Consider the following 57,671-nt stretch of genomic DNA (forward strand, 5'->3'; position numbering starts at 1 on the left):
GTCAATGGTCAATGGTCAATGGTCAATGGTCAATGGTCAATGGTCAATGGTCAATGGTCAATGGTCAATGGTCAATGGTCAATGGTCAATGGTCAATAAATGAAACTTGACCCTGACGATTAATATTGTGTAACCACAATATTTTTTTCATTCACCATTCACCATTGACCATTCACGGGTCTCTCATTCCCCCAGCAAAAGTTCACATTCCTGTAGCAATCTTTCTTTGTTGATGGCGGCGGTGCCAACTTCTTCGCAAACGAGGCCTCCGGCAATATTGGCCATTTCGGCGGCAAGGTGCATGTCTTTGGTAGCAGCATAGCAGAGTGAGGTTACCGCAATAACGGTATCACCTGCGCCACTTACATCGGCAATATTGCGGATATGGGTGGGGATGATTCGGTGCGAGGTTTCATCCTGGTAAAACACCCCTTTTTCAGATAAGGTTATCAACGAAACCTGGTGCTGCAGGTGTTGCTGCAGGGCTTCATGTATGTTTTTTAAAGAAGGCAGATCAATGGTATCCACTGATAAATTGAGCCCTTCTTTTACTTCTTTCAGATTGGGTTTGAAGATGGTAACACCCTGATAGGCGAGGAAGTTTTTCTTCTTCGGATCAACGGCAATCACAATACCTTTTGCCTTACACAGGTTGATGACTTCTTTGATGATGCGGGGTGTGAGTACCCCTTTATTATAATCTTCCAGTATCAGCACCTGTGGCTGTTGAGTGTTGATACAGGATGTTACCTGTTCGAGCAGGAGGTCTTCTGTAGCCTTGTCTAAATCGGTGGTTATTTCTGCATCCAGCCGCATCATCTGCTGGTTACGGCTCATCACTCGGGTTTTGTTGGTGGTTACCCTGCCCGATGCCGGTTTAATGTATTGCGTATCGATGTTCTTAGCCTGTAATAACTGTATCAACTGTTCCCCATCTGTATCGGTACCGATCACAGAAATCATGGTGGTTTGTGCGCCCAACGATGCCGTATTCAGTGCTACATTGGCAGCCCCTCCCACCCTCAGTTCCTTTTGTTTAAGTGCTACTACGGGTACGGGTGCTTCAGGGGAGATACGATCTACAGAACCCCACCAATAAGTATCCAGCATTACATCGCCAAGGATGGCTACACGTATACGCGTGAAGTCGGCAAATAACTGTTCAAAATTCATCAGGCTTCCTGTTTCTTATTTCGGACTGCAAGATAATACAAAGGAATACCAATCAGTGTAATGCCCAGTCCCCATAATGAATACTTAGGCGAGGCCCATACCAATCCTACACAGAACAATGAGGCCATAATAACATAAATAGCGGGCAGCACAGGATATCCAAATGCCTTATAGGGTCTTGGCATATCCGGTTGCTTTTTTCGTAGAATAAATATACCAATGATGGTAAGGATATAAAAGATCACCACCACAAATGAAACCATGGTAAGCAGGTCGCCATATTTACCGCTCAGGCAAAGCAGTGATGCTACCAGGCACTGAATCCACAGGGCATAGGCAGGTACGGCATTTTTATTGAGTTCAGCTGTTTTTTTAAAAAATACGCCATCCTGTGCCATGGTATAGTATACACGGGCACCGGCCAGAATCAAACCATTATTACAACCGAAAGTAGAGATCATGATCATAATGGCGATTACGATGGTACCGGCATTACCAAATATCTGGTTGGCTGCTGTAACCGCTACCCTGTCGTTCTCTGCAAAGGCAATTGAATTCAGGGGCAGTACATGCAGGTACATGAGGTTGGCTGTAATATAAATCAGGGTAACAATTAAAGTACCCAGGAACAGGCTCAGACCGATATTGCGCTGCGGATTCTTGATTTCACCGGCAATAAAAGTTACGTTGTTCCAGGAGTCGCTGCTGAAGATAGAGCCGACCATGGCAGCGGCCACAGCGCCAATGAGCACCGCACCGGTAATGGGTTGCCAGCCGCCGGCACTGGGCTGTAAGGCACCGCTGGCATCTTTCACCCCAAAATCCTGCATGGCAGAAAAACCTGTTTGCCAGTTCTCAGACCAGAAGCTTTGTTTGGCGAGCAGGAAGCCAAATACAATCAATCCAAACAGGGATAGCAACTTGGTTACGGTGAACGTACTCTGAATAATTTTCCCCCCCTTTACCCCACGCGTATTGGTATAGGTTAAGAAAGTAATCATGCCAATGGCCAATAACTGTGCGGCGGATATTTTGATAAAACCCAGGTCTGCAATAATATTCTGCTCCCCCACTTCCGGAATCAGGTAAGCAGTGAAGCGGCTGAATGCCACACCTACTGCGGCAATGGTAGCCGTTTGTATAACGGAAAAAAAACTCCATCCAAAAAGGAAGGCAACCAATTTATTATAGGCTTCTTTGAGGTATACATACTGCCCTCCTGCCTTTGGATACATGGCACTGAGTTCACCGTAGCTAACGGCAGCTGTAATGGTCATAAAACCGGTAATCAACCAAACCAGTACCAGCCATCCGGCACTGCCCACATTACGGGTAATATCGGCACTCACAATAAAGATACCGGAACCAATCATGCCGCCTGCAACAATCATGGTAGCATCAAACAAACTCAGGGTTGGTTTAAAAGAAGGGCTTGTATTACTCATATGGTTGTTTGGTTAGGAGTTCAAGATAAGGAAAAAAAGATTCAAGGAACAAGTGCCAGGTTACAAGAGATCGTGAGGAATTCTTCAATATCAGGTATTACAGGCAGTCTTGATTTGCAAGGGATTAATTTGGCTAAAATCCGTTGAGAAGCGGATAATTTTAGACATTGCTATCCCCTTTTGATTCTTCGTTAAAAAATGTTCCCGTTTGAGTATATGTGCCTCACAAAAAAACGCATGAACCAAAGTCCATGCGTTTTAAATATTTCCTCTCAAAAGCTAGCAGCTAATAGCTAACGGCTAAAAGCTTTCTTCTTACTGCTTCTTCTTATACTTCTCATTCAGCCCCTTAATTACATCTGCTGTAATATCATAAGCAGAGTCCTTATAGTAGAATGCCAGTGACTCTGAATTATTGGCAACAATAAAAGCATAGCCTTTATTGGCATTGTATTCTTTCAGGTAATCACTGATTTTCTGACGTACATCCAGCATTTTTTTCATGCTCTCATCCTGCATTTCATTGTTCATCATCTGCTCTTTACTATTGTAGGTCTTTTCCATCTGCATCAGTTCCTGCTGTTTGCTGTTTACTTCAGCCTGGGTCATACCCTGTGCAGAACGCTGCAGCTCCTGATATTTGGCAGCAAATGCTTCTTTTAACTGGTTCAGCTGTTTGCCATTCTCCTGGGCCTTGGCCTGGATAGAATTACTTACCTCTTTGTAATAAGAGAAATGTGCCTCAATAGAATCGATCTCGAAATAGGCTATTTTAAAGTTACCCTGTGGTACTTCTTTGGTACCAGACTGCGTATTTGTTTTTCCATTACCACCAGAAGAGAACTGGAGATAAAACAGTACAGCTACTGCAATCACCAAAGCAATATTTAACCCAATCGTAAAGTTTTTCATGTGTTGGTTTTTATTGATTATAACCAGATGTAATCCGATGGCAAAGCATTTTCCCAATTCGCCTATCGCATTTCATCAACTGAAATTCAGCTTATAAAATTAATGCCTTTTTACCCTTTTTCTTTTACGGGCAACAAGATTAACAATAAATATCAGCATACAAAAATTCTGTATAAGTAACAGGATGTATACCTGAAAAAAAGTAGGAAGCTTTCACTTCCTACTTTTAACATTTATATGAATCCTTACGGATACTTACTCATCATCATCAAAGCTCATCGCTTCGCGTGTAGTAGCCAGTACCTCGTACTCTTCCTTGCTACCTACAATCATGTTCTCGAACTCTTTCTGTCCGGAACCTGCAGGAATGAGGTGACCTGTGATCACGTTCTCTTTCAGACCCAGCATAGCGTCGGTCTTACCCTGTATAGCAGCCTGGCTCAGTACTTTGGTAGTTTCCTGGAATGATGCGGCAGATATCCAGCTTTGTACACCCAGTGATGCTTTGGTAATACCCAGCAATACCGGTGTTGCGGTAGCAGGTTTTGCATCACGCACTTCCACGAGTTTTTTATCTGATCTGCGGAGGATAGAGTTTTCTTCTCTCAACTCACGCAGGGTGATGATCTGACCCGCTTTCAGTTTGGTGCTTTCACCCGCATCGGTTACCACTTTCTTATCGTAGATTCTGTCGTTCTCTTCGATAAAGTCGAAGCGATCTTCCAGATCCTCCTCTAAGAATTTGGTATCACCCGCATCTACAATCTCTACTTTCTTCATCATCTGACGTACAATCACTTCAATGTGTTTGTCGTTGATTTTTACACCCTGTAAACGATATACTTCCTGAATCTCATTCACAACGTACTCCTGTACTGCGAATGGACCTTTGATCGCAAGGATATCTGCAGGTGCAATCTGTCCGTCAGACATTGGCGTACCCGCTTTCACGAAGTCGCCATCCTGTACCAGGATCTGGCGTGTTAATGGTACCAGGTATTTCTTCACCATACCATCTTTCGATTCTACGATGATTTCTCTGTTACCACGTTTTACGTTACCGAAAGCCACCACACCATCAATCTCACACACAATCGCAGGGTTTCCTGGATTACGTGCTTCAAACAATTCAGTTACACGAGGCAGACCCCCTGTGATATCTCTCAGTTTACCAAGGATACGTGGAATCTTCACCATTACCTGACCTGCTTTCACTTCATCGCCTTCTTCTACAGCAATGTGCGAGCCTACTGGCAGGTTGTATTGTTTGATCTCCTTACCTTCTACAATGATGGTTGGAATCTTTGTTTTGTCTTTGGTTTCAATAACCACTTTCTCACGGTGTCCTGTTTGCTCATCAGCCTCATCACGGTAAGTGATACCATCCAGTACATTTTCAAATTTGATGGTACCGTTCTGCTCAGCAACGATTACGTTGTTGAACGGATCCCATGTACAGATCATATCTCCTTTCTTCACCTGCTGACCATCTTTTACATTCAGGGTAGCACCATAAGGAACGTTATTGGTAATCATCAGACGATCATTCTTCACATCCATGATCCTTACCTCACCGGTACGACCAATTACAATCTTTACTTTATCGCCTTCATTGTTCAGTGTATCTACGGTACGCAGACCATCGAACTGAATGGTACCATCGAATTTAGCAGGGAGGCCAGATTCTACTGAAGCAGAACCCGCAACACCACCCACGTGGAAGGTACGCAGGGTAAGCTGTGTACCAGGCTCACCGATAGACTGTGCTGCGATGATACCTACTGCATCACCTCTCTGTGCGATATAACCGGTTGCCAGGTTTTTACCATAACACTTCACACACACACCACGCTTGCTTTCACAGGTAAGTACAGAACGTATTTCTACGGTTTCAATACCTGCTTCTTCAATTGCTTTGGCATGATCAGATGAAATTTCCTCACCGGCTACAATGATCAGTTCTTCTGTTACAGGATGGAAAATATCGTGTAAGGAAGTACGACCTTCAATTCTGTCTGCCAGTGGCTCGATGACGTCTTCATTATCTTTCAGTGCAGTTGTAGCAATACCACGCAGTGTACCGCAATCTTCTTCAGAGATTACCACATCCTGTGATACGTCTACCAGACGACGGGTCAGGTAACCGGCATCAGCTGTTTTCAGGGCCGTATCCGCCAGACCTTTACGCGCACCGTGTGTAGAGATAAAGTAATCCAATACGTTCAGACCGCTTTTGAAGTTAGACAGGATCGGGTTCTCAATTACCTCACTTCCTGTGCTACCACTCTTACGGGGTTTCGCCATCAGACCACGAATACCTACCAGCTGTTTTACCTGTGTTTTACTACCACGGGCTCCGGAATCCAGCATCATGTAAACAGAGTTGAAACCTTGTTTATCATTCTGCATTTCGCGGATCAGGGTTTCTGTAATACGTGTATCCACACGGCTCCAGATATCGATCACCTGGTTATAACGTTCGTTATTGGTGATCAGACCCATGTTATAGTTTTCCCACACTTCTTCTACTTCTACTTTTGCATTCTCCAGCAGTTCATTCCTCATATCAGGAACGATCAGATCGTTCACGTTGAACGACAGACCACCACGGAAGGCCATACGGAATCCGAGTGTTTTGATATCATCAAGGAACTTGGCCGTTTTAGGAACGTCAGTGATTTTAATGATATCACCGATGATCTCTCTCAGGCTCTTCTTGGTCAGCAATGCATTTACATAACCTACTTCAACAGGTACATGCTGGTTGAACAGTACACGACCAACGGTAGTGTCGATCAGTTTTTTCACCAGTTTACCACCTTCGCGCACATTTACCTTCACTTTGATATTGGCATGCAGATCAACACGCTGTTCGTTATAAGCGATGATCACTTCATCCATACTGTAGAAAGCCTTACCCTCACCTCTTACGATCTCTGTTTCAGTGGTTTTCTTACCCTTGGTAATATAGTAAAGACCGAGTACCATGTCCTGAGAAGGCAGGGTGATGGGCGTACCATTCTGCGGGTTAAGAATGTTGTGAGAAGAAAGCATCAACAACTGGGCTTCCAGTACTGCGGCACTGCTCAAGGGAACGTGTACCGCCATCTGGTCACCATCGAAATCGGCGTTGAACGCCGATGTTACGAGCGGGTGCAGCTGAATGGCTTTACCTTCTACTAATTTTGGCTGGAAGGCCTGGATCGACAAACGGTGCAGTGTTGGGGCACGGTTTAACAAAACAGGGTGTCCTTTCAGAATATTTTCCAGGATATCCCAGATCACAGCTTCTTTACGGTCCACTAATTTCTTGGCAGACTTCACTGTTTTCACGATACCTCTTTCAATCAGTTTACGGATCACAAATGGTTTGAACAATTCTGCCGCCATATCTTTTGGCAGACCACATTCATGCATTTTCAGTTCAGGACCTACCACGATAACCGAACGACCAGAATAGTCAACACGTTTACCCAGGAGGTTCTGACGGAAACGACCTTGTTTACCTTTGAGTACATCAGACAGTGATTTCAGCGCACGACCACCTTCTGCTTTCACCGCATTTGATTTACGGCTGTTATCGAAGAGTGAATCGATGGCTTCCTGCAGCATACGTTTTTCGTTACGCAGGATCACTTCCGGTGCTTTGATCTCCAACAGTCTTTTCAGACGGTTGTTACGGATGATCACACGACGATACAGATCGTTCAGATCTGAACTCGCGAAACGACCACCATCCAATGGCACCAATGGACGCAGTTCCGGTGGAATCACAGGAATGTATTGCATTACCATCCATTCCGGACGGTTGGTAATTCTGGTACTTGCATCACGGAATGATTCCACTACGCTCAAACGCTTTAAAGCATCTGCTTTACGCTGCTGAGAAGTTTCAGTAGCAGCGGCATTACGCAGTGAGAAGCTCAGACCATCGAGGTCGATTCTTTCCAATAATGCATGAACCGCTTCAGCACCCATTTTGGCAATGAATTTCTGCGGATCATCATCAGGCAGGTACTGGTTATCTTTTGGTAAATTATCCAGGATATCCAGGTACTCTTCTTCTGTGAGCAGATCACCCATATTCAGGTTTTCTTTCACACCGCCCTGTATTACTACAAAACGCTCATAGTAAATGATGGTTTCTAATTTCTTAGAACTCATCCCTAATAAGTAACCGATTTTGTTCGGCAGACTTTTGAAATACCAGATATGTACAACGGGTACCACCAGTTTGATGTGCCCCATACGTTCACGACGAACTTTTTTCTCTGTTACTTCCACACCGCAGCGGTCGCACACGATGCCTTTGTAACGGATACGCTTATACTTACCGCAGGCACATTCGTAATCCTTTACAGGACCGAAAATCCTTTCACAGAACAAACCATCGCGTTCTGGTTTGTAGGTACGGTAGTTGATGGTTTCAGGCTTCAGTACTTCGCCAAAACTTCTCTCCAGAATGCTATCTGGTGATGCCAGACTGATCGTAATCTGAGAAAAAGTTGATCTGGGGCGATTGTCTTTTTTAATGGCCATATTTTTAAGCTTTGAGCTATCAGCTGCGAGCTGCGAGCTCTTGTTTACATTTTTATGATAAAAACAATGTTCCTGGAATACTTATGGCTCGTGGCTCATAGCCCGTAGCTCATAGCTTCCTCTACTCAAACTTCAGGTCAAGACCCAAACCTCTCAATTCATGTACCAATACATTGAACGATTCAGGTACACCGGCGCGTGGGATATTGTCTCCCTTCACGATGGCTTCATAGGTCTTCGCCCTTCCGATGATATCATCAGACTTCAGTGTGAGCAGTTCCTGCAGGATGTTGGCCGCACCATATGCTTCCAGTGCCCATACCTCCATCTCACCAAAACGCTGTCCACCAAACTGTGCCTTACCACCCAGCGGTTGCTGTGTAATCAAGCTGTATGGTCCGATAGAACGTGCGTGCATCTTATCATCCACCATGTGGTGCAGTTTGATCATATAGATCACACCCACAGTCGCTTTCTGGTGGAAACGTTCTCCGGTTTCACCATCAAACAGATAAGTATGTCCGTTACGTGGAATATTGGCGTCTTTACAATATTGCTCAATCTCATCGGTGCTGGCACCATCAAAGATCGGCGTTGCAAATTTCACACCCAGGCGCTTACCGGTCCATCCAAGGATGGTTTCATAAATCTGACCCAGGTTCATCCTTGAAGGTACCCCCAGTGGGTTCAGTACGATATCAACCGGTGTACCATCTTCCATGAACGGCATATCTTCTGCACGTACAATTTTCGCTACGATACCTTTGTTACCGTGACGACCCGCCATCTTATCACCCACTTTCAACTTACGTTTTACAGCGAGGTATACTTTGGCCAGTTTCAATACACCTGCAGGTAACTCATCTCCGATAGAAATGTTGAACTTCTCACGCTTGTAACGTCCGAGTTCTTCATTGTAACGGATGCTGTAGTTGTGCAATAAGGTATTGATCTGATCATCGGTTTTTGCATCACCTGTCCAACCCAGCGGATTCACATTCTGATAATCAATCGCACTCAGGTTTTTCTGGTTAAACTTGGCACCTTTACCAATCAGCATTTCACCAAAGTTATTGCTTACGCCTGCAGAAGCTTTGTCTTTCAGCAAAGTCTGCAATTTGTCTAACAACAATTCTTTGATTGATTCTGTATTCTGCTGGTGTACTTTTTCTACTTTTTCCAACAGCGCTTTCTCACGGATCTTACCATTCTTATCTTTCTTCGCACGCTGGAACAGTTTTTTATCAATCACCACACCTTCTGTACCATTTGGTGCTTTCAAGGAAGCATCTTTTGCATCACCTGCTTTATCACCAAAGATGGCACGTAAAAGTTTTTCTTCCGGAGTAGGATCTGATTCACCTTTAGGTGTGATCTTACCAATCAGGATATCACCTTCTTTAATGGTAGCACCGATACGGATAATACCATGTTCATCCAGGTCTTTCGTAGCTTCTTCAGAAACGTTCGGAATATCTGGAGTCAGTTCTTCCTCACCCAATTTGGTATCACGAACTTCCAGTTCATATTCATCAATATGAATAGATGTGAACAGGTCTTCACGAACCACTTTCTCACTGATTACAATCGCATCCTCAAAGTTGTAACCCTTCCATGGCATGAATGCCACCTGCAGATTACGACCCAATGCCAGTTCACCATCTTTGGTTGCATAACCTTCAGTCAAGAAGTCGCCCTTCTTCACTTTTTGTCCTTTCTTCACGGCCGGACGCAGGTTGATACAGGTTGCCTGGTTGGTTTTGATGAATTTTGTGAGTTTATAAACCTGCAGATCATCATTAAAGCTGATCAGACGGTCAATATCATTTCTGTCGTAACGAACATGTATCTCGTTTGCATCTACAAACTCAACCACACCATTACCATCAGCATGAATCTGGATACGTGCATCGCGGGCCGCTTTTCCTTCCAGACCGGTACCTACGATGGGTACTTCCGGACGGATCAATGGTACAGCCTGACGTTGCATGTTTGATCCCATCAGTGCACGGTTGGCATCATCATGCTCCAGGAACGGAATCAGGGAAGCACTCAGACCAACGATCTGGTTGGGTGCAACGTCCATATATTCCACATCCTCTTTATCTAAAATCGGGAAGTCGCCCGTTTGACGGGATACTACTTTATCTTCTGCAAACTCACCTTTCTCAGTGAGCGGAGAGTTACTCTGCGCGATTCTCGCCGTATCTTCTTCTTCCGCACTCAGGAAAGTAAGTTCTTTCATGTTTACTTTACCGTTCTCTACTTTACGATAAGGGGTTTCAATAAAGCCCATATCATTGATAGATGCGTGTACGCAAAGCGTAGAAATCAGACCGATGTTCGGTCCTTCCGGTGTTTCAATGGTACACAGACGGCCGTAGTGAGAATAGTGTACGTCACGTACCTCGAAACCGGCACGCTCACGACTCAAACCACCTGGTCCGAGTGCGGATATACGACGCTTGTGTGTGATCTCACTCAGCGGATTGGTCTGATCCAGAAACTGTGACAACTGTGAGGTTCCAAAGAAGGAATTGATTACAGATGACAGTGTTCTTGCATTGATCAGGTCAACCGGGGTAAATACCTCATTATCGCGAACGTTCATGCGCTCACGAATGGTACGTGCCATACGGGCCAGACCTACACCAAACTGTGCATAGAGCTGCTCTCCTACGGTACGAACACGACGGTTGCTCAGGTGATCAATATCATCAATCTCTGCTTTCGCATTGGTTAAGCGAACCAGGTATTTAATGATTTCAATAATATCTTGCTTGGTCAATACTTTCTTGGTCAGCGGATAATCGAGGTTCAGTTTGCGGTTGATTTTATAACGGCCCACTTCACCCAGGTCATAACGTTTGTCTGAGAAGAACAATTTGTCGATGATACCACGCGCGGTTTCATTATCCGGCGCATCGGCACCACGTAACTGGCGATAGATATGTTGTACCGCTTCCAGTTCACTGTTCGAAGTATCCTTATTTAAAGTATTGTAGATGATCGCATAGTCACCACCCACATCTTCTTTCTGAATGAATACGCTCTTGATCTCCATTTCGATGATGGTTGCAATAGCATCCTCATCCAGAATGGTATCACGCTCCATTACGATTTCGTTACGCTCAATGCTCACTACCTCACCGGTATCTTCATCCACGAAATCTTCTACCCATGTTCTTAATACGCGGGCAGCGAGTTTTTTACCTACATGGTTAGCAAGTGTTTTTTTATCGGCTTTCACCTCATCGGCCATACCGAAGAGTTCCAGGATATCCTTATCGGTTTCGAAACCAATAGAACGTAACAGGGTTGTTACAGGGAACTTTTTCTTACGGTCGATGTAGGCATACATCACGTTATTGATATCGGTAGCAAATTCCATCCATGCACCTTTGAAAGGAATCACACGGGCAGAATAAATTTTGGTACCGTTGGGGTGTACAGACTGACCAAAGAATACACCGGGTGAACGGTGCAACTGTGATACTACCACACGCTCAGCTCCGTTAATTACGAAGGTACCACGTGGTGTCATGTACGGTATATTTCCGAGGAACACATCCTGAACGATGGTCTGGAAATCTACGTGCTCTTCATCGTTACAGCTTAAACGCAGTTTGGCCTTTAAGGGCACCGCATAAGTAAGACCACGCTCCATACACTCATCGAGGGTATAACGGGGCGGATCAATGAAATAATCCAGGAACTCCAGTACGAAGATGTTACGCGTGTCGGTAATAGGAAAGTTTTCCTTAAACACACGGAACAAACCCTCCACATTACGCTTATCGGGTGTTGTCTCTAACTGGAAAAATTCTCTGAATGATTCTAACTGGATGTCGAGCAGGTCTGGGGCATCAGCCAAATGTTTAGTTTTACCGAAGCCGACCCTGTTGTTCAAAGTTGTTGTAGACATATAAATGAAAACCGGTTTTGATACGATAAAAATTTGGGGAGAATGGTGAGATTCTCTTAACGTACAATCGGCTCATTCATCATTCAAACGTCAATGATAAAAATGTCCACCCGCTAATTGGCCCAAAAATAAGGATGGCAAAGGTAGGAAATGGGTGGGCAATTGCAAAAACAAATTTTTTAGCTGTTAGCCTTTAGCAGTTAGGTAGGGCCCTGGGCTTATTGGCCACCCCGGCCCCCCAACCCCATAAAAGCTAAAGGCTAACAGCTAATGGCTAAGAGCTACCAGATTCTCGCCCGCTGATCGGGGGTACGGAAGAGCTTATTTTTCTCTGTTACCCCGAATGCTTTGTAGAAAGGCTCGAAATTGGCTAATGGGCCGTTTACCCTGAATTCTTCCGGACTATGCGGGTCGGTCGTAATACGGGTACGCAGGCTCTCCGGTCTGTCTACCAGCCTCCATACCTGTGCATAACCTAGGAAGAAACGCTGATCGGGTGTAAAACCATCGATTTTTTCATTACCCTGCCCCTGTTTGGTCATTTTAAAAGCATCGTAGGCAATGGCAAGGCCACCAATATCGGCGAGGTTCTCCCCTAATGTGAGGGCACCGTTTACATGCAGACTATCCAGTACTGTATAAGCATTGTACTGCTCCACTACCCCTTTGGCTTTGGCATTGAATTTCTCACCATCGGTTTTGGTCCACCAGTCGGTAAGGTTACCTACAGCATCGTACTGACGACCCTGGTCATCAAAACCATGCGTCATTTCATGACCAATGACCATACCGATGGCGCCATAGTTGATGGCATCATCAGCTTTCAGCTCAAAGAAGGGAAACTGTAAAATACCGGCAGGGAAAACGATTTCATTGAAAGTAGGATTGTAATACGCATTCACGGTAGGTGCCGTCATCTGCCATTCGGTTTTATCAACGGCCTTACCAATCTTGGCAATACTCTCTTTATAATCGTGTTTTGCGATGCTGCGCATATTGTCGTAGAAACCTGTACGTGTGATGGTAACATCATCATATGATTTCCATTTATCGGGATATCCTATTTTTTTCATGAAGGCACTTAGCTTCTCCTGCGCTCTCTGTTTGGTAGTATCGCTCATCCAATCCAATGCATTGATGCGTTTGCTGAAAGCAGTCTGCAGGTTATTCACCAGTTCATCCATTCTTTTTTTGGCATCGGCAGGAAAATATTTTTCTACAAAAAGCTGACCCAATAAATCTTTCAGACCATCATCGGTACGGCTCACCATTTTCTTCCAGCGCTCCTCCTGTACTTTGGTACCGGAGAATAATTTATTGAAAGAAAAACGTTCGTCTACAAAAGCCTTACTCAGTAATGAGGCATTGGAAGCGATATAATCGTAACGCACTTTGCTCTTCCACACATCTATCGGCTGACTGGCCAGTAAGGCACTCAGGGCCTTGTAATAGGCAGGCTGACTTACATTCACACTGTCTGTTTTAATCCCCATCAGTTGTAATGCGTTGCTCCAGCCAATATTGGGTGCGATTTTCTCCAGATCGGTTACCGACATTTTATTGTAGTTACGGATGGGATCACGCAGTTCTACCGGTGCCAGATGCGATTTGGCGATTTCTGTTTCCAGTTTCAGTATGGCCGCAGCCTGTTGTGATGCCACTTCTTTGGTCACACCTGTGAGTACAAAATAATTGGTGATATGCTCCAGAAATTTCTGTCGCTGGATGACCGTAGTAGAATCGGTTTTGGTATAATAATCTTTCTCCGGCAGGCTCAGACCTGTCTGGTACAGACTCAGGATATTTTTGCTGCTGTTTCTTTCATCGGCACCAATATAAATACCAATCAGGTCGCCATCTCCTTCCTGGTAGCTGGCAGCGAGGAGGTTGATGAGTGCTTTATAATCTTTTACCGCATCTATTTTCGCCAGCATGGGTTTGAGCGGTTCGTACCCTGCTTTCTCTATGGCTGCCGTATCCATACCACTGGCATAGAAATCGCCTACTTTCTGTGCAGCAGAGCCAGGTTTATGATCTGTTTTGGCAGACACTTCATCCAGAATGGAACGCATTTTTTTGAGGTTCTCATCGTAGAGTGTATAAAAACTCCCCCATCCGCTCTGGTCGTCTGGTATCACACTGTTTTTGATCCATGTGCCATTGGCATACATAAAGAAATTGTCGCCGGGGTGAATGCTGGTATCCATACCGGACTTATCGAAATAAGAAGATGTGTCGGTATTGTTTTTACAGGAAGCGAACAATAAAACGGCTCCTGAAAGGATGGGTATGATTTGTTTCATAGCGAAGTTTTAGTGAGGATAAATATGATACATTTTTAAAAAAGCACAAAACCGTTTAACATATTCAGGCAGGATTCGTGATGGAAAATTGAGGTTGTTGATTTTTGTAAAGGTCACATCCCGTTTTAGTGGGTAACCTACTAATTTTTAATAGTGTGATTATATTTTATACCTGTGATTGGTTTCTTATATTTGTAAGTCAGGGTTACTGCTCAAAGACACTTTAAAATTGAAATTTTCGACTGGTATAAGGCAACTTTACAAACCTGTTCAACCGACCATTAAGCAATCGGCTGCCAATGTAACTTATTCAGAATTTTTACCCGATATAAGACTACAAGATTTTATTTACTGTTATTGGCAACTAAAAACATCTACCCCACTTTCCGAACCATTTATATATCGCGTGGTAGCAGACGGCTGTATTGACATCTTTTTTGAACTCAACAATCCTAATGATAATTTTGTGATGGGGTTTTGTAAAAAATTCACCGAGTTTACTCTTGATCATTCTTTCCATTATATTGGTGTTCGTTTTTTACCAACTATGTTTCCGCAGTTTTTTAGAATTAATGCGGCTGAATTGAGTAATCGCTTTGAACATTTGGATAACGTGGTACCAAAAGTTTCAGCCTTCATAGCCTCTCATTTTAATCCCCAATTAACGTCAGAAAAAATACGAACAACCTTTGACACTTATTTCCTTAATCTCATTGAAAATATAAACTTTGACAACGATAGTAGATTATATAATGCCATTGGCAAAATTTTCCAGGAATCGGGAGTTATAAATATTGAACAGGACTTAAATACAGGTATAAGTCAACGACAACTTCGCAGACGCTTTGAGTTTTATATTGGTGATACAGCTAAGACTTTTGCCAAAGTGGTCCGTTTTCAAAATATTCTTCTTGCCAAGCCTTCTTTACAAAGTTTAAGAAAGAACAAGTTATTTTTTGATGTTGGCTATTACGACCAGGCCCATTTTATAAAAGAATTCAAAAATTTCTACGGCGTAACTCCCAGTAAGGCTTTTGGCAGATAATAATGTCCGTTTTATACAATGTTTGCGCAATGATTTGATTGAATTTTGTCTCGTCAATCAAAATAAAATGGAGATGAAACGAATTTTAACATTTATCACTCTGGCTTGCTTAACAGCAAACTCCTTTTGCCAGTCAAGTTCAATAATTCAAAAACAAAACAAGATGAAATTAAACGCAGGAGTTATCACAACAAAGTTGGCAGAAAGCAAAGCTTTTTATAGCAACAATTTAGGGTTCGGGGTAACATTTGAAAATGAATTTTATCTCTTATTACACACTCCAAATCACGAAGCGGAAATTAGTTTTTTGTTACCTAACCACCCAAGTCAACAAACTCTCTTTCACAAACCATTTTTAAGACAAGGTATGTATCTGACTATTGAAGTTGATGATGTGGATAGTATCTATAATAAACTTAAAAGTAAAAATGTACCGATTAAGGTTGAAATCCGCAACGAACCTTGGGGCGACAGACATTTTGCTATTGAAGATCCCAACGGCATTGGCATTGATATTGTAAAATATTCACCACCACAAAATAAATAGTTATGAAAACAAAGCTTTGCAACAATTTAAAAGGTGCAAAAAATATTGGTACAACCATTGAGAAACGCCTAAACGAGATAGGCGTTTTCTCCCTTGCAGACCTTGCTCAAATGACAACAGTTAAAGCATATCAAAGTATCTGCAAACAAAACCCTGACAAAACATTTCCCATTTGTTATTATTTATATTCCCTGCAAGGGGCTTTGCTTGACTTACATTGGGACCAATTGCCTGTAGAACTTAAAACAGAACTGAGAAAACAGGCTAAGGATAAGAGTGACACATAAGTCCAATTGCAGTTTTGTTTCTCTACAATTTAAACTCTTCGAAGAGTTTCTGATATACTGAGACTCTTTTTGTTAGATAGCCGGGGATCCTAATTTAATTTTGCAAATAAAGTTGTTTCAACTTAAACAGCAGCTAAAACAAGCAGATTCTTTGCCGCCTTTCCCCATCCAGGATCGCGATGATTTCTTCAATAGATGCAAGATGAACTTCAGGGTAACGACACCTGGGTGTAAAAAGCGGGGATATGTAAGGTATCGCCTATCATACCCCGCAAACTACCACTCACAGAGTCTATTACTTTTTACTTAGTTCCTTATCGCAAAACAACTATATGATGAAATTTATTCGGCGATGGACTAAACAAAGCCATACAGGTAACACCATTACTTTCGCATACAGGAGGATTATCAGTGATCCGGACCATAAAAGTTGCACGTTCGCTATTTGTGGCTGTTAACACCCTTGCTAAAGATTGCTTGCAGGGAGCACTAGTTAAAAATGCTGATTCATACTTCACACCTTTGTGTACAAATCCTCTTTCACCCAAGTCATAGTATCTTTTATCTTCTATGGATAATATCATGCTACCGCACAAGCCATCCACATAAGAAACAGCAAATGCGTCACCCTCTTCAGGTTTTTCCTCATCTTCTTTTGTACAAGACAGCAGCATGGTCATTGCAGCCATACCCAGCATCAGTAAGAACTTTTTCATACAGCTTTTTTTCTACATGACGCTTAATATTGTTATTGCGTTGCATCCTTATACAGCTATCCGTAAAACGGCTACAAACAGCAAGTTTAGGTATACCAATGACAATGCATATAGCAACAACGCTATGACAGCCCGTTTCTGCACTTTAATCTTTGATTTTCTGATTTCCTGATTACTTGATTTGCCCTCAATCTACCTGACAACCCTAATTTCTTATTTCTTATTCCTTATTTCTTATTCCTTATTTCCCACCTCCCCCTTGTTCTCACATATTCATGTGGTTTCTTTACCTAAAATGCACTCTGCTGTAACTATTGTTATCATCGTTCGTAAATTAGGTAACCATTACAAAACCTTATGACAACAGAACTACAACAACTACAGAAACAAATGGCATGGATGCGTTGGTATATACTGATCAGCACAGGCATACTCATCACTGTACTGCTTTTTGCATTCACCACACCTGAACAAAGTATGGGTATCATCAGGGCCAAAGGCATTATCATTGAAGACAGCATCGGTCGCGACAGAATACTGATCGGCTCACCGATTCCTTTTTCAAAAGATCGTGTCAGGAATGATACTGCATTGGTTAGAAAATACTGGGCCAAAGAATATGGCAACCCCAATCAGTATATGGAGTGGTATAAAAACTATTACAACGGTGCAGAAGGCATTGTGGTGATGAATGAAAACGGCTTCGACCGTGTATTACTGGGCGATAAACTGGCAGACCCCAATATTGGCAAAAGAATGTTTCAGAGTGCCGGTATTTTATGGAACGATAAAGAAGGCTGGGAACTGGGCGGTGCTGGTGTAAACACCACCAAAGATGGTCAGTCGAGATCGGTAATGGGTGTGGATGATCTGGAAGGAGAAGCCGTTCACATTGTAGCATTGGAAGATGGCACCAAAGGTCTGATGATTGCCGGCGAAAGTGGCAACTTACTCATCGGCATGTCTAAAAAAGACGGTAGCAGGTTCCAGAACAAAAAAGCTTTTACCGGTATCAAATATTTTGATAAAAAAGGCAAACTGGTTTGGCAGCAAGCGATGAATGCGGGGAAGTAAATAGCAGAAGAATAAGAAATAAGAAATAAGAAATATGTAATAGGAAACAGAGGAAGTATGGCTACTGGAGATTCGTATAGTAAAAAGCTGATTATCCTACATAAATTCGCCCCAGTTTCTCATTCCTTATTTCCTATTTCATATTTCATATTTTTAATTCAATCCAACTAATGGATAAGGACGATTAAAAGCTTCCTGAGAAACTTTAAAATATTCGGCCAGTTTTCTGATAACTTCTTTGGAAAGCCCTTTTTTGTAGTGCAGAATATCAGATACATATCCTTTACTGATATCGAGGATTTCAACCAGATCTTTTGCTTTGAGACCATGTTCCTTCATAAAAGAATGGAGCAGCTCAACCGGATCCAGGTCTGTTGCCGCAAGATGAGCGGCATCCCATGTATCAATAAGAAGGGTGAGCAGCGCAATTTCATCTTTGGTGTTGCGGTCTTTAGCACCAGAACATACAAGCGCTTCAAGTTTGTTGCAATAAGCAGCATATTGTGTTTTGTTGGTAATCAATTTATATTGTAAAGTCTCCATGACTTATTTTTAATAATTACTGATGGTATATTGTTTACCGGTTTTGCAGAGCTTATCATATTCGGCATGTGTACCTATCCAGCATACAAATAAGTGTACCTGTATATCACCAAAAGCATACTTTCCAATCAGCCTATGCTTATTGCCCCCGACATCAAAAACAAACCTATTAGAACCCCTTCCCAACAAATCGGCACTGCGAAAACTGTGCTGTATATAGGCCGGGGTTATCCAATCGACATATTTCAGTTTCACAAGCCAGTCATCAAATGATACGCTGCTTTGTGCATTTTTCTTTTTATAGTCTACAATGGTCTCTCGCCTTATTAAATGTACTTTCATAATAAAGTTATAAGTATTTTATTTAAAGTTCTCTTTTTGTGAACATTATTTTTATACCTATTGCCAAATATCAAGGCTGCAAATCATAATAGCCGATTTTAATCGGATAAGTTCGGATCACTAAAGACTGAGGCAAAGTGTACTGCGCGAGAGATGATTTAACTAAAAAAAAAATGCACACACCTGCCATAAAGTAACTGGCAGTGTATATTTACAAATACTTGAAAAAAACATGAAACACTTACCTGCTTATATCGCTATTTTTCTTTTCTGCATATCCGCTAAGGTATTTTCGCAGACGACCCAAACAAATGATACCGTTTACCAATCTGATCAGCTCATCATTACCCGTTTATCGAAACACAGTTATGTACATACCAGCTACCTGTATACCAACAGCTTTGGGAAAGTACCTTGTAACGGCATGATTGTACTCAACAAAAATGAAGCCGTTGTTTTTGACACACCTGCCAATGACACGAGTACCAAAGAACTGATTAACTGGTTACAGCTGAAGGAAAAAAGTAAGATCAAAGCCATCGTACCTACTCATTTTCATGAAGATTGTTTGGGTGGATTGAAGGCTTTTCATCAATACCAGGCTCCCTCCTACGCCAATAACCTAACCATTACACTCGCCAAAGCGCAACAATATACACTGCCTACCAATGGGTTCACAGGTGAGTTAATGCTAACTGTGGGCGGAGAAAAAATATACATCCGATTTTTTGGTGAAGGACATACAAAAGATAATGTAGTGGCTTATTTCCCCACCGATCAGATTCTCTTTGGTGGTTGTCTGATTAAAGAACTGGATGCCACAAAAGGTTTTCTCGGCGATGCCAATGTAAAAGTCTGGTCTGCCACCGTTGAAAGCATCAAAAAGAGTTATCCCGGTTTAAAAATAGTGATACCCGGACATGGAGAGCCGGGCAACATTGCTTTACTGGATTATACCATTCGCTTATTCAGCAAAGAGTAGCCGGACAGAAACATGGTGGCAATCGGTTTTCCTGCTTCAATTTTTATTAAATTGAAGACCGGTACAATTAATATCCCCTTGATGCCAACGCCATGAAGAAAATCTACGTTCTGCTGATTGCCTTGTCGGTAATCCCTTGCCTTTTTGCGCAGGTTCATAAAGCACCTGCCTATCCATTGATTACCCACGACCCCTATTTCAGCATCTGGAGTTTTTCAGATCAACTGAATGAATCGGTTACCCGGCACTGGACCGGAACAGACCATTCTTTACTGGGTTATGTTTCAGTAGATGGTAAGTTGTATAAATTTCTGGGTGCCCCACCTAAAAAGAAAGAAGCCCTCTTACCCAACAGCGACCTGATGGCATATGAATGCAGCTTCACTGAAACAAAGCCGCAGGATAACTGGCAGTTACCCTCTTTTGATGATGGAGGCTGGCAAAAAGCCAAGGGTATGTTCGGCTCTAAAAATATGGATGCCGCTACCGAATGGAACAGTAAAGAAATCTGGCTCAGGCGCTCATTTACCGTAACAGAAAAAAACTTTCATCAGTTATTGCTCACACTCAAATATGATGACAATATTAAAGTGTACCTGAACGGCGACAAAATTTATGAAGCCGGTTGCTGTTCGTCCAGCAAAGAAATTTTACTAAGTAAAGAAATAGAAAACAAGATCCGCATAGGAAAAAACACGCTTGCAGTGTACTGCGAAAATACAGGCGGGCCAGGTATTATCGATGCAGGATTGTATAACCTCTTACCCGACGAGCCCGTATTACAGGCCACACAAACATCTGTTAACATCAGTGCAACGCAAACGACTTACCGGTTCAGCTGTGGAGGAATCAACCTTACCGTAAAATTTATGTCGCCCCTGCTCGCCAATAACCTCGATGTATACGCACGCCCCATCAGCTATATAAGTTTTACACCACAGGCAACCGATGGCAAACAACATGATGTAAAAATATATTTCCATAACAGTGCAGATATTGCCCGCAATAAAGTAAATCAGCAAGTAAGTTCACATACGGATACGTATGGTTCGCTATTGATGCAAAAAACAGGTACCACTACCCAACCCGTATTAAAAAGAAAAGGTGATGATGTAAGAATAGACTGGGGCTACTCATATCTGGCAGTAAGGAATGAAAAGGGAACACAGCTATCGGCTCCCACTGCAGAAGATAAGCCATCTCCCACGGCTGCTAATCTTTCCATGGATTATGGTAAAATAACTGCCGCTCCTGTTACCAAAACCATTCTCCTGGCCTATGATGATTTGTATTCTATTCAGTACTTTAATGAAAACCTGCAGGCCTGGTGGAAAAAGATTTTTTCTTCAACCGAAGAAATGCTGAAAAAGTCGATGGATGAGTTTACAAAGATTGAAGCGGCCTGCAAGCGTTTTGATCAGCAACTCTATACCGATGCCGTAAAAGCAGGTGGCGAAAATTATGCCAGACTCTGTGTACTTGCCTACAGAGAATCACTGGCAGCACATAAACTGGTAAGAGGAAAAAACAATGAAATATTGTTTCCTCAAAAAGAAAACTTTAGTAATGGATCTATCTGGACCGTAGATGTTACCTATCCTTCTGCCCCCTTAACGTTGATCTATAATCCTGCCTTATTAAAAGGTATGGTAGAACCTATTATGGCATACAGTGAATCTGGCAGGTGGACCAAACCTTTTCCTGCACATGATTTAGGTACATATCCGCTTGCGAATGGACAGACTTATGGAGAAGATATGCCGGTGGAAGAATCGGGTAATATGATCATTCTTACGGCTGCCATTTGCAAAGCAGAAAAATCACTTGCATTTGCCAAAAAACATTGGCCCTTATTAAGTCAGTGGGTGGAGTTTTTAAACAAAGATGGTTTCGACCCGGCCAATCAGTTATGTACCGATGATTTCGCGGGTCATCTTGCACGCAATACCAATTTATCCATGAAAGCCATCGTGGGCATCGGTGCCTATGCGCAAATGGCTCAACAGCTAGGTAAAACAGCTGAGGCCAACAGGTACAGAAGAATTGCGAAAGACTATGCGGTTAAATGGATGCAGATGGCAAATGATGGCGATCATTATGCACTCACTTTCGACCGTAAAGGAACCTGGAGCCAGAAATACAATCTCGTGTGGGATAAACTGCTCAAGCTGAACCTCTTCCCCGGTGCTGTGTATGAAAAAGAAATAAAGTACTATCTCACCCAACAAAACAAATATGGACTGCCCTTAGACAGCCGTAAAACCTATACCAAGAGTGACTGGATTCTCTGGACCTCAGTGCTTACCAATAATGACCGTGATTTCAATGCCCTGGTTGACCCTGTTTATAAATATGCCATGGAAACCCCCAGCCGGATACCGCTTGCCGACTGGCATGAAACAACCGACGGAAAGCAGGTAGGCTTTCAGGCCCGAAGTGTAGTAGGCGGATATTTTATTAAAATGCTGGAGAAAGAATGGAGGAGGAAGCTATGAGCTGTGAGCTACGAGTTTGAATGATAATATTTTAAAGTTGCTCAAAGCTCATGGCTCACAGCTTTTACTTCATCAGGCAAAAAATCTTTCTCTTACAATTTTTCCATTTTCCCAATCCTGTATAGCCACTTCAGTGACCTTAAAAGGATTTCCGTCCACATCAAAATCGAAGGCCCAAACAATAAAGCTTCTGTTTTCTTTGACAATGATACCGGTGCAGGAAAAATCACGAACATTGGAGATGCGCGATGAAAATAGTCGACCGTTTTCAATGTTCTTTTGTATACCCAATACCGGGATACCGTCGAGATCTGTTTTTTCAAGATCAGGATGGTAAAATTTTTCAAAAGCGATTTCCCATTTACCTTCCAGTGCCAGAGAAACCAGTTCTTCCACTGATGTGCTGATGTTTGTTTGATTCATTTGTTTTCTTTTTAATTTTTAAAAATTATACAAGTCTGCCACCACCATCCACATGCAATACTTCACCATTTACTGAAGCATTAGACATGAGGAATAAAACGGCGGAAGCCACTTCCTGCGGAGAAGCAATTTTCTTGACGGGTAGTTTCTGTGCAACTTCAGCCAGTATGGTATTCCGATTTTCACCCAGCAAATCGTCCCACATAGGTGTATCAGTATAACCCGGGGAAACAGCATTAAACCTTATATAAGGATATTCCATGACCAATACACGCGCCAGTTGTTCTGCCGCCGCAGTGCCCAAACCCGAAACCCAGGCACCAGGTATCGGACGATCGGTTGAAATACCTCCGGTAAAAACAAAGGATCCACCGCTGCTGATCCTGTGAATGGCTGCGCGAACAACGGAAAGGCTACCTATCAGTCTTGTATGAAATGCCTGCAGGTTTTGATGGAGCAATCCGTCTGTAAGGGCACCGATTTTAGTGGATCCAGCCGCTATGTAGATATGATCAAAGCCTTCTATAGCATTAAAAAATATCTCTACCTGGGTTTCATCATTAATGTCCAATTGCAGTCCGGTAACCGTATTTCCGATGCTTTTGGCTGTTGCAATGGCCTTGGGTAATTGTCTGCTGGTAAGTGTTACATGGTTTCCCATACTGTAAGCCATTTCGGCTACGGCCTTCCCGATGCCTGAGCTACCTCCGATAACGAGAATTTTTTTGTTATGCATGTTCATTTTTTTGTCTTTTAAAATAAATGATGACACAAAGTTGAACTGTATTAGATTTGCATACAAATAGTTATGTACATACAATAAAGTGCGTACAAATGAGAAAGCAGAATTCTACCAATGCCCTTAACGAGCAACAGCTCACATTCAATTGTCCGATAGCATCTACACTGAAAATGGTGGGTGGAAGATGGAAGTTGATCATCATCTGGAACCTGAGAGAAAAATCATTCAGGTATAAAGAATTACAACGTTCCATTCCCAATATCACAGAAAAAATGCTCACACAACAACTAAGCAGTCTTGTGGAAGACGGATGGGTACAAAAGAAAGACTATGGTGAGATTCCACCACGAACAGAATACAGCCTCACTCCTCTTGGCAAATCGTTCATAGCGGTATTAGAACATATTTATGACTGGGGCAAGTCTAATAACATAATCGGGATAGCGAATGCCAGGTATGGCAATGAATAAACAAGCAAACCAGAGATATCCATTTTTATCTTTTGAAAAATAAAAATTTAAAATTATTTGATGCAAAACACTAATTTTAAAATACCCCCCTCAATTTATTCACTACAAAACACTATTATGAAAAAGCTATGTATGCTGGGGGTATTTATTGGTGCATCATTAACTGGATTTACACAGTGTGAAAAGGCATCTGTAAGTAAAACTTCTACCGGACGTTTTATTCAAGAGAATGCAAAACAGCCCGACTTTCCATTTGAAGGGACTGTAACAATCGGTAATGGGAAAATTATACTGAACGGAAATATTGCCGGCCAACCCTTGAGTATTTCTAACACTATCAGTAATGTTGCACTTTGTAACTGGAAGGAATATTTACAAAACGGACAGGCTGTTTATAAAGTAAGTACAGATAAAGGCAACGGCAACCTTGAAAACTCAATTATCACCATAACAGGTAAGGATGGTAAGGTAAAAATATTGTTTACAAGCGAATCGGATGAAAAGAGTGGACTTGAATTGGATATTGTTGAAACCCAGATTGAAAAAACATAGTAGCAATGGAAAAAATAGGCTACTAGCTGCCAGCTTCTAGCTAGAAGCGAATGAAATCAAACTGCTATTTAATTTTCTCTCTCTTTTTCTAGTAGCTGGCAGCTAGAAGCTAGAAGCAAAAAGCCGCTCCAACATGGAGCGGCTATATTTTTTGCTTAACAGCTTGTGAAATTACTTCACTTCTACTTCAGCACCAGCTTCTTTCAGCTTAGCAACGATATCGTCAGCTTCAGCTTTAGAGATACCTTCTTTTACTGGTTTTGGAGCACCGTCAACCAGGTCTTTCGCTTCTTTCAGTCCGAGACCAGTCAGTTCTTTCACGATTTTAACTACGTTCAGTTTGCTTGCACCACCGTTAACGAGAACTACATCGAAAGATGTTTTCTCTTCAGCAGCAGCAGCGCCACCGCCGTCGCCAGCAGCAACTACCACTGCAGCAGCAGCTGGTTCAATACCGTAATCAGCTTTCAATACATCAGCTAATTCCTGAACTTCTTTTACTGTTAAGCCTACTAATGTTTCGGCTAATGCTTTTACGTCTGCCATTTTGTTTCAATTTTTTCCGGCTTCATATCCGCCTCAGGCGAATCCGTCGGATGGTTTAAAAAAATTTGATACCTATTAATTTGAGAATTTGGAGATTTGGAAATTACCATACTCTTCATCTCAGTTAATACATTTTCTTCTGGAACAGAAGACCTGAAAACATTTTCAAATTTCCAAATCTCCGAATTTCCAAATTGAATTACTCCGCGCTCGCTGTTGTTTCAGCCTGCTTTTCATGGTGGTGCAATAAAGCAGCCAGTACACGTTTAGCAGGAGACTGCAGCAATCCGATTACTTCACCGATCAGTTCATTCTTCGTCTTGATCTGTGTAAGTGTTTTCAGGTTGTTATCGCCGGTATATACATCACCATTGATAAAAGCTGCTTTCAGCACTGGTTTTTCACCATTGCTTGATTTACGGAAAGAGCTGATGATTAATGCGGGTTCTTTAGGGTTCTCTGAGAACATCAATGCAGTTACATTATTCAGAGACTCATACACACCTGCATACTTTTCTGCATCCAAAGACTCAAGCGCCTTACGGATCAGGGTGTTTTTAGCTACTTTCATCTCAACCTGCTTATCAAAGCAAGTGCGACGTAAAGCAGATACCTGTGCTACAGTCAGCGATTCAGTATCGGTGATGTAGAAGTTATTATATTGAGCGAATTTCTCTTTCAGAATTTCGATCACCTCATTTTTTTGATCTTTTGTCATATCTGATCTGTTTTAAAAACCCGGGTCATTTCCCAACATTACTGCCAGGATCACCAGGAATTAGTTCATTAATGATTTGGTGTCTAAAGCGATACCAGGACTCATGGTGCTGGCCATGCTCACGCCTTTCAGGTATACACCTTTGGCAGAAGATGGTTTCAGCTTGATAATAGCATTGATCAGTTCAGCACTGTTCTCAGCAATTTTCTCAGGAGCAAATGATACACGTCCGATAGAAGCGTGAACGATACCTGCTTTGTCTACTTTAAAGGCGATCTTACCACCTTTCACCTCATTTACCGCTGCTGCAACATCATTGGTTACAGTACCGGTTTTAGGATTCGGCATCAGGTTACGTGGGCCTAATACTTTACCCAGCTTACCAATTTTAGGCATCACAGCTGGTGTAGCGATGATTACATCGATATCAGTCCAACCACCTTCAATTTTGGTGATGAATTCATCCAGACCTACAAAATCAGCACCTGCTTCTTTTGCAGAGGCTTCTTTATCAGGCGTACAAAGTACCAGTACTTTCTTGGTTTTACCGGTACCGTGTGGTAATGAAACAGTACCACGAACCTGCTGATCTGCTTTCTTAGGGTCTACACCCAGACGGATATGCAGGTCTACAGAGCTATCAAATTTGGTACAGTTGATTTCTTTTACGAGCGCAGAGGCTTCCTTCAGGGAATAAGCTTTATTCTTATCCACCTTTACCGCTGCTACTTTTCTTTTCTTAGTCAGTGACATTTTTTACAGATTAAAAGGTGAATAGATTAATTGTTTTCCCAAGGGGCTTTTCCTTCTACGGTTAAACCCATACTGCGGGCAGTACCAGCTACCATGCTCATGGCACTGTTAAGGGTGAAGGCATTCAGGTCAGACATTTTGTCTTTAGCGATAACTTCTACCTGCTCCCAGGTTACTTTACCTACTTTCTGACGATTGCTTTCCTTTGAACCTTTCTGGATTTTGGCTGCTTCCATTAACTGAACGGCAGCGGGTGCGGTTTTGATGATGAAGTCGAACGACTTATCAGCATAAACAGTGATCAAAACGGGTACTACTTTACCCATTTTGTCCTGGGTTCTGGCATTGAACTGCTTACAGAACTCCATGATGTTGATACCCTTCGAACCAAGGGCTGGACCTACGGGAGGTGCTGGATTGGCTTGACCGCCTTTTACCTGCAACTTCACATAGCCGGTGATTTCTTTGGCCATTGCTTTTTGATTTAATTGGTTATAACGTCTCGCCTGAGGCGAGACTCCCAAACTCAATCATTCTTTCAAAAAAAGAACTTTTGGGGCGGCAAAGGTAAGGAGGAGTAGCCGGATTTCAAAGAAAAAGAGAGGAAAAGCTACAAGCTGCAAGCTGCAAGCCACAAGGTTCAGGTTACACTTTCATTTAATCTATTGATTATCAATTAAAAAAGGCAATTGTCTGTCGACCAATTGCCTTTTTTAATCTCTTCCTTGAAGCTTGAGGCTTGCAGCTTGAAGCTTACAATACTAATATCCCTGCTGCCTGAATCACGATCTCCTTCTTGGGTTCAGTGATTTTGGCGATTTCTTCTTTGCTTTTACCGGCATCTTCCGCAAAATGTCTTAACTGCTTTACAGAAGTGGTGGTTTGGGTGGCCACACCATCGATGACGATCTTTTTGCCATTCAGTACTACCGGAACCGCAAATTTGTGGTCTTTCATTTTCACCATCATATTACCATTGGGCGACTGTACCTTGATCCAGCAACCTTCTTTCTGACATACTTCGGTTACCACACCTACTATTTTGGCATCATGGGGTTTTCCCTCTTCTTTGGTGGCCATTACTTTTACAAACTCTTCGATAGATACTGCGTTATCGGCAGTGATAGCTTTACCGAATTTAGCACCGGCTTCTGCAGGTACTACAGGGGGCTGGGCATTCAGCATATTTACGGCAAAAAGTGTAAGTGCCGCCATCAATAATTTTTTCATGCAATCCTTATTTGATTTGAAAGATAATAGCAGTAACTGCCTTCTACAAAGATACAACCATCCCAAACATTCCACCAAACCACCGATCACAATTTGACTGTTTGAACCAAAGCTATCACCGGCAATAAAGCTGTAAGGGATAGCATTATTCCTCATGTATATTTTTCCGTTGCCCCGCATCAAAACCCAGCGCTATTTCTTTCAGGTTATAGGTAATCCGGCGTATGGGCACATCCCTGTAATTGGATAGTACAATTACGGTAAGCTGATCATCCTGGTAAAAATGGAAATTAGAAGTATAGCCATTCATGGTACCACCATGCCTGATGAGCTTACCTTCTGCCCTATCATTTACCGCTGTCTGGTATGGCTGTATCCTGAAACCATAACCATAATAGCCCCATTCTTTTCCAGCTCCTGTTAACATGGTAGAAAGACTCTCTCCATTCAGTATCGAAAGATTACTTAGTGCCTGACGCCACCTGAAAAGATCGCCGGTAGTGGAATATATATCGCCTGCACCAAATGCATAGGAAACCGCATTATGTACCCTTCTGCGTATACCATTAATGGTACGATAACCGATGGCCCTGTTTGTCGGAGTATTCACCATTCTTTCAATACCCGTTTGCTGCATTCCGGCTTTATCAAAAATGGTCGTTTGCAGGTACTGCTGATAACGCATGCCGGTTACCGATTCAATAATCATGGCTAACACCGTATAATTGAGGTTGGTATATTCATATTTTTCTCCCGCTTTGAATCGTCTTTTCGATTTGTTGATAATCGCTAATAATTCTGCAGGTGTAATATCCATGATCTCATATTCCGTAAGGTTATCAAAACTTGTTTCTAGTCCGGACTGCTGTTGCATCAGATGATGAATGGTGACCCCATCGGATAATTCTTTGTTAAGACCAGGCAAATAACTGGCGATGGGCTCATTCAGATCCAGCTTTTTTTCTTCCACCAGTTTCATCGCTGCAATGGCTACAAAGGATTTGGTTAAGGAACCAATTAAAAACTGGGTATGAATGGTATTGGGTATGCTATTTTCCTCATCAAACATACCATATGCCGCATGGTGTATAATTACGTCTCCCCGGGCTACTAAAACGGTGCCCTGAAAATGTGTGTCAGCTAATATCGATTGCATATAAGACTCCATTTTCCCGTTTTTAATTTCCGGAACAGAAGGCGGTTCTTCTTTTTCCTTCTTTACAGCATCCAGTTCAATAGAAAAAACAACACTGGCTATTTTCCAACCATTATGCTGTTTTATGAGCCCCCAGCTTTCCTTACCCCAATTACCTTTTTTTCCATTCACCCAAAAACTATAATCGAAGGTTACTGAGCCCACAAAATCATCAGCGACGATAACCGGGTTTCGGAATTTTTCCTGTTTGAACCCGGAGGAAGCAACAGACCGGAACCATGTTTTAAAATCGGATGGTCTGACAGAAAGGGCTCTTTCATCTTTCAGTAAGCGCTGTTGATAAGACAGGGGTTTCCATACCCCTACCCATGTTACAGGAACATCAGCAAAGAAGGAATACATGCTCACCGAATCCCGGGTTTCGATGGCTTTCATAAAACCCTGCAACAGCATGTTGATTTCTTTTTGGGTATTGATACTATCCTGCGACCTGCCGGAAAGTACAATACCAAATAACAGACAGATCATTAACCTAAGGGACTTACCCATTTTGAGATATTTATTCATCGTATGTATTTTTTCGTTGACCAGGCTGGTAACCAAACACCATTTCCTTTATGGTAAAACTGATGTTCAGAATGCGCAGATTGCGGTAATTATTCAACAGAATAATGGTGAGATCATCTTTGTCGTAATAATGATAATTGGCACAAAAACCATTCATGAATCCACCATGTCTGATGAGCTTTCCAGGTTCAGTAACTGTTTCAGGCCTCAGGTAACTTTGCGTACGAAAACCATATCCGTAATTACCCTGTTCTTTGATACCGCCATTGAATAATAGTTCCCTGCTTTGATCGGATACCATCAGGCCATGTTGCAATGCATACCCCCATGTAAAAAGATCACCCACAGAAGAATACATATCGGCCGTAGCATAGGCATATGAAACAATATCCTCTATCCTGCGCACCTGTCCGTCTATAAGTCTGTACCCATGGGCCTTATTGGCAGGCGGATGAAAAAGATGGCTGATGCCGGTAGAGGTTAACTGAAAGGGTTGAAAGATATTTTCTTTCATATACGCTTCATAAGGTCGACCGGATAATTTTTCGATGATAAGTCCCAGCAGCATGAAATTCAAAGAAGAGATTTCAAATTGCTGTCCCTCATCCCCTTTTCTTTTGGTTTTATTGATAAGCCCAAGTATCTCTTTTGATGTGAGTTCCATTAGAGGATATTTTGTTACTTCATCCAGGTTAGCAGCGAGACCCGACTGATGTTTCAATAAAAGATGAACATTTAAACCTTTGGCGAGATCTTCCCTGAGTTCAGGCAGATAGGTTCGTACTGGCTTAAAGAGATCCAATTGTCCCCTTTCAACCAACTGCATAATGGCGATGCTTACAAATGATTTACTAAGCGATCCCAGTAAGTACTGTGTGCTGAAATGTATAGGCGTTTTTTCTTCCCGACTGCTTTTTCCGTATACAGATTTATGAATGATGGTATTGCCTTTCACCACCAGCGCCACACCCTGAAAATGTGCGGTATCAACCAAGCTGTTCAGGTATTGATGTATACCCTGATGTAGTACCGCTTTAGTATCTCTTACCCGTTGTACAATGCCGGAAAAGGACACAGGTTTTATTGTATGCTCATGAACAGAACGCTGCCCGCTTACCCTATTCACCAACAGCAGTAAAAAAAATACCCGGAATAGCAACATAATGTGATTTGTTTCAGCAAATCTCTCTTCCTGTTTTGTGATAAAACCGGCTATTCTACCAACCGAAAAATATGGAGGACAAACAATTAATAGCAGCTACACGTCCGCAGAAGATCATTTCGTAGGCAGTTTTGCCTATTTCGTCTACAAGACCCCATTGAGCCATAACATTTCTCTACTTTTATCCATATCATATATTTATGAAGCTGAAAAAAAATAACAGGTATTTACTACATACTATATTCTGGCTGGTTATATACATTGTATACCTCACTCAGTACCTATTCAATGAAAGATCTGGCTCTCTGCGACACGACTTCAGTACATATGACAGGGCAATCACTGTTTTCTTTCACCTGCTGGCAGTAGTAGCAGCCAGTTATTTTAGTACAATACGGATACTGCCCTTACTGTTAGATAAGAAACAAATTTTACGGGGTGTTATTGAATTTTCTGCAGGCATATACATCATCGCCATATGCAACAGGATTTCGATTGTGTATATACTGGAACCACTGTTGGGGGGTAATTTTGGCGGGCAGGAATCTATACCTCAAATACTGGGCGGACTCTCTATACTCTTCAAATATTATATCATCAGTATTGTTTCAGGCGCGCTTCCATTTATTATCTTTTTTCTACTCATAGAGAGACAACGCATCATGCGTAAGCAGGCAGAGATTGAAAAAGAAAAAATCAGCGCAAAGCTGGAAGCACTGAAGGCCCAGATCAATCCTCATTTTCTATTCAACACACTCAACAATATTTATTCGCTCGCACTTCAGCAGTCGGCTGAAACAGCTCCAACCATCGACAGGCTTTCACAGTTACTCGATTACCTCCTGTACAGATGTAATGCCAACCATGTTTCTTTAGATCAGGAGATCCAGTTTCTACAAAATTATCTTGATCTTGGTAAAATGAGATTCGGAGATCGTTTAAGTATACAGTTTATACATAAAACCGATCAGCATTATACCATTGCCCCTCTTCTCTTGGTTCCTGTAATTGAAAACATGTTTAAACATGGTGTAGAACAGGTTATGGGACCTGCCGTATTCAGCATCAGCTTGAAAGCTGCCAGCAATGAGTTAACTTTAACAGCAGCGAATAATTTTATGCGTGGTGAAAATAAAATTTCCGGTATTGGCCTCTCAAACCTGAAGCAAAGACTGGAAATTCTTTATCCGGGACGTTATTTATTAAGCGCTAAAGAGCATCAGGAAATCTTTGAAGTAAAAATGCAGGTTCCTTTGTTATGAATGCAACATGTTTACTGGTAGATGATGAGCCCCTGGCCATTCAATTATTGCAGAAGCATATACATGACGCTGGTATGCTTGAACTGATCGGTTCCTGTACCCATGCCATGGAAGCCAGTACCTTCCTTCGTACCCATAAAGTTGATTTGATCTTCCTCGATATACAGATGCCCAAATTAACAGGTATTGAATTACTCAGAATGCTGAGACCTGCCCCCGCTGTTATTTTCACCACCGCTCACCGCGATTATGCCATGGAAGGTTATGAACTGGATATTGTAGACTACCTGTTGAAACCCATCAGCTTTGAACGTTTTATGGCATCTGTTGAGAAGTTTTACAGAAGATGGAACAAGGGCGTTCCTGAAAATGTTGCGGTGCATCCCTTATCATCTCAAAAATTACTCCGGCTCCAATCAGGTACAAAAACCTATCAGGTAGATGAAGCGAATATTGTTTTTATTGAAAGTTTTAAAGATTATATCCAACTATATTTTGCAGATGGAAAAAAACTCATGATCAAATACAGAATCGGACAACTCGAACATGAACTCTCATCCGATTTTCTTCGTGTACACAAATCCTACATCATACATAAAAAAATGATTACGGTTTTCAGCAACCAGTCCATTGAACTTGGCAGTTTCTCCGTACCAGTCGGCAATCATTATAAAGGGTTTGTGGAAGAACTATTGAAAAAATAAGGCATCAGCTGATTCAGTTGATCCTCCGGCTCTATTCTTTCGATCTATTTTAAAAATGCTGAGTCAGCCTCACATTCAGCTGCAACTGATCTTATGTAATCTGGTATATTTAATTCAAAACCTTAGTTTTTATCTATATTACAGAAACTGAAGAATTTTCAGTTAATTTTATTGACAAACAAGCTCGTATTCATGCCATCGCTTTTCGGAAAAATCATCATCAGTTCACCAGATATCAATGACCCGAACTTTGAGAACACACCCATTCTCATTGTTGAACAAAATGAAAGGGGTGCTGTGGGTTTTATACTGCACCTGCCTTTGATGAAAAACCTGAATGAACTCACGGAGTTTATTGCCTGCCCTCCCATACCTCTTTATATTGGCGGTCCCATGGATCAGGAAAATCTTTTTTTCCTGCATCGCCGTCCCGATCTCATTGACGGTGGTATGCCTGTTAAAGATGGTGTGTATTACGGAGGCGACTTTCAGCAGGCGGTTACACATCTGAAAAATGGCAGCCTCACTGAGAATGATATTTGTTTACTGATTGGTTATGCAGGCTGGGACCCTGAGCAGCTGGAAGATGAAATAAAAGAAGGCAGCTGGATCATCAGCGAACATCCGGCTTCTTTTGCATTTGATAAATAGTGCAACTAACGATTACAGTTATCTATGCATCCAGCAAAGTCCGGATATCAAATTTCTGCATTTTCAGGAATGTCTGTATTACACGTTGCCCTTTTTCAGGATCCTGCATGAGTTGAGGCAGCATCGAAGGAACAATTTGCCAGGACACCCCAAATCTATCTGCCAGCCAGCCACACATATCGTAGCGCCCGTTTTTTCCAAGTGCATCCCAGAACGCATCTATCTCCTGCTGATCATCGCATTCAACAACCAATGAATTAGCCGGTGTAAAATCATAATCGTGCTGTAAGGTACTGCTCATGGCATTCATGATAAAGCCCCCCAGCTTAAACTGAGCAAACAATAAACTACCTGCAGGCAGACCTGCTTCTGCCGGATAAGGCATATCCATGAGTTCCTTGCTGTTGTTAAAGGTGCCCATATACAATGACCTTGCTGCCCCTACTTCCGTATTTTTTTCATTCACAAACAAAAGTGTCGGCACAATTTTCTGTTCATTGTTGATCTCTTCTACATCGAGTTGCCAGTTTACCCCAAAACGATCCTGCACCCAGGCATAACGAGGGCTCCAGTCGTATTTATCCAATGGCATTAAAACCTGCCCGCCTTCTTTCAGCAAATCATACAATCGATTGATTTCTGCTTCCCTGTTACAATACACGAAATAAGAAAAGGCTGGTGTTTGTTTGTACTTCGGTCCGCCATTAAGCAACATAAAAACCAATCCACCGGCTTTGAACCTGGTAACGATGGGATTTGAATCCAGTACAGCAGCATCTGTAAAAATACTGGTATAAAATGCTGCAGCTTCTGCCGCATTGTTATCGAACCAAAGACAAGGATAAATAGATTTAGGCATAGCAGCTGTATTTAAAGAAACATACCCGTAAGAATCGTTCCTTAAATCTACTACAGTTTCGACACAAAAAAAGACCGCTCATAAACGAGCGGTCTTTTGAATCATATACTGAAATATTAACTGAGTTTCTCTACCTGCATATAGTTGAGTTCCACAGGTGTAGAACGACCGAAGATTTTTACGGTCACTTTCAGTTTTTTCTTTTCGTCGTTTACTTCTTCGATGACACCATTGAAATCGTTGAATGGACCTTCAATGATTTTGATGGTTTCGCCGATAATGAAAGGTTCGCTCATGGTTACACCCTGATCGTTCATTTCATCAACCTTACCCAGCATTTTATTGACTTCACTTTTACGTAAAGAAATGATATTGCCTTTTGAGCCTTTACCATCGGTAAGAAAATGCATGACGTTACTGATATTGCTGATGTGCTGAACAATATCATCATTCAGTTTACCATTCAATACTTCCATCATTACATACCCTGGAAAATAGTTTTTCTCGCGCATTACTTTTTTACCATTCTGCACTTTGTATACTTTCTCCATGGGGAGGAATATCTGTTTGATGATTTCCTGCCAGCCACTGCGGATAATATCTTTATCCAGGTATTCTTTTACCTTACGCTCTTTACCACTCACCACACGCAATACATACCATTTGGTATTTTCTACCTGGCTGTTTTCGGTGGTTTCAAGCGCATTATTATCTACAACTGATGCTTCCATGTTCTCTTACTTGAATAATGAGTAAATCAACTTCAGCAACTGGTTGCTGGAGAAGTCCATCACCCAAACCAGTGCGGTAATGATGACAGTAGCTACCAATACAATAACAGTGCTTTGCTGCAGCTGTAACCAGGTTGGCCAGGTTACTTTCTCCATCAACTCACGGTAGCTCTCTTTGAAGTATGTGGCGATTTTGTTCACTTGTACAATTTGAAAATTTGAAAATTTGAAAATTTGAAAATTATTGCCTTCGTAAGGGATGGTAATTGAATTTGAAAATATTGATTTCCCTGAATTGCAAAGCAGTAGGGAACAACCTCATTTTCAATCCGCCTAAGGCGGATCAAATTACCTAATTTTCAAATTACTCAGCACGGGCACTAGGATTCGAACCCAGATCAAAGGTTTTGGAGACCTCTATACTAACCGTTGTACTATGCCCGTAGAAAGCTAAAAGCTATCCCGACAGATCGAGACAGCTTTTAGATTATGTATGCAAATATAGTAAAAAAACTATTTGCGGAAGCTAAAAGCCGGGGCTTTTAACTTATTTGATGATTTCAGTAACCTGACCGGCACCTACAGTACGTCCACCTTCGCGGATAGCGAATTTCAGACCTTTTTCCATAGCGATGGGTTGGATCAGTTTTACAGTAAGACCGATGTTATCACCAGGCATTACCATTTCTGTTCCTTCAGGTAAAGTACACTCACCAGTTACATCCGTAGTACGGAAGTAGAACTGAGGACGGTATTTATTAAAGAATGGAGTGTGACGTCCACCTTCTTCTTTGCTCAGTACGTAAACTTCACCTTTGAAGTCAGTGTGTGGAGTGATAGAACCTGGCTTACAGATTACCATACCACGACGGATATCTTTTTTCTCAATACCGCGGAGCAGCAGACCGGCGTTATCACCTGCCTGACCTTCATCCAACAGTTTTTTGAACATTTCAACACCTGTTACAGTTGAAGTTAATGGAGACTCCATCAGACCTACGATCTCAACACCTTCACCAACTTTGATGATACCACGCTCGATACGACCAGTTGCTACGGTACCACGACCTGTGATAGAGAATACGTCTTCCACAGACATCAGGAATGGCATATCGATCGGACGTGGAGGCAGTGGGATATAAGTATCAACTGCATCCATCAGTTCTTCAACTTTAGCAACCCACTTAGCTTCGCCAGCCAGTGCACCAGTTGCAGAACCCTGAATGATTGGAGTGTTATCGCCATCGAAACCGTATGAAGTCAGCAGTTCGCGGATCTCCATTTCTACCAGTTCCAATAACTCAACGTCATCAACAAGGTCAACCTTGTTCATGAATACTACAATACGAGGTACACCTACCTGACGAGCCAGGAGGATGTGCTCTTTAGTCTGAGGCATAGGACCATCAGTTGCAGCAACAACCAGGATAGCACCGTCCATCTGGGCAGCACCGGTAATCATATTTTTCACATAGTCAGCGTGACCTGGACAGTCAACGTGCGCATAGTGACGATTGGCAGTTTGATATTCTACGTGTGCAGTATTGATGGTGATACCACGCTCTTTTTCTTCAGGAGCGCCATCGATCTCATCATACTTCTTAGCCTGTGCCAGACCTTTCTTAGATAAGATGTCCGTAATGGCAGCAGTCAGGGTGGTTTTACCGTGGTCAACGTGACCAATGGTACCAACGTTTACGTGAGGTTTCTCCCTCTTAAAGGTCTCTTTAGACATTTTTATCGGTTTTTAGTTGTGTTTTAAAAATCTAAGGCTTTCGCCATTTGTTTAACTGTTTTTTATCCGCGCGGCGGATCACTTTTCCTGCTGCTACTGGAGCCGTTAGTGAGAATCGGACTCACGACCTCTTCCCTACCAAGGAAGTGCTCTACCACTGAGCTACAACGGCTTTTAACTCTTTAGCTGTTGTGTTTTTCTTTTAAAAAAAAGAACTCACGACCTTCCCGATTACATCGGGATGCTCTACCACAGAGCCCTGTCCGTCGACAGGAAGGTACAACGGCTTTCATTTCTTTAAGCTGTTGTTTTTAAAGAACTTTAAATGAGCGGGAGACCAGGCTCGAACTGGCCACCTATAGCTTGGAAGGCTATCGCTCTACCAAATGAGCTACTCCCGCTTGTTAATTTGATCCGCCTGAGGCGGAGAAAATTTGAAAATGTTTTTTAAACACTTCGTATTTTAAATTATCAGATTTCAAATACTTGTAAAGAACTTACCAAAAATCAACAATTTGATCATTTTCAATCCGCCTAAGGCGGATCAAATTTTTCAAATTTCCAAATTGTTCCGTGGGCAGGAGAGGATTCGAACCTCTGAAGTCGAAAGACAGCGGATTTACAGTCCGCCCCATTTGGCCGCTCTGGAACCTGCCCTTTAAATAACTCCGGACCAAAGCCCGGAGCTATTTAAATGAAGAGCCGAAGATGGGACTCGAACCCGCGACCTGCTGATTACAAATCAGCTGCTCTACCAGCTGAGCTACTTCGGCTTATTTTTTTTGTTCGATTTCCACAAAAAAACCTCGGTTTGATCCGCTGTTTTTATCAGTTAGTCATCTTACAAAATACAAAGAACTACCCGTTTTTGGGATGGCAAAGGTAATGGAAAACTTAATTCAGCAAAATTTTGCTTGGAAATTTTTCAGGTAGTTATGCACAAGGGTGAAAAGCCGCAAGCTACAAGCTGCAAGCTGCAAGGGTTTAAAATAGGCTTGAGCCTTGCAACTTGTGGCTTGTAGCCAAAAAAAAGCCCCGGCTTTAGGGCCAGGGCTGGGTAATTTTTTAGGCTGCTAATTTTTCTTTTTTTCGTTTAATCTGTGAAACAATAGATTCCATGGCTGCATCGAATGACTCTTCGAATGACTTAGTGGAGGCTTTTACAAAAAAATCATGCCTCGGCACATGCACCCTTATCTCTACAATCTTGTCCTTAATGGTGTGTACTACATTGTCAAGCTTCAGAAAAACATCCACTTTCAGGATCCGATCATGAAAAGTGTTCAGTTTTTGAAGTTTACGTGATACATAGTCTACCAATTTGTCATCTGCATCAAAGTGCACGGTTTGAATGTTAACGTTCATAGCAACTCACGTTTAATCGGTGAAATAATTATGTGAAAGATCTTTTTTGCTGAGGCTGTAGCTACCGGATCTAAGCTCCGGTAGCATGATATACAAGTTAGACCATTTGCCCGAAAAAAAGAAATAAATAAGCGGATTTTTAGAAAGATTTATCAGAACTAAAATCACCCCCTCTTACCCCCGGAAAAAACAGTTGTCAATCAATAAAAAACACATCAAACCCTAACAAATCCATCTCTTCCGGTCTTGCCGACTTTCGGACTTTCGGACTCCCGGACTTCTATCTAAGCTTTCGGATGTGCCTTCTTAAAAACTTCCTTCAGTTTTTCAATCGTATTATGGGTATATACCTGTGTGGCGGCCAGACTGCTATGCCCCAGCAACTCTTTTACCGCATTGAGATCGGCCCCGTTGTTCATGAGGTGGGTAGCAAAACTATGGCGAAGAATATGCGGGCTTTTTTTCTGTATGGTAGTAACAGTGGCCAGGTGGTGTTTTACAAAGCTGTACACCTGTCTGGGCTGCAATGGCTTCCCTTTCTCGGTCAGAAATAAGCGGGGGTCCCGCCCCTCCTGCTGTACAGGCTTTTCTTTGATATATGACCTGAGAGATTGTATCAATTCACCCGATACCGGTATGATTCGCTCCTTATTGCCCTTTCCCAATACTTTTACCTGCTTCAGGGAATCATCTACCTGGGTTTCCTTTAACCCGATCAACTCACTTAACCGCATACCTGTACTGTAAAAAAGCTGTAGTACCAGCTTTTCCGTTCTCCCCTTCCAGTCGTCTGAAAACTCCACATAATCGAACAGGGTTTTCATGTCTTTCTCTTCCACAAAGGCCGGGAGGCGCTTATTGAGCTTCGGAGACACAATGGTGGTCATGGGCGATTGCTGAATGACACCGTTTTTTAACTGGAACTTGAAAAAGGATTTCAGGGCCGATATTTTCCGGTTCAGGCTCCGGCTTTCCATCCCATCTTCTTTCATTTCTGCCAGCCAGCTCCTGATAAACATGGCTGTAATGGCCGGAATACCGGGTGCATCGAACTGACTCTCCAGATAGGCAAAAAACTGCTCCAGATCGGTCTGGTAGGAAATAAGGGTATGCTGGGAATATCGCTTCTCAAAGCGGAGATGATCCAGAAAGGGCTGTATGACGGGATACCTGGGTTGGGACATAAAAAAAGTAGCCTAAAGTTACAAAACTCAGGCTACTGAATATATTCGGGGCTGATAAAGAGATATTATCCCTCGATTTTGCCGCTAGCGATCTGCTGCTTATAGATAGCTTTCAACACTTCTCCACGACGTCTAACTGACGGCTTGGTGAATGCCTGACGCTCTCTCAACTGTAACAGAACTTTGCTCTTTTCAAATTTCTTTTTGTACTTTTTGAGCGCCTTGTCGATGTTTTCGCAATCTTTTGAATCAATGATAAGCATAACGATTATACCTCCTCGGGTGTTTTTTAGGAGTGCAAAGATAGTATTCTCATTCAAACAGACAAATCTTTTCGGATTTTTTGGATTTCATATCTCAGATCGCAGATTTAAAAAATCTCACATCTGCGATCTGACATCTGCGATTTAACTTGCAGCCATGTTTACAGGCATTATTGAATCGTTGGGTACAGTTGTTTCGCTGGAGAAAAGCGGTACCAATATCAGTTTCTGGATAGCATCCCCTATTTCAGTGGAACTGAAGATTGACCAGAGCGTGAGCCATGAGGGCGTTTGCCTGACGGTTGACGCACTGGCCGACGGCCGTCACCGGGTTACTGCCATTGAGGAAACACTCACCAAAACCAATCTGGGCAGCTGGCAAAGCGGCACCATCGTAAACCTGGAAAGATGTATGGTGATGAATGGACGGCTGGACGGACATATTGTACAGGGACATGTTGACTGCACAGCCACCTGTATCCACAAACTGGAGAAAGAGGGCAGTTGGGAATTTACCTTTCAGATACCCCCCGCATTTGCCCACCTGATCATTGAAAAAGGATCGGTTGCCGTAAACGGTACCAGCCTCACCTGTTTCAACGTTGGGAACGACCGGTTCACTGTGGCCATCATACCCTATACTTATACCCATACCAGCATCCGGCAAATTGCAGCAGGTTCAGTGGTGAATATTGAATTTGATATACTGGGGAAATATATTGAGCGGATGCTGCGCAGGTCGTGAATGGTCAATGGTGAATGAAAGCTCTGATAATGCCATCATAAGGATACTCACTACTGACTACTTACTACTCACTCATTTTCATTGACCATTGACAATTGACAATTCACACTTACCCCACCGTCTTCCCTTTCAACGCCTGCCCTACGGCCTGATCCATGGCGCGTTCAGCAAAGGGGCGGGTCACTTCATTTAATTCTTCTATCTTATTGTGAATCAGATTTTTATCATCCATAGTCAAAGCTAATTGTAAAGCCTGCATGGCATTAGCCGTCAGCAATACCTCCTCTTTGGAAAGCAGATCAGGATTTTTGGTCATAAACTTTTCCGTAGCATCCAATATCTGTTCACCTTCTGTCCGGGCCTCCACCAAAGCACGGGTTACCATATCATCTTTGGCATGTGTAATGCTGTCGAGCAGCATTTGCTCCACTTCCTGATCGGTTAATCCATATTGCGGCTTCACTTCTATACTTTGCTCCACTCCGCTACGTAACTCTTTGGCTTTCACTATCAAAATGCCATCTGCATCTATTAAAAATTGAACTTCTACCTTGGGCAAACCAGCCGGCATTCCGGGAATACCGGTGAGGTTAAACTCAGCCAGCTTGCGGTTGTCTTTCACCAGATCGCGCTCTCCCTGAAATACAGATATACGCATACTACCCTGCCCGTCTTTCTGGGTAGTATACTGTCTGCCTACCCTGGTGGGTATTTTTGAGTTGCGGGGGATCAGTACATCCATCAAACCACCCATGGTTTCAATACCCAGACTCAGCGGGGTGATATCGAGCAGTAGGAAATCGGTATTATTACCCGCCAGGATATCGGCCTGAACAGCGGCGCCCAGGGCCACCACTTCATCAGGATTTACGTCATCGTTTACCAGCCTGCCAAATAAGGTACTTACGGCTTCTTTTACAGCCGGCACACGCGTACTGCCGCCCACCATCACGACGGTATCAATATCTTTTTTCTGCAGGCCCGCATCTTTCATGGCCAGCAGGCAGCATTCAATGGTTTTATCAATCAATGGTTTTATTAATGCACCAAATTCAGACCTGCTTAAGGTCAGCAAATCGCCATTCAGGTCTGCCGCAAAAGTCTCGTGATCGCTCAGGTACTTTTTGGCCTCTTCCGCTTTCAGACGTAATGATTGATATAAATTTTTATTGATTTTCAAATCATTATAATCAATACTTGCTTTTTTAGTCCAATGTTGAATGATAGCATTATCGAAATCATCACCCCCCAGATAGGTATCGCCGTTGGTACTCAGCACTTCAAAAATGCCATTGGAGATTTTGAGGATGGAAATATCAAATGTACCCCCACCGAGGTCGTAAACGGCGATGGTTTTCTCTTCTTCCTTGTTCAGACCCAGTCCATAAGCCAGACTTGCCGCCGTGGGTTCATTCACAATACGCAGCACATCGAGTCCGGCCAGTTTACCCGCATCGCGGGTGGCCTGACGCTGGGCATCGTTAAAATAAGCAGGTACGGTAATAACGGCTTTGGTAACCGGCGTTTTAAGTATATGTTCAGCTCTCTGCTTTAACTCTTTGAGAATGAATGAAGAAAGCTCAATGGGAGAATAAAATTTATCCCCTACCTGTACCTTTACCAGACTTTCGGTATCATCATCAATGACTTTATAAGAAAAGAAATCAGCATGTTGTCCCAGGTCACGGTAGCTCTTGCCCATGAGTCTTTTTGCACTGAAAATGGTGTTGGCCGGATCGGTTTCGAGGTATTGCCGCGCATTTTCACCCACTTCTGCATTACCAAAAGCATCGAAATGTACCACACTGGGTACCAGACTACTGGTATTAAATTCCTTCAGGGCAACGGGAACCTTGCTCTCGGGGTGTATAATGGCTACCAGACTATTGGTGGTACCAAGGTCAATCCCCACAATCATTTCTGCCTGCTGTAAACTACCGGTTGCTATATTAATGCCAATCTTTGCCATACTTATTCAGATAAGCCACAAAAATAAGCGATTGCCACCGAGGAGCATTTCGTTTTTGGAAAGAAAGAAGGGAGATAACAGAGGAATAAGAAATAAGAAACATGAAATAAGAAAGTATTGGACAAATCCCGTTTCTTATTTCATATTCCTTATTCCTTATTTGTTATTTCTCAATCACTTCCGTTCCGCTCACCCAGTCATGCAGGGGTTTGCCGAGGAAGGGGATGAAGAAAAGATCGATGATGGTTACACGGGCCAGACTACGGAGCAGGATTCGCCAGAAAGCGGCTCTCCCACCCTGTTTATTCACCACTTTGGTATAGCTGAACCATTTGGCGGGTGAACGCTGAAATACGATTTCGAAAAAACTATAGTACACAAACATCATCCCGAAAAATATCCAGCCGAAATTAAAATAAGGATAGCCCCAGTACTTTACCTGAAACATCCAGAACTTATTAAAGGCAAATGCCAGCAGAAAGACGATCAATGTGTCTATCAAAAAATTCAATATCCGGGTGCCTTCGCCTACTTTTCGCATGGTGCAAAATTAGTGAATGGTGAATGGTGAATGGTCAATATTTAATAACCTTTTAAAAAAGATTCTACCATCCTCATTCACCATTGACCATTCACCATTCACTACTCACTATCTTTGCCGCAAATAACAAGCAATGACCTTAATTGAAGAGCTGCGCTGGAGGGGTATGATTCAGGATATTATGCCCGGCACAGAGGAATTACTGAACAAGGAAATGGTTTCAGGATACATTGGATTTGACCCTACGTCTGATAGTCTGCATATCGGCAGTCTGGTACCTATATTATTATTAGTGCATTTACAGAAAGCCGGACATAAACCCATGGCCCTTGTAGGTGGCGCCACCGGTATGATTGGCGACCCTACGGGTAAGAGTGAGGAGCGCAACCTGTTGAGCGAAGAAATACTGGCATTTAACCAGGAAGGGGTTCGGAGGCAGCTGGAGAAATTCCTGGATTTTGATCCTTCCAAACCCAATGCCGCGGAAATGCTGAACAATTACGACTGGTTCAAAGGCATCAGCTTCCTGAACTTTATACGTGATGCCGGTAAGCATATTACGGTGAATTATATGATGGCCAAAGACAGTGTGAAGAAACGACTGGAAGGTGATACGGGCATGAGCTTTACTGAATTTACTTACCAGCTTATTCAGGGCTACGATTTCTACTGGCTCTACCAAAACAAGAACTGCAAACTTCAAATGGGTGGCAGCGACCAGTGGGGTAATATTACCACCGGCACTGAACTCATTCGCAGAAAAGCAGGTGGTGAGGCTTTTGCCTTTACCTGTCCGCTCATACGCAAAGCCGATGGTGGCAAATTTGGTAAAACAGAAAAAGGCAATGTTTGGCTCGATCCTAAAAAAACATCACCCTACCAGTTTTACCAGTTCTGGCTCAATGCAAGTGATGATGATGCCAAAACCTGGATCAAAATATTTACACTGCTCCCCGTTGCCGAAATAGATGCACTGATCAAGGCCCATGATGAAGCTCCGCATCAGCGTGCTTTACAGAAAAAACTGGCAGAAGAACTTACCTGTTTTGTGCATAGCCGTGCCGATTATGATTTTGCCGTAAAAGCATCTGATATTCTTTTTGGCAATGCCACCACTGAAACCTTACAAAGCCTGAGCGAAGAGCAACTTTTACAGGTGATGGATGGTGTACCTACCGTAGAAATCAGCAAAGCACAACTGGAAGCGGGTTATGATCTGGTTAGCTTTCTTGCCGAAACACAGATTTTCCCCAGTAAAGGCGAGGCCCGTAAAATGTGGCAGTCTGGCGGTATTGGTTTGAATAAAGAAAAAATTTCAGCCGAAAAAAGCACCCTCACCACAACCGATCTGTTACAGGGCAAGTATTTACTGGTACAGAAAGGAAAAAAGAATTATTATCTGGTGGTGGTGAAGTGATGTGTGAATTGTCACTGGTGAATGGTGAATGGTCAATGGTCAATGGTGAGTAGTGAGTAGTGAGTAGTGAGTAGTGAGTAGTGAGTAGTGAGTAGTGAGTAAACGGTTTGGATAGCTTGTTATATTGTAATAACCTGGACTTTTTCTGGCAGCATACATAAAAATTCACCATTGACCATTCACCATTCCCCCTCCTCTGATACATAATATCGTTCTATGAAAATCTATTTCCTCTCGGGGTTGGGTGCTGATGAAACGGTGTTTCATGACTTAGTGCTACCGGATGTGGACAGGGTTTACCTGAACTGGATGGAGCCTTTACCTGACGAAAGCATGGAAGCCTATGCAAAGAGGATGGCTGCGAGAATAGATGACAAAGATCCCATCATCATTGGCCTTTCTTTTGGTGGTATGATGGCGATGGAAATTGCCAGGCTCATAACAGTGAAACAACTGATACTGATTTCCAGTGCCAAAACCCGTAGTGAAATACCACCCTATTTCAGACTTTGCCGGTATGTTCCTCTGCACAAAATTGTACCCCTGCGACCTGTGGCGGGCAGCGATAGGTTACTGGGTTTCTTTTTTGGGGTTAGAAACTTTTCTCAAAAGCAACAATTGAAGAACATTATTCTGAATACCACCAAGGGTTTTAACCACTGGGCCATTCATGCGTTGGTGAACTGGAAAAATGAAACAATACCTGCTCCTGTTTTTCATATACATGGCAATGCCGACAAACTTCTCCCCTTGACCTTTATAAAAGCTGACCTGGTGATTGAGGGCGGTAATCATTTTATGGTGATGCAAAAGGCAAAAGAAATTTCAACCCATATCCTCAAAGTATTAGATAAATTCACATCCTGATTGCAGGAATCATCCTTGCCATGATCAGTTTTTTTCTCCGGACTTCCTGACTTCCGGTCTTCCAGACTCATTCATCCAGACCTATTCGTAGATTTATTATTTACTCACAACTGACTAATGACTACTCACCATTGACCATTCACCATTCACCCCTTCCACTCACAACTGACTACTCACTACTCACTTTTCTCACTGCCGTTGGCTTGCAACAGTTCTCCAGAACGCCCGGGTAGCTTTGATGTCTGCGTCGATATTATCGGTCATGGTGGAGTGGCCGGCATCCATGATTTCTACGAAAGATGCACCTTTCACCAGGCTTTGGTAATACATAACGGTTGCGGGTCTCGCTGCATCGTATTGACCCGCCGTAAAGAGTACGGGTACTTTCAATTTTGACAGATCTCCGGTTCTATCATAGTTTTTCAGGTTACCGGTTGCTACAAATTCTTCCGGTCCCCACATATGCCTGTACACATTCAATGCCTGCAAACGCAGGGAACTGTCTACATAGGGCGATAATGGTTTTTTCCGGTTATAAAAACTGCCATAGTATAAATCAAGCGCATGGGCCAGTTGAGTGGAGTCGGTTTGCAAACCTTTGGCCAATGCCTGCAATGCAGCACGGGCAGTATCGGGAAGGCCTTGCATCAGCACATCAGCATCTGATACCCAGGTCTGGGTGCGCATACAGGGACTCGCCAGCACGATGGACCTGATATTATCAGGATGCTGCAGGTAGAAATCCATGGCCAGCATGGTGCCGAATGAATGACCATAGAGATCGAAGCTGGTTATTTTCAGGTGTTGCAACAGTGCCGAAACCTGGTCCACATGGTGTTGCATATCCATGAGGCTGGTATCGGTAATTTTATCGGAGCGCCCGCAGCCCAACTGGTCAAACAGAATAACGGGTCTGTCTTTGGCGATTGAATCGGCAAGCGGTGTTAAATAATAACTGGTAAAGCCGGGACCACCATGCAACATGAGCAATGGAATACCATTACCACCCCGCACTTTGTACCATATTTTACCGCCGTTCACCTGTAGAAATCCTTCCTGGTCCGGAATCTCTTTCTTTTCGGTGCTTGTACAACCCATATAACCAACTGCAACAATTGCTATCAGTAATAAAATGCGAAATGGTTTCATAATCAGGTATTGTTTTCAGTGTTTTCAGTGGCAACCAATCAGCAGTAATCAATCTGTTATTTATTGCTACTCAGTTTTTTGATCTCGTTCCACATGGCTGTTGCCACTACTTTATTGCCCTCATCATTCAGGTGAACACGGTCGTAGGTGAGTATTTTTGAATCGAGGTTATTAGGATTATTGGCTTTACTGTAATTGAGGAAGATAGAGCGCAGGTCTACCAGTGGTATTTCATTGTCACCTGCAAATTTTCTGATCCAGTTACTGTAGTGATTGAGTTCTCCATCCTGCGGGTTGCTGTTATCGTGTCTTTCGCCGATGACGGCCGGGGTACAAACGATGACTTTAGCACCCGCAGCTTTCAGTTTTTGAATGAGGGCGGTATAGAATTTTCCGAACTTATCGTAATCGGTTCCGGTACCCATCATGCTTTTGTGCCAGATATCGTTCACGCCAATATATACCACAACAATATCGGGTTGCAGTTTTAGTACGTCTTCTTCCATGCGCAGGTAGAGGTCGTACACTTTGTTGCCACCGATGCCTTTGCCAATGAGTTCGTACTGGGTGGCTTTGTCCTCATTACGGATCATATCTTCGATTACCCGGATATATCCGTTGGGTTTCACCCCCAGTTCGGTGATGGAATCACCAAAGAATATGATTTTCTTCTTTTTATCTGACCGGAAAGAAGATAAAATAAACATAGCGGCAATAAAGAGGGTAAAAAGAATGAGTTTGTTCATTTCAAAGGTTTTTTGCAGGTATAAAGCCTATACCCAGCCATTTTTTAATACCAAAGTTAAAAATAGTCCATTTCCCCGTTCCCTTACCTTCCTCATTCCATATTCCCTTCGGCTACGCACAGGGCAGGCTAGCTCAGGGCGGGCCTTATTTCTTATTCCTTATTTCTTATTTCCCTCTCTCCTCTTTTAAAAAATTTGGAACAATTCCCTTGTCCCCTTATTTTTGCACCCCATTCAGAAATGAATAGGTCGGATTGCCCGATAGTATAAGGGTAGTACAACTGATTTTGGTTCAGTATGTCTTGGTTCGAATCCAGGTCGGGCAACATTTACAAATTAAAAACCGCTATAAGCATCAACTTATAGCGGTTTTTATTTGACCCAATCTCTTTATCATTTTCACTATCGCCCAAAATCATCCTGGAGCCTGATAATATCATCTTCATCAGATGGACAGGAAGCATCGGTGTGTTGCCATATTTCTGCTATCATACCCCAATCATCCAATCCGATCAACCTATGTCGTTCCCCTTGTTGAAGTTTAATGGTTTCATTTGTACTTAAAATACGCTTTTCTGATTCTTCATCTGTACTACTCCTTATCACAGCCAACTGCCCTTGAATACACTTCCATATTTCTGCCCTCCTGTGATGGTATTGCCAGCTTAATCTTTTCTGGGGTGCTACGAGTAATATTTTGGGACTCAACCTACCTGATAAATTAAGTGTATCCAGGCGTTCTTCAGGAAAGAATATTTTAGCAAATTCAGCTGCCTGTGATTCATCAATTACATAAAATCCTCCCCATGGTCTGGTTCTGTCTTCTTTAGTAATAGTAAGATGATGTGTATCGAGTATTTTTTTTGCATCTTCAAATATGTTCATAAAAGATTTTATTTTTTTTGTGGTGAAGTAATTTATAAACCGTGCCCGTATTGCATCTACTACTTAATCAATAGCCTGCATACTTCGGTTCCTACTTGCATTATTATTTGTTTACAATCATAGAACTATTCAGGCATTGTTGATCAGTAACAATAGCTACCTTATAAAATCCACTCGGTAAGCTATTGACATTCAAATTGTACCGGCCATTGAAAAACACAATATCTTTTTGCAAACATTTTCTGCCGGCCATATCAAATACCATGATAGACGCTTTTGTGATATATCCGGGAACCTCAACCGTAGCAAGATGCACAACTGGATTGGGATATATTTTTACAGCTCTTTTTTCTACTGATACTGTTGAATTCATGACCAGTTTGGTAAACATGGTATTGGCAACTTTTAGCATGAAGGGTTCATATGATATATCATTCCCTTTAAGACTAAAAACGATATTTCTTATGTTCTGGAACCTGACTGTATTTCCATATTTATCTTTCCACTTATCCAATGATACCGTGATTTTTTGCATACCATTTGTGGGTGGGATGGTGTATCGCGGACGATTATCCCAGTCAGCTAAACTATCCGGTACAATAACCAGCTCTACAGCTTTATCGGACTGAAGTTCAAAACTAATAGCATTATATTCATGTATCGGAATCGACAGGTTACCTGCCCGTACATTTCTGAACAGGTTTACAACCCCTTTGATGCTTCCTTTAACCATTGGTTCTCGTTCCATACGTAATACTTCCCCCGTTTCGGTTGCCTGAATGGGCTGGACTGAAAAAATCACAGCGGCAGCATCCTGTGCCCGATAGTCAACTCCCCAGGACCCATCTGCCAGATAAAAATGATCTCCCATTGTAAGTCCTGGAACGGCTACTGAAATACCCGCATCGAATAAAAAGCCTGTTTCAATTGCCAATGTTTGCTCAGTTTCTCCACTCAGGGTAATATTTTTTGTAACCAGTTCAGTCGGGGCATTTTCGGATCTGGCGATATTTGCGTTGAAAAGCATAGAAGTAGCTTTTACTTTATTCGCTATGGTCAGGTATAATTTTCCATTTTTGTACTCCCCCTTTTTCATAAAAACCTTTGGTATTTGTGTTTCTGCAGGGGTATGCTGAATGGGCATTTCTGCTGCTATTGAGCTTAACACATCATAAGCTATGCTGCATATTTCTGACATTGAGCTGCCCCAGAATTGAAAATTGAGGTATTCACCCGGAGGGTATGCATCAATATTCCACAGGCTATATAACCGATAATTACCAGATTCTTTTTTAATACTGAAATGCAATGCATATTCTGTTTCACCATTAGCCCGTATCAATGTTGTATTAATAATTGAATACTTATTCAGAACAATGGTTCTGATCTCAGTTAATACAGATCCATTCAGTCGATCACAGATTACTTTGGAATGATCGTACACCCTGTCATTTGTATGCGAAGCCAAACCAACAGCAACCCTTTTATTATTCAGGTAATAGTCCAGTGAAAATATCTCTCTTGCATTAGTTATGTTTACCAGATCAGAAGGTGTAGAAATACGTGAAACCTCATTACCCGTCATCCCGGTAACCGGAAAATAGCTGCTAAGGCTTTTGCTGGTTGTACCCTGACCATTACTGGTAGTGAGCGCTACCAAAGATTGAATAAACAGGGGCTGGGAATTTCTTTCGGTTTTCACTTCTAATTCTTTGGTATCTCTTTTAAAAGAACGAAGTGCAATTTTAGATGCCAGTCTGCCATTACTTTCTAACCCACCTGTATTACCCGATGTTATTTCGGTATTGGCTATTTCAATGGGGGTATAATTGTTCTGCTGAATGGCTTTGAAAGGATTGGCTGTAATATAAAATATCGCATCATTAAAATCCTGATCACAACTACTGTTATCTCTTCTGATATCTTCAAAAGAAAGAATGAGTTGCTGCAAACTACTGTCGAACAATACTACATTGTGTTGTCGAAGTAATGGATCGGATTCTGGATTGAAGGCAGGATTAGAATACAATACCCAGTTCCCATTTGTCACAGTTCCATTTCTCCATCCATCAGCAATTAACACAAAACCAATACCCGTATTGGCTGGAAAATTCCCAAGTAATACCTTATCTCCCGGCACAAGGCTACCACCTGAACCAAGCTGAGACACATTCGGGAAAATAATAGTTATCTCTTCTGCCTTTGGTTTTTTTGCTATTGGTTCGCTGAGTGGGTAAGTATAAAAACCAAGGGTATTTTTGTAACCCGCCCCTTCACCAACAAATGTGATATAAACTGCAGCGGAATCAACCAAACGAATATCTGTTTCGTAACCTGAGCTGATGTACTGCGGGTTGTACTTGGGAACGGGATAACTTTCCGGTAAGGCGGATTTTATTTTTTCGAAAGTTTTATCAGGAATGGCATCTCGCCCGGCAAAATTTTGCGGCGTACCGTCTGAAGTGTATTTACCCAGATACTTATACTGCGACTGGCTGTCTAGAACCATTAAAATGAATCCTACTAAAAAAAGAAATTTGTACATAACAGGGGTTTAATGGAATAGAGATGTTATAAAACAATGCCAAAGCAGCATCCGACATAAGAAGAAGTCAGAAATTCAACTATTTAAAGGAAAAAATATAGTTTAAACTATTTAAAATCAATTACTTAGAAGAACAAAATCTTTAACTTACAAAAAAAATAACCACTTGCATTTCCTGGTCAACAGAGGATTTACACTTATAAAATTCCATTTTTTGGAATTATTCCCAAAAAGATACACTTGTATACCTTAAGATAGTTTGAAGCGCGGCGTATTATGATACCGATGGTTATGGTAGACTCAACCATCACTTAGCAGATGTTCTCCGGCATTACCGGATATGGCTGCATATAACTCTTTGCAAATAAAGTTTTAGAAAGCCAGCATGCGTGTTACTTATGCAAATACTCTTTCATTTGACTGATGGCTTCAATGAGCACAATTTCAACTGTTTGGATTAAAGTATTCAGTCTTGAAGAATGTCCATATTCAACTGCACTTTTTTCAATCTCTCTGATATCATCTTTCAGCAATTTAATACCAAGGCTATCGATAGATGGTTTAATGCGATGAGAAAGTTTTTTTATCTGCTCAAAATCATCCGCAGCATATGCCTCGCGAATTTCACGGATCGTAATGTTCGCTTGTTCAATAAACAACTCCAGCATTTTCCGAATAAATTGCTCGTCGCCCTGACTTATACTCTGTAATTCGGAAATATCAAAAACTGTGTTTCTGCTTTGTTTGTGTTCAGGTGATAACATCGTGGTTGTATCATTTATGGTGTCTGTATTGAGCCAGTTTGAAATGGTTCTCAGTAAATCGTCTTCCTTAAATGGCTTTGCCATATAATCATTCATCCCGGCTTGCATACAGTTTTCACTTTCACCTCTTATTGCATTAGCTGTTAACGCTATGACAGGTATTGTATAACCCATGGCTCTGAGGGCACGTGTAGCCTCATATCCATTCATTACCGGCATTTGAATATCCATAAGTAGCAAATCAGGACATTGGGTTTGTACGATCTGAATGGCTTCCTCACCATTTGTTGCCTCCAATACCCCGGCACCATAGTTTTTTAGAATAGTAGAAGCCAATAACCGATTCATTTCATTATCATCAGTAACTAAAATAGTAATTCCTTGTAAAAAATTATTGGATACTACAGACATGGCTGATTGAACAACAGGTAAGTCGTATTTTGTTCCTTTAGCAAACTCAATTTCGAAAGAAATTACAGTACCCTTTCCCTTTGCACTGTTTACCACAATTTGCCCGCCCATAAGTTCCACCAATTCTTTACAGATACTCATCCCCAAACCCGTACCACCGTATTTTCTGCTAACAAAATCATACTCCTGACTAAATTTATCAAACAGCTTTTCCGTAAATTCTTTTTCCATACCGATTCCGGTATCACTTACACTAATTCGTATCAGCTGTGAAGAAATTAAATCTTTTACAACTTTACAGCTTATTTCAACAGAACCATTCTCCGTAAATTTGATAGCATTGCTGATTAAATTCAACATGACCTGATTGAGCCGATAAGGATCTCCTATCAAAATGTCAGACAGATTTGGCTCATGAAAAGAATTAATCAGTTTCAACCCTTTTTCTTCAGCTTTATGAGCTAGTACCAATATGGCATTGGCACCAACTTTTCTGGGCTCAAAGCCGATTTTCTCTACTGTTAACTTACCTGCTTCGACTTTAGAAAGATCCAGAATATCATTTATTATAACGAGCAAATTTTCTGCCGCTGTTTTTATCGTACCTAAATAGAACCCCTGCTTTTCATTTAATGCAGTCTTAGCCAACTGATTCCCCATGCCAAGAATAGCATTCATCGGAGTCCGTATTTCATGACTCATATTTGCAAGGAAAATTTCTTTGGTCCTGGCCAGCATTTCCGCATGCTCCCTTGATTTTATTAAGTCCTGCTCCAGTTGCTTTTGTTGGGTAATATCCAGACAGATCAGGATGAACCCGGTAAAATCACCAGCTGAATTATATTTAGCCGCAGAACTGATCAACCACCAACCAGTTCCGGTTTTTAGTTCTGTCTTCACCTCATAAGCTTCATTAATCTGATGGTTTCCTTCCCGCAATCGTTGCTCTACAATATCCAAACTTTCAGGCGCAATAAAATCTAAAAAATTATACCCTTTCGCTTCATTCGCCAAAAGGCCGGTCATTTTTAATAAAGTCTGATTAGCAAAATCAATTTTACCGTTTTTATCTACTTCAATCAATCCAAGATGCATATTGGCAATGATACCTCTATATTTTTCCTCATTATAACGGAGTGCATCCTCTATATTTTTTCGTTCGGTAATATCAATGCCATATCCGATAACAATATCCAAATTACCCTCCGAGTCAGTCACAGGATACCACCTTCTCAGGATATACTCCTCTTCACCATTTGCATTTGCATTTTTTTCTTCCCATTCACAGGGCTGTTTTGTATCAACAACCTTCTGAAAAATTGCATGCCGCTGCATGGCAATATCCAAAGGTTTATTTCTGTAAATGCAGTAATCTTCATCTCTTTTACCAATCATCCATTTTCTAAGCTCTTCATTTTTAATGGCTCGGGGATTAATAAAAAGATATTCGTGATTTTTATTGAAAACAGCAATATCGGCAGGCATGTTATTTAGAATATCCTCATAGAATTTTCTTTGCTGCTCAAGCTGTTGCTCAATATTTTTTCTATCAGTGATATCTAAAATAAAACCAGTAAATACATGATCGCCCGTTTCCGTCTCATATGAAAAAGAAGAATGTACTGAGTGCCATCTCTCTGGCTGACCAGGAATGACCAGTCGCGCTTCCGCATAAAAAGGCGAAAGATTTTTTCTGCTGAATTCATTTTTTTGAATCACCATTTCCCTGTCATCAGGATGAATATAATGCAGGTAATTTTTAAACTCATCCGGTTTCAAGCCAAATATTTTTTCTATGGTAGGACTGATATAGATAAGGCCACTTGAACCATCATGATTGAAAACGAATTCATATATAACACCGGGAATGTTTTCAGAAAGCGATTGAAACTGTTTCACTCTGTTAGAAAGTTCGGCTTCAATCTGCTTACTATTTGTAATATCAGTATGTGTACCTATGATTCGCAAAGGCTTCCCCAATGCATCCCGTTGAACCACAACGCCCCGGTCTAATACCCAACGAACAGATCCATCCCTGTGTATCAGTCTGTATTCTAGGTTATGAGAATCTGCGATTCCTGCTTTATAATCTTTATCACTTTTTATAAGAATCGACAAATCATCTTTATGAACCCTGCTCCACCATAACTCACTGTTATCAGACATTTCATTGGTACTATACCCTAAAAATTCATTTTCAGATTTTGTAAAAAAAGTTTTTCCTTTTTGAAAATCATGTTCCCATACATTGTCTCCAATACTCTCCAGTGCTTTTCTGAAAAGCTGCTCCGATTCTTTTTCTTTTGTTATATTTTCTTCCAATGCAAAATAGCCACTAACCTCGCCCTTTTGATTTCGAATAGCCTGCCCTTGTATACGAAGCCAGTACTTTTCACCAGATTTTGTATAATTAATAATCTCAGCTGTAAATGGTTCGCCATTTCTTATTTGTGCAGCCAGGTACTGAACTGTACCAGGATCTGTTTCAGGTCCTTGAAGAAGATGCCCAGGTTTGCATCCCATAACTTCTTCAAGACTAAACCCTGTCATACTGGTAAAACTCTTATTAACCCAGGTAATTCTCCCTTCCGCATCGGCAATAACAACTGCCTGAATATTATCTTCTGCTATTTTGGATAGCACTTTTAGTTTCTCTTCATTTTCTTTTTCAACAGTTACATCCTGTATAATTCCGAAAAATTCAGTTATCGCCCCATTTTCATCACGAAGTGGCTGACTGAATGATCTTCCCCAAAAAAAACTTCTATCTTTTTTGTAATAAATAATTTCTTCGGTAAATCCGATACCTTTAAAAAAGTATTGCAGAATTTCTGATAAAGTATCTTTATCAGTTAATGGCCCATTACATAACTCGACCGGAGATTTTCCTATAATCTCATCTGAAGTATAGCCCGTAAGATTACAAAAACCCTCATTGACCCATGTTATATAACCATTCTTATCTGTAAATAAAACTCCATTTTTATTGGCACTGGCAACCAAGGAGAGTCTTGATAGCTGATTCTGCGTTTTCTTTTTATCGGTAATATCTCTCCCATAAATATTAATATATCCTTCGTCTATTATCGATACACAGATAAAAGAATATATTTTATTACCAGATTCAGCTTCTATGTTCCATCTTTTATTATTCTTGTCAACATTATCAGCAATGAGCTTAAAAAAATCATCATTCCGGAGTACCTGTCCTTTATAATTAAAAAAGTCAAGTAAAGAAGCTGCCGGATTATTCAATAAAACATCACCATTATAATTTATTCGAATCATCGGATCCGGATTCTGCATCGGTAACAAAGCGATATCATGTACTTCTTTGTTTACCTTTTTTAGTTCATTTTTTTGCTGATTAAAAGAATGAACCAGTTTTTTGAGGTCGTCATTAGTTATTTCCCGTGTCTTTAATACATGCAGCAAATCAATCAGTGGGTCATGATGGGCAAAATCAGTAATGGTCAGATTACTATCTGTCACCTGTTCTACAGAGTCGAACCAGGGTGACCCAATAAATAAAACCTCGTCTATACTTTCCAGGTATTCAAACTGCCCTCTCATCTTTATGTTACTCTTCCCGACCATTTCAATAATGGTAAGTTGTTGTTGAACATCCAGCAAATCCTGAAAAGTTTGTATAGGCGTATGGGGTCTTGAAATAAAGAATTTATCTGTAAAGCTTCCGCCTTTTGGGATATCACAAAGCTTCGCAGCTGATTTACCCATCGCAATAATCTGAAGATTCTTATTTATACGGATATAAAATGGGAAAAGTCTGTTAAACTGTGCCTCATCAAAAAGAAAAAATGCATTCATGCTACCAACTTACTTTAAAGATTTCGTGTGTACTTCCCTCATCACGTGTTTCTAATAGTTCGATGGAAACATTTGTGTCATAAAATTTTCCAAGACCGCTAAGTAACCCTCTTACAAATTCCTGCAAACCCTCCCGTTTTGAATAATAATGCACATGAATAGAATTCTTTTCAATATGACTAACCTTAAACTCCGGGGGGGTTAATTTAGGATACATCAACATGATACGGTTGTGAAAAACTGGCAGGTTTATCAAAAAAGATTGCAAACTATTGCCACCAGCAGCCATAAGTCCACCATATTTTTCTTTACCGGTCTTTAAAATCCAGTACTCGCCAAATGCCTGTAGTACCATACCCACTGAAATACCTAATACGTCTGATGCAGCTGCAGCCAGTTTATACGTAATATCATCATCATATGGCTCATTACTCAGAAAAAAATCAATATCGATACCACTTCTGATTTTCACCATCTCCCACTCCTGCTCACCAAATTTTTCGGTTACCAGATCCTGTATCGCTTTGTTTACAATTCCGTACATACCGGTTTTTTTAGGTTAGATTACAATTCATAAAAGGAAGTGATGGTCATGGTTTGATTATGAAGCTGACATTTGCCTCCTTCATTAAAGGGGGTAATCTCTCCATAGGAATAAAAACCGGCCTGTATGGTATGCTCACCAAATATTTTATTGACTGCTTTCACTTCTTCTTCTGTTTTATCGCCTAATACCAATTTACGACCAATACAGCTGATTAACAACGAAAAATCAGGGACGATACTTTTTGCAGCAATAAAACCAGCCGCTTCAGCTGCCGCATGTGTAAGACGATCAAAATTGGCCTTCATAAACCGAACTCTTGACCCTACCGGAATATCACCCGCAAAAGTCATGCTCTGGTCTTCTTCATTGATCGACAAAATCGTTCTTACAACGGGCTTATCTGCTCCTGGAATGATTACCGACAAAGGAAACAATAAAGCCGAACCAGGTAAGTTTACAGATTCAACACCCAGGTATTTCTTATACAATTCCAATGCATTCTGGTCCTCAAGTTCTACCAATACATTTCCGGAAGAACTGGTGACCCTTTTTTCCAATCCGAAGATATCCCAACCTCCCTGCGAACCATGTGCAACATGAATATAGTTGCCATATAATCCTATTGCCAATACACAGCCCTCTTTAGGCTGTTCATTCAATCCTACCAGCGTAGATTGAAAATCGGCTCCATCGCCGGCCAGACCTCCTGTGATCAGCACATCTTTCTCAAATTGAGTAGCCAACCCTTTTACCAACTCACTACCATTAACCTTACTACCATCAGAAAGTATTAATACATGTTTTAGTTGCTCTTTGGGCAATTGTTTGGCCAGAGCCATTCCTGCTGCATAGCTGTTACTATAGTCCATAATGTTTACAGCAAAGGATTGAATAGCTGTTTTTTCAAAATATAAGGCTACTACGATCAACTCACCATTCAAAACCTCATCCTGAAATATTTCACCAGCTGTACTGCACATAGCAATATGTGCTGCAGGAAATTTATTTTTCAGCATATCATAAATACCCGCTTCCTGCAAAGTTGTTTTTGCAGAAAAGCATAGTACCAGATTTACTGAACCATCAGCCGGATGCTGACTTATGGGATGCTCGGCCCAGGCAGTATGCTGGTAACGATAAATAGATGTTTTCATAACAAGGGGAAATAGATTATCCTCTAACAGCAAAAGTTTTACCAATAAAATATAGCAGCTATAAAATTGATAATCAAATATTTACGAAACAAAACAGCGCACCCCTATTCCGTTTTCTGGAAATATTTTCTGTTCCTTGGAAAACATTAGACTGCTATTTCACCATCCTGGAGCATTTTATAGATGGTACTTTTCCCGATATCCAAAGCTTTGGCAGTCGCCACTACGTCATTGTCAAATTTACTCAGGTAATATTTTATGATATCACAAGTATGTTGCCGAAGGGTCTTATTTTCCCCTCCATAAAAATCTTCTCTTATAGTAGAGGTAAAAGTAATATCATCTGCTTTAATTTCATTGTTATCACACATCACTACACTCAAATCTACTACTGCTTTTAATTCCCTGACATTTCCCGGAAAACTATATTGCTGGAGTTTCTCTTTGGCTTCTTTCGTGAAATTGATGGCACCTAGTTTATTTTCTTTTGCGAATTCATCTGCAAAATGTTTGGCAAGGATTAATACATCATTCCCCCTTTCACGCAAAGGAGGTAATTCAATGGGCAGACCCATTATTCTGAAATAGAGATCTTCCCTGAAGTTGCCTTTTTTAACTTCCTCAGCCAGATTTTTATGGGTAGCTACGATAAGACGTATATCCAGTTTCACTTTTTCATTGCCGCCTATTCTTATCACTTCA

49 protein-coding genes and 6 tRNA genes (1 of these 55 running past the window's edge) are annotated in these 57,671 nt (G+C 41.7%); 15 read left to right on the forward strand and 40 right to left on the reverse strand.

Going from position 1 to position 57,671, the window contains the following annotated elements; translation table 11 throughout:
- Positions 1-183: 183 nt before the first annotated feature.
- The 6 genes from BC659_RS13785 to BC659_RS13810 form a co-directional block, all read right to left on the reverse strand.
- Complete coding sequence (locus BC659_RS13785; protein ID WP_133475398.1) at positions 184-1,173, reverse strand: bifunctional heptose 7-phosphate kinase/heptose 1-phosphate adenyltransferase; 990 nt, start codon at positions 1,171-1,173, stop codon at positions 184-186.
- Positions 1,173-2,618, reverse strand: a complete 1,446-nt coding sequence (locus tag BC659_RS13790) for an APC family permease (protein ID WP_133475399.1) — start codon at positions 2,616-2,618, stop codon at positions 1,173-1,175. The genes BC659_RS13785 and BC659_RS13790 overlap by 1 nt, the downstream gene beginning before the upstream one ends.
- A gap of 315 nt (positions 2,619-2,933) precedes the next feature.
- Complete coding sequence (locus tag BC659_RS13795) at positions 2,934-3,530, reverse strand: OmpH/Skp family outer membrane protein (RefSeq protein ID WP_133475401.1); 597 nt, start codon at positions 3,528-3,530, stop codon at positions 2,934-2,936.
- A gap of 255 nt (positions 3,531-3,785) precedes the next feature.
- The gene (gene rpoC, locus BC659_RS13800) at positions 3,786-8,069 is read right to left on the reverse strand and encodes a DNA-directed RNA polymerase subunit beta' (RefSeq protein WP_133475403.1); all 4,284 of its coding nucleotides are present in this window, start codon (positions 8,067-8,069) and stop codon (positions 3,786-3,788) included.
- A gap of 121 nt (positions 8,070-8,190) precedes the next feature.
- Positions 8,191-11,994: a DNA-directed RNA polymerase subunit beta gene (gene rpoB / locus BC659_RS13805; protein ID WP_133475405.1), complete on the reverse strand. Its 3,804-nt coding sequence runs from the start codon at positions 11,992-11,994 to the stop codon at positions 8,191-8,193.
- A gap of 281 nt (positions 11,995-12,275) precedes the next feature.
- Complete coding sequence (locus tag BC659_RS13810; protein ID WP_133475407.1) at positions 12,276-14,297, reverse strand: M13 family metallopeptidase; 2,022 nt, start codon at positions 14,295-14,297, stop codon at positions 12,276-12,278.
- Positions 14,298-14,526: 229 nt separating this feature from the next.
- Here BC659_RS13810 and BC659_RS13815 point away from each other — a divergent pair, with 229 nt between their 5' ends.
- The 3 genes from BC659_RS13815 to BC659_RS13825 all read left to right on the forward strand — a co-directional run bounded on the left by BC659_RS13815 (position 14,527) and on the right by BC659_RS13825 (position 16,176).
- Complete coding sequence (locus BC659_RS13815; RefSeq protein ID WP_133475409.1) at positions 14,527-15,342, forward strand: AraC family transcriptional regulator; 816 nt, start codon at positions 14,527-14,529, stop codon at positions 15,340-15,342.
- 73 nt (positions 15,343-15,415) lie between these two features.
- Positions 15,416-15,889, forward strand: coding sequence for a VOC family protein (locus tag BC659_RS13820; protein ID WP_211340793.1), 474 nt, complete (start codon positions 15,416-15,418; stop codon positions 15,887-15,889).
- A gap of 2 nt (positions 15,890-15,891) precedes the next feature.
- Positions 15,892-16,176 carry a TfoX/Sxy family protein gene (locus BC659_RS13825; protein WP_133475410.1) on the forward strand — a complete coding sequence of 95 codons (285 nt, stop codon included), beginning with the start codon at positions 15,892-15,894 and terminating at the stop codon, positions 16,174-16,176.
- Between the two features lie 314 nt (positions 16,177-16,490).
- On the opposite strand, the gene BC659_RS13830 is transcribed toward BC659_RS13825, so the two are convergent.
- Complete coding sequence (locus BC659_RS13830) at positions 16,491-16,892, reverse strand: hypothetical protein (protein ID WP_133475411.1); 402 nt, start codon at positions 16,890-16,892, stop codon at positions 16,491-16,493.
- Positions 16,893-17,249: 357 nt separating this feature from the next.
- Between BC659_RS13830 and BC659_RS13835 the strand changes: the two genes are divergently transcribed.
- The gene (locus tag BC659_RS13835; RefSeq protein ID WP_133475412.1) at positions 17,250-17,966 is read left to right on the forward strand and encodes a hypothetical protein; all 717 of its coding nucleotides are present in this window, start codon (positions 17,250-17,252) and stop codon (positions 17,964-17,966) included.
- Positions 17,967-18,119: 153 nt separating this feature from the next.
- Here the strand turns inward: BC659_RS13835 and BC659_RS13840 are convergent, their stop codons facing one another.
- Positions 18,120-18,509 carry a helix-turn-helix domain-containing protein gene (locus tag BC659_RS13840; RefSeq protein ID WP_133475413.1) on the reverse strand — a complete coding sequence of 130 codons (390 nt, stop codon included), beginning with the start codon at positions 18,507-18,509 and terminating at the stop codon, positions 18,120-18,122.
- Between the two features lie 9 nt (positions 18,510-18,518).
- Entirely contained in the window at positions 18,519-18,851 is a 333-nt protein-coding gene (locus tag BC659_RS13845) for a type II toxin-antitoxin system HigB family toxin (protein WP_133475414.1), read from the reverse strand.
- Between the two features lie 232 nt (positions 18,852-19,083).
- Between BC659_RS13845 and bla the strand changes: the two genes are divergently transcribed.
- Positions 19,084-19,833 carry a subclass B1 metallo-beta-lactamase gene (bla, locus tag BC659_RS13850; protein WP_133475415.1) on the forward strand — a complete coding sequence of 250 codons (750 nt, stop codon included), beginning with the start codon at positions 19,084-19,086 and terminating at the stop codon, positions 19,831-19,833.
- Between the two features lie 92 nt (positions 19,834-19,925).
- Positions 19,926-22,328, forward strand: a complete 2,403-nt coding sequence (locus tag BC659_RS13855) for a glutaminase family protein (protein ID WP_133475416.1) — start codon at positions 19,926-19,928, stop codon at positions 22,326-22,328.
- 72 nt (positions 22,329-22,400) lie between these two features.
- Here the strand turns inward: BC659_RS13855 and BC659_RS13860 are convergent, their stop codons facing one another.
- Both BC659_RS13860 and BC659_RS13865 read right to left on the reverse strand, forming a co-directional pair.
- Positions 22,401-22,751: a SnoaL-like domain-containing protein gene (locus tag BC659_RS13860; RefSeq protein WP_133475417.1), complete on the reverse strand. Its 351-nt coding sequence runs from the start codon at positions 22,749-22,751 to the stop codon at positions 22,401-22,403.
- A gap of 25 nt (positions 22,752-22,776) precedes the next feature.
- Positions 22,777-23,487 carry an SDR family oxidoreductase gene (locus BC659_RS13865; RefSeq protein WP_162847441.1) on the reverse strand — a complete coding sequence of 237 codons (711 nt, stop codon included), beginning with the start codon at positions 23,485-23,487 and terminating at the stop codon, positions 22,777-22,779.
- A gap of 98 nt (positions 23,488-23,585) precedes the next feature.
- Between BC659_RS13865 and BC659_RS13870 the strand changes: the two genes are divergently transcribed.
- The gene (locus tag BC659_RS13870; RefSeq protein ID WP_133475419.1) at positions 23,586-23,963 is read left to right on the forward strand and encodes a winged helix-turn-helix transcriptional regulator; all 378 of its coding nucleotides are present in this window, start codon (positions 23,586-23,588) and stop codon (positions 23,961-23,963) included.
- Positions 23,964-24,080: 117 nt separating this feature from the next.
- Positions 24,081-24,515, forward strand: coding sequence for a hypothetical protein (locus BC659_RS13875; protein ID WP_133475420.1), 435 nt, complete (start codon positions 24,081-24,083; stop codon positions 24,513-24,515).
- 171 nt (positions 24,516-24,686) lie between these two features.
- Here BC659_RS13875 and rplL read toward each other — a convergent pair whose 3' ends face one another.
- The 7 genes from rplL to BC659_RS13910 form a co-directional block, all read right to left on the reverse strand.
- Positions 24,687-25,061, reverse strand: a complete 375-nt coding sequence (gene rplL, locus BC659_RS13880; protein WP_133475421.1) for a 50S ribosomal protein L7/L12 — start codon at positions 25,059-25,061, stop codon at positions 24,687-24,689.
- A gap of 199 nt (positions 25,062-25,260) precedes the next feature.
- A complete protein-coding gene (rplJ, locus tag BC659_RS13885; protein ID WP_133475422.1) occupies positions 25,261-25,779 on the reverse strand; it encodes a 50S ribosomal protein L10 in 519 nt (172 codons plus the stop codon).
- 60 nt (positions 25,780-25,839) lie between these two features.
- Complete coding sequence (gene rplA, locus BC659_RS13890; protein ID WP_133475423.1) at positions 25,840-26,532, reverse strand: 50S ribosomal protein L1; 693 nt, start codon at positions 26,530-26,532, stop codon at positions 25,840-25,842.
- Between the two features lie 26 nt (positions 26,533-26,558).
- The gene (gene rplK, locus BC659_RS13895) at positions 26,559-27,005 is read right to left on the reverse strand and encodes a 50S ribosomal protein L11 (RefSeq protein ID WP_133475424.1); all 447 of its coding nucleotides are present in this window, start codon (positions 27,003-27,005) and stop codon (positions 26,559-26,561) included.
- Positions 27,006-27,285: 280 nt separating this feature from the next.
- A complete protein-coding gene (locus BC659_RS13900) occupies positions 27,286-27,762 on the reverse strand; it encodes a DUF4920 domain-containing protein (protein ID WP_162847442.1) in 477 nt (158 codons plus the stop codon).
- Between the two features lie 145 nt (positions 27,763-27,907).
- Positions 27,908-29,485 carry a serine hydrolase domain-containing protein gene (locus BC659_RS13905; protein ID WP_133475426.1) on the reverse strand — a complete coding sequence of 526 codons (1,578 nt, stop codon included), beginning with the start codon at positions 29,483-29,485 and terminating at the stop codon, positions 27,908-27,910.
- Positions 29,478-30,647 (reverse strand): serine hydrolase domain-containing protein, encoded by a 1,170-nt coding sequence (locus BC659_RS13910; RefSeq protein ID WP_133475427.1) that lies wholly within the window; start codon positions 30,645-30,647, stop codon positions 29,478-29,480. Before BC659_RS13910 ends, BC659_RS13905 begins: the two co-directional genes overlap by 8 nt.
- A 200-nt stretch (positions 30,648-30,847) precedes the next feature.
- Between BC659_RS13910 and BC659_RS13915 the strand changes: the two genes are divergently transcribed.
- The 3 genes from BC659_RS13915 to BC659_RS13925 all read left to right on the forward strand — a co-directional run bounded on the left by BC659_RS13915 (position 30,848) and on the right by BC659_RS13925 (position 33,264).
- Positions 30,848-31,909 (forward strand): sensor histidine kinase, encoded by a 1,062-nt coding sequence (locus BC659_RS13915; RefSeq protein ID WP_133475428.1) that lies wholly within the window; start codon positions 30,848-30,850, stop codon positions 31,907-31,909.
- Entirely contained in the window at positions 31,906-32,613 is a 708-nt protein-coding gene (locus BC659_RS13920) for a LytR/AlgR family response regulator transcription factor (protein WP_133475429.1), read from the forward strand. Before BC659_RS13915 ends, BC659_RS13920 begins: the two co-directional genes overlap by 4 nt.
- Before the next feature lie 192 nt (positions 32,614-32,805).
- Positions 32,806-33,264 (forward strand): YqgE/AlgH family protein, encoded by a 459-nt coding sequence (locus BC659_RS13925; RefSeq protein ID WP_133475430.1) that lies wholly within the window; start codon positions 32,806-32,808, stop codon positions 33,262-33,264.
- Positions 33,265-33,286: 22 nt separating this feature from the next.
- On the opposite strand, the gene BC659_RS13930 is transcribed toward BC659_RS13925, so the two are convergent.
- The 12 genes from BC659_RS13930 to rpsU all read right to left on the reverse strand — a co-directional run bounded on the left by BC659_RS13930 (position 33,287) and on the right by rpsU (position 39,401).
- On the reverse strand, positions 33,287-34,123 hold the full coding sequence (locus BC659_RS13930) for a VOC family protein (RefSeq protein WP_133475431.1): 837 nt from the start codon (positions 34,121-34,123) through the stop codon (positions 33,287-33,289).
- Between the two features lie 116 nt (positions 34,124-34,239).
- Positions 34,240-34,854 (reverse strand): transcription termination/antitermination protein NusG, encoded by a 615-nt coding sequence (gene nusG, locus BC659_RS13935; RefSeq protein ID WP_133475432.1) that lies wholly within the window; start codon positions 34,852-34,854, stop codon positions 34,240-34,242.
- Between the two features lie 6 nt (positions 34,855-34,860).
- Complete coding sequence (secE, locus tag BC659_RS13940; protein ID WP_133475433.1) at positions 34,861-35,055, reverse strand: preprotein translocase subunit SecE; 195 nt, start codon at positions 35,053-35,055, stop codon at positions 34,861-34,863.
- 171 nt (positions 35,056-35,226) lie between these two features.
- A tRNA-Trp gene (locus BC659_RS13945) sits at positions 35,227-35,298 on the reverse strand.
- 103 nt (positions 35,299-35,401) lie between these two features.
- Positions 35,402-36,589 (reverse strand): elongation factor Tu, encoded by a 1,188-nt coding sequence (gene tuf, locus BC659_RS13950; protein ID WP_133475434.1) that lies wholly within the window; start codon positions 36,587-36,589, stop codon positions 35,402-35,404.
- A gap of 97 nt (positions 36,590-36,686) precedes the next feature.
- Positions 36,687-36,761: transfer RNA gene (locus tag BC659_RS13955), tRNA-Thr, on the reverse strand.
- 156 nt (positions 36,762-36,917) lie between these two features.
- Positions 36,918-36,990, reverse strand: a tRNA-Gly gene (locus BC659_RS13960).
- Positions 36,991-37,163: 173 nt separating this feature from the next.
- Positions 37,164-37,246: transfer RNA gene (locus BC659_RS13965), tRNA-Tyr, on the reverse strand.
- Between the two features lie 43 nt (positions 37,247-37,289).
- Positions 37,290-37,362 (reverse strand) — tRNA-Thr (locus BC659_RS13970).
- 292 nt (positions 37,363-37,654) lie between these two features.
- Positions 37,655-37,954 carry a ribosome hibernation-promoting factor, HPF/YfiA family gene (hpf, locus tag BC659_RS13975; RefSeq protein WP_133475435.1) on the reverse strand — a complete coding sequence of 100 codons (300 nt, stop codon included), beginning with the start codon at positions 37,952-37,954 and terminating at the stop codon, positions 37,655-37,657.
- Between the two features lie 284 nt (positions 37,955-38,238).
- A complete protein-coding gene (locus tag BC659_RS13980) occupies positions 38,239-39,138 on the reverse strand; it encodes a tyrosine-type recombinase/integrase (protein ID WP_133475436.1) in 900 nt (299 codons plus the stop codon).
- Between the two features lie 65 nt (positions 39,139-39,203).
- Complete coding sequence (gene rpsU / locus BC659_RS13985; RefSeq protein WP_133475437.1) at positions 39,204-39,401, reverse strand: 30S ribosomal protein S21; 198 nt, start codon at positions 39,399-39,401, stop codon at positions 39,204-39,206.
- A 157-nt stretch (positions 39,402-39,558) separates the two neighbouring features.
- On the opposite strand from rpsU, the gene BC659_RS13990 reads away from it, so the two are divergent.
- On the forward strand, positions 39,559-40,146 hold the full coding sequence (locus BC659_RS13990; protein WP_133475438.1) for a riboflavin synthase: 588 nt from the start codon (positions 39,559-39,561) through the stop codon (positions 40,144-40,146).
- Positions 40,147-40,255: 109 nt separating this feature from the next.
- Here BC659_RS13990 and hscA read toward each other — a convergent pair whose 3' ends face one another.
- Both hscA and BC659_RS14000 read right to left on the reverse strand, forming a co-directional pair.
- Complete coding sequence (gene hscA / locus BC659_RS13995; protein ID WP_133475439.1) at positions 40,256-42,115, reverse strand: Fe-S protein assembly chaperone HscA; 1,860 nt, start codon at positions 42,113-42,115, stop codon at positions 40,256-40,258.
- 163 nt (positions 42,116-42,278) lie between these two features.
- The gene (locus tag BC659_RS14000; RefSeq protein ID WP_133475440.1) at positions 42,279-42,656 is read right to left on the reverse strand and encodes an RDD family protein; all 378 of its coding nucleotides are present in this window, start codon (positions 42,654-42,656) and stop codon (positions 42,279-42,281) included.
- 133 nt (positions 42,657-42,789) lie between these two features.
- Here BC659_RS14000 and tyrS point away from each other — a divergent pair, with 133 nt between their 5' ends.
- The gene (gene tyrS / locus BC659_RS14005; RefSeq protein WP_133475441.1) at positions 42,790-44,073 is read left to right on the forward strand and encodes a tyrosine--tRNA ligase; all 1,284 of its coding nucleotides are present in this window, start codon (positions 42,790-42,792) and stop codon (positions 44,071-44,073) included.
- A 216-nt stretch (positions 44,074-44,289) separates the two neighbouring features.
- Entirely contained in the window at positions 44,290-44,940 is a 651-nt protein-coding gene (locus BC659_RS14010) for an alpha/beta fold hydrolase (RefSeq protein WP_133475442.1), read from the forward strand.
- A 189-nt stretch (positions 44,941-45,129) separates the two neighbouring features.
- Here BC659_RS14010 and BC659_RS14015 read toward each other — a convergent pair whose 3' ends face one another.
- Positions 45,130-46,089, reverse strand: a complete 960-nt coding sequence (locus BC659_RS14015; protein ID WP_133475443.1) for a proline iminopeptidase-family hydrolase — start codon at positions 46,087-46,089, stop codon at positions 45,130-45,132.
- A gap of 56 nt (positions 46,090-46,145) precedes the next feature.
- Positions 46,146-46,835, reverse strand: coding sequence for an SGNH/GDSL hydrolase family protein (locus tag BC659_RS14020; RefSeq protein ID WP_133475444.1), 690 nt, complete (start codon positions 46,833-46,835; stop codon positions 46,146-46,148).
- Between the two features lie 255 nt (positions 46,836-47,090).
- Between BC659_RS14020 and BC659_RS14025 the strand changes: the two genes are divergently transcribed.
- Positions 47,091-47,161, forward strand: a tRNA-Gln gene (locus tag BC659_RS14025).
- Positions 47,162-47,237: 76 nt separating this feature from the next.
- Here the strand turns inward: BC659_RS14025 and BC659_RS14030 are convergent.
- The 6 genes from BC659_RS14030 to BC659_RS14055 form a co-directional block, all read right to left on the reverse strand.
- Positions 47,238-47,720 carry a cupin domain-containing protein gene (locus BC659_RS14030; protein ID WP_133475445.1) on the reverse strand — a complete coding sequence of 161 codons (483 nt, stop codon included), beginning with the start codon at positions 47,718-47,720 and terminating at the stop codon, positions 47,238-47,240.
- Positions 47,721-47,823: 103 nt separating this feature from the next.
- Positions 47,824-50,265 carry a DUF4114 domain-containing protein gene (locus BC659_RS14035; protein WP_133475446.1) on the reverse strand — a complete coding sequence of 814 codons (2,442 nt, stop codon included), beginning with the start codon at positions 50,263-50,265 and terminating at the stop codon, positions 47,824-47,826.
- Between the two features lie 392 nt (positions 50,266-50,657).
- Positions 50,658-55,268, reverse strand: coding sequence for a PAS domain S-box protein (locus BC659_RS14040; protein ID WP_133475447.1), 4,611 nt, complete (start codon positions 55,266-55,268; stop codon positions 50,658-50,660).
- 1 nt (position 55,269) lies between these two features.
- Entirely contained in the window at positions 55,270-55,812 is a 543-nt protein-coding gene (locus tag BC659_RS14045; protein WP_133475448.1) for a heme NO-binding domain-containing protein, read from the reverse strand.
- Between the two features lie 20 nt (positions 55,813-55,832).
- Positions 55,833-56,969, reverse strand: a complete 1,137-nt coding sequence (locus BC659_RS14050) for an FIST signal transduction protein (protein WP_133475449.1) — start codon at positions 56,967-56,969, stop codon at positions 55,833-55,835.
- A gap of 146 nt (positions 56,970-57,115) precedes the next feature.
- Positions 57,116-57,671 carry the 3' end of a sigma-54-dependent transcriptional regulator gene (locus BC659_RS14055; protein ID WP_133475450.1) on the reverse strand. Its footprint extends 791 nt past the window's final position, so the window shows 556 of its 1,347 coding nt (coding positions 792-1,347); its start codon lies beyond the right edge, outside the window — the gene reads right to left on this strand; it ends in the stop codon at positions 57,116-57,118.

This window comes from Sediminibacterium goheungense (assembly GCF_004361915.1).
GTDB lineage: Bacteria > Bacteroidota > Bacteroidia > Chitinophagales > Chitinophagaceae > Sediminibacterium > Sediminibacterium goheungense.

Excerpts from the sequence above, each read along its gene's own strand:
- rplK (WP_133475424.1), bottom strand. The coding sequence starts at position 27,005 with ATGGCCAAAGAAATCACCGGCTATGTGAAGTTGCAGGTAAAAGGCGGT.
- BC659_RS13990 (WP_133475438.1), top strand. The coding sequence starts at position 39,559 with ATGTTTACAGGCATTATTGAATCGTTGGGTACAGTTGTTTCGCTGGAG.
- rplL (WP_133475421.1), bottom strand. The coding sequence starts at position 25,061 with ATGGCAGACGTAAAAGCATTAGCCGAAACATTAGTAGGCTTAACAGTA.
- rpsU (WP_133475437.1), bottom strand. The coding sequence starts at position 39,401 with ATGCTTATCATTGATTCAAAAGATTGCGAAAACATCGACAAGGCGCTC.
- BC659_RS13925 (WP_133475430.1), top strand. The coding sequence starts at position 32,806 with ATGCCATCGCTTTTCGGAAAAATCATCATCAGTTCACCAGATATCAAT.
- BC659_RS14035 (WP_133475446.1), bottom strand. The coding sequence starts at position 50,265 with ATGTACAAATTTCTTTTTTTAGTAGGATTCATTTTAATGGTTCTAGAC.
- BC659_RS13825 (WP_133475410.1), top strand. The coding sequence starts at position 15,892 with ATGAAAACAAAGCTTTGCAACAATTTAAAAGGTGCAAAAAATATTGGT.
- BC659_RS14050 (WP_133475449.1), bottom strand. The coding sequence starts at position 56,969 with ATGAAAACATCTATTTATCGTTACCAGCATACTGCCTGGGCCGAGCAT.
- hpf (WP_133475435.1), bottom strand. The coding sequence starts at position 37,954 with ATGAACGTTAACATTCAAACCGTGCACTTTGATGCAGATGACAAATTG.
- bla (WP_133475415.1), top strand. The coding sequence starts at position 19,084 with ATGAAACACTTACCTGCTTATATCGCTATTTTTCTTTTCTGCATATCC.
- BC659_RS13860 (WP_133475417.1), bottom strand. The coding sequence starts at position 22,751 with ATGAATCAAACAAACATCAGCACATCAGTGGAAGAACTGGTTTCTCTG.
- BC659_RS14015 (WP_133475443.1), bottom strand. The coding sequence starts at position 46,089 with ATGAAACCATTTCGCATTTTATTACTGATAGCAATTGTTGCAGTTGGT.
- rplA (WP_133475423.1), bottom strand. The coding sequence starts at position 26,532 with ATGTCACTGACTAAGAAAAGAAAAGTAGCAGCGGTAAAGGTGGATAAG.
- BC659_RS13820 (WP_211340793.1), top strand. The coding sequence starts at position 15,416 with ATGAAACGAATTTTAACATTTATCACTCTGGCTTGCTTAACAGCAAAC.
- BC659_RS14040 (WP_133475447.1), bottom strand. The coding sequence starts at position 55,268 with ATGAATGCATTTTTTCTTTTTGATGAGGCACAGTTTAACAGACTTTTC.
- BC659_RS13810 (WP_133475407.1), bottom strand. The coding sequence starts at position 14,297 with ATGAAACAAATCATACCCATCCTTTCAGGAGCCGTTTTATTGTTCGCT.
- hscA (WP_133475439.1), bottom strand. The coding sequence starts at position 42,115 with ATGGCAAAGATTGGCATTAATATAGCAACCGGTAGTTTACAGCAGGCA.
- BC659_RS14010 (WP_133475442.1), top strand. The coding sequence starts at position 44,290 with ATGAAAATCTATTTCCTCTCGGGGTTGGGTGCTGATGAAACGGTGTTT.
- BC659_RS13830 (WP_133475411.1), bottom strand. The coding sequence starts at position 16,892 with ATGAAAAAGTTCTTACTGATGCTGGGTATGGCTGCAATGACCATGCTG.
- tyrS (WP_133475441.1), top strand. The coding sequence starts at position 42,790 with ATGACCTTAATTGAAGAGCTGCGCTGGAGGGGTATGATTCAGGATATT.
- BC659_RS14045 (WP_133475448.1), bottom strand. The coding sequence starts at position 55,812 with ATGTACGGAATTGTAAACAAAGCGATACAGGATCTGGTAACCGAAAAA.
- BC659_RS13875 (WP_133475420.1), top strand. The coding sequence starts at position 24,081 with ATGAAAAAGCTATGTATGCTGGGGGTATTTATTGGTGCATCATTAACT.
- nusG (WP_133475432.1), bottom strand. The coding sequence starts at position 34,854 with ATGGAAGCATCAGTTGTAGATAATAATGCGCTTGAAACCACCGAAAAC.
- BC659_RS13790 (WP_133475399.1), bottom strand. The coding sequence starts at position 2,618 with ATGAGTAATACAAGCCCTTCTTTTAAACCAACCCTGAGTTTGTTTGAT.
- BC659_RS13910 (WP_133475427.1), bottom strand. The coding sequence starts at position 30,647 with ATGTTGCTATTCCGGGTATTTTTTTTACTGCTGTTGGTGAATAGGGTA.
- BC659_RS13870 (WP_133475419.1), top strand. The coding sequence starts at position 23,586 with ATGAGAAAGCAGAATTCTACCAATGCCCTTAACGAGCAACAGCTCACA.
- BC659_RS13855 (WP_133475416.1), top strand. The coding sequence starts at position 19,926 with ATGAAGAAAATCTACGTTCTGCTGATTGCCTTGTCGGTAATCCCTTGC.
- BC659_RS14030 (WP_133475445.1), bottom strand. The coding sequence starts at position 47,720 with ATGAACATATTTGAAGATGCAAAAAAAATACTCGATACACATCATCTT.
- BC659_RS14000 (WP_133475440.1), bottom strand. The coding sequence starts at position 42,656 with ATGCGAAAAGTAGGCGAAGGCACCCGGATATTGAATTTTTTGATAGAC.
- BC659_RS13840 (WP_133475413.1), bottom strand. The coding sequence starts at position 18,509 with ATGGAGACTTTACAATATAAATTGATTACCAACAAAACACAATATGCT.
- rpoB (WP_133475405.1), bottom strand. The coding sequence starts at position 11,994 with ATGTCTACAACAACTTTGAACAACAGGGTCGGCTTCGGTAAAACTAAA.
- BC659_RS13905 (WP_133475426.1), bottom strand. The coding sequence starts at position 29,485 with ATGAATAAATATCTCAAAATGGGTAAGTCCCTTAGGTTAATGATCTGT.
- BC659_RS13920 (WP_133475429.1), top strand. The coding sequence starts at position 31,906 with ATGAATGCAACATGTTTACTGGTAGATGATGAGCCCCTGGCCATTCAA.
- BC659_RS13835 (WP_133475412.1), top strand. The coding sequence starts at position 17,250 with ATGACAACAGAACTACAACAACTACAGAAACAAATGGCATGGATGCGT.
- BC659_RS13795 (WP_133475401.1), bottom strand. The coding sequence starts at position 3,530 with ATGAAAAACTTTACGATTGGGTTAAATATTGCTTTGGTGATTGCAGTA.
- BC659_RS13930 (WP_133475431.1), bottom strand. The coding sequence starts at position 34,123 with ATGCCTAAATCTATTTATCCTTGTCTTTGGTTCGATAACAATGCGGCA.
- BC659_RS13845 (WP_133475414.1), bottom strand. The coding sequence starts at position 18,851 with ATGAAAGTACATTTAATAAGGCGAGAGACCATTGTAGACTATAAAAAG.
- rpoC (WP_133475403.1), bottom strand. The coding sequence starts at position 8,069 with ATGGCCATTAAAAAAGACAATCGCCCCAGATCAACTTTTTCTCAGATT.
- tuf (WP_133475434.1), bottom strand. The coding sequence starts at position 36,589 with ATGTCTAAAGAGACCTTTAAGAGGGAGAAACCTCACGTAAACGTTGGT.
- BC659_RS13980 (WP_133475436.1), bottom strand. The coding sequence starts at position 39,138 with ATGTCCCAACCCAGGTATCCCGTCATACAGCCCTTTCTGGATCATCTC.
- BC659_RS13785 (WP_133475398.1), bottom strand. The coding sequence starts at position 1,173 with ATGAATTTTGAACAGTTATTTGCCGACTTCACGCGTATACGTGTAGCC.
- BC659_RS13915 (WP_133475428.1), top strand. The coding sequence starts at position 30,848 with ATGAAGCTGAAAAAAAATAACAGGTATTTACTACATACTATATTCTGG.
- BC659_RS14020 (WP_133475444.1), bottom strand. The coding sequence starts at position 46,835 with ATGAACAAACTCATTCTTTTTACCCTCTTTATTGCCGCTATGTTTATT.
- BC659_RS13900 (WP_162847442.1), bottom strand. The coding sequence starts at position 27,762 with ATGAAAAAATTATTGATGGCGGCACTTACACTTTTTGCCGTAAATATG.
- BC659_RS13865 (WP_162847441.1), bottom strand. The coding sequence starts at position 23,487 with ATGCATAACAAAAAAATTCTCGTTATCGGAGGTAGCTCAGGCATCGGG.
- rplJ (WP_133475422.1), bottom strand. The coding sequence starts at position 25,779 with ATGACAAAAGATCAAAAAAATGAGGTGATCGAAATTCTGAAAGAGAAA.